The sequence below is a fragment of the Microbacterium californiense genome (assembly GCF_047246625.1).
Taxonomy (GTDB): domain Bacteria; phylum Actinomycetota; class Actinomycetes; order Actinomycetales; family Microbacteriaceae; genus Microbacterium.
Genome location: NZ_JBFOKQ010000001.1, coordinates 2,023,016 through 2,067,736, shown reverse-complemented (window position 1 = coordinate 2,067,736; position 44,721 = coordinate 2,023,016). Strand labels below are relative to the sequence as shown.

The following is a 44,721-nucleotide window of genomic DNA, read 5'->3' as shown; positions in this document are numbered from 1 at the left end:
GTGTTGTGGTTAATCTCCCCGGACCGGCACGGGGCCCCGCCGCGAATTATCGGGGTGTAATCCCGGGCCCCGCGCCCGCCCCCCCCCCCCCCCCGCCCGCGGGGGGGGGGGGGGGGGGCGCGGGCGGGCGCGCCCCACGCCTCCCTCCCCCTCGTCCCCCCACTCGCAGTCTGCACTTCCCAAGGAGGAGCCCATGTCCCCCTCTCCCGCCCTCGACCGCTTCCTCACCACGATGGAGTACCCGGCCACGAAGGACGACCTCCTGCGCGAGGCACGGCGCGACGGACTCGGCGCCGACGACCGCGCTCTGCTCGCCGACCTCCCCGAGCAGAGCTACAGCGCCGCCTGGCACATCCGCTACCGCCTCGCCCGACGCTCTCTCGCCGACGCCTTCGCCCCGGCATCCGCCTCGCCGGTCGCCGCCTGACCGCCCCCCCGGGCCGCACGACCCGGGACGCGCACCCCGGACGGGCGAGCGGGAATGCCCCGCTCGCCCGCGCGGTTGCAGACGAGGATGAACGACGTCGCACTCTCCGTCCTCGACCTGGTGCCGGTGCGCACCGGGCAGACCAGCTCCCAGGCCATCGCCGCCTCGCTCTCGCTCGCCGAGACCGCCGATCGGCTGGGCTACCGCCGCTACTGGTTCGCGGAGCACCACAACATGCCCGCGGTGGCCTCGACCACGCCGCCGGTGCTGATCGCCGCCGCCGCGACGAGGACCTCGCGCGTGCGGCTGGGCTCGGGCGGCGTCATGCTGCCGAACCACGCGCCCCTCATCGTCGCCGAGCAGTTCGCCGCCCTCGAGGCCATCGCCCCGGGGCGCATCGACCTCGGTCTCGGACGCGCGCCCGGCAGCGACCCGGTCATCACCCAGCTGCTGCGCGGGTCGGGCACGACGAGCGACGTCGAGCAGTTCCCCCGCCATGTGCAGGACATCTCCGCCCTCGTCTCCGGCGACGGCGCGACCGTGCGCTTCACCTCCGGCGGCGAGTACACCGTGCGCGCCACCCCGGCGGCGACGGGTGCCCCCGAGATCTGGCTGCTCGGCTCCAGCGACTACTCGGCTCAGCTCGCGGCATCCCAGGGCCTGCCCTACGTCTTCGCGAACCACTTCTCGGGCCAGGGCCTCGAGCGTGCCCTCGACCTCTACCGCACCGGCTACCGCCCCAGCGAGGAGCACCCCGAGCCCCGCACGTTCCTGACCGTCAACGCCGTCGCCTCCCCCACGGTCGAGGAGGCCGAGGCCCGCGCCCTGCCCCAGCTGCGGATGATGGCGCGCCTGCGCCTGAACAAGCCCCTCGAAGCGCTCGAGACGGTCGAGGAGGCCCTCGGCGCCGAGTCGGATGCCGCGACCGATCAGGTCGTCGAGGCCGCCCGCGCGCGGTGGTTCGTCGGAACGGGCGAGTCCGTCGCCGCGGAGGTCCGCGACTTCGCCGCCCGCTGGGGCGTCGACGAGGTCATGCTGTCGCCCGTGGCCGGCTCGTACGCCGCGGAGCCCGCCGACTCGGCCCTCGGTCGCGCCCAGACCCTCGACCTCGTCGCCGCCGCCCTCTGACGCGCCCGGGCCCTCCGCCCCCTCCCGTCCGTCCCCTTCCGGGGCGGGGGTAGCAGGGGCGGGGAGGCGGGAGTAGCCTCGGCGATGGAGAGGAGTTCGACGATGAGCACCACCACCACACTCGCGCTGTGGGTCGCGTACGGGAAGAACGGCGTGGTCGGCAGCATCCGCCACGACGAGCAGGGGTATCAGGTGACGATGGCGGGAGCGGATGCCGCAGCCGGCACGTACCCGACCCTCACCGTGGCCAAGAGCGCGCTGTATTCGCGGATGGCGCCGGGCAGCGACTGGCCGATGTTCCGCGAGCACTGAGCCGCCGCAGGCATCAGCCGGGGGTCACGCCTCGGGTTCGCCGGAGAGGATGCCGCGCAGCCAGTCGCGCGCTTCGACGAAGACCTCGTCGGCGTAGCGCTCGGGGTAGTGCACGATCTGCCGGTCGGCGCGCGGGTAGGAGCCGAGGAAGACGACGCGCGGGCTGAAGCGGCGGATGCCGAGGAGCGCATCGGCCATGCGCTCGTGCTCGATGTGGCCGTCTGCGTCGATCACGAAGCGGTAGCGGCCGAGCTCGTCGCCGATGGGCCGCGACTCGATGAGCGAGAGGTTGATGCCGCGGGTGGAGAACTGCTCCAGCATCTCGAGGAGCGACCCGGGGTGGTCGTGGGGGAGCTCGACGATGAGCGAGGTCTTGTCGGCGCCGGTCGGCTCGGGCGGGGTGGTCGTGCGCGTGACGAGCACGAACCGGGTGACCGCCTGCGCGTTGTCGCCGATGCCGGAGGCCAGGACGTCGACGTCGTAGTGCTTCACGATGCCGGGGGCGGCGATGGCGGCCTGGGCGGGCAGTGTGCCGTCGAGCACGCCGATCGCGGAGGCCACGTTGCTGGACGCCGGCACGTGCGAGTGCGCCGGGATGTGCGCTCCGAGCCACCCGTGGCACTGCGCGTACGCCACCGGGTGGGCGGCGATGACGGTGACGTCGTCGAGGGTCGTGCCGCGCGGAGCGACGAGCACGAAGTTCACGCGCACGAGGTACTCGCCGATGATGCGGAGTCCGGGAAGGGTGGCCAGGGCATCCTGCGTGGTCGAGACGCCGCCCTCGATGGAGTTCTCGATCGCGATCATCGCCGCGAAACTGCGCCCCTCGAGCACGTCGGCGAGCGCCTCGCCGACGTTGTGCACCGGACGCCATTCCTGGCCCCGCGCCTCGGCCACCTGGTCGAGTGCCGCTTCCGTGAAGGTCCCCGCGGGTCCGAGATAGCTGTAGGTGCGGCGTTCGGTCACGCGTTTCACCCTATCCCTCCGCGATCGTTCCACGTCGCCGCGTCTCGTCCCCTCGAATCCCTCCGCGTCAATCCCCCGACGCGAAGTTTCGTCGCGGCGCCGATCGGTGCAGACTGAGGGGATGACGAGCCGTGCCGGCCTCCCCGCGGAGGAAACAGACCTCATCGACGTCGACGAGCTGATCGCCGCCTACTACGACCGCGCCCCCCGCCCCGACGTGCCCGGCGAGCGCGTGGCCTTCGGCACGAGCGGTCACCGCGGCTCCTCGCTGAGCGGGAGCTTCAACGAGAACCACATCCTCGCCACCACTCAGGCGATCGTCGACTACCGCACCCGGCAGGGCATCGCCGGTCCGCTGTTCCTGGGCCGCGACACGCACGCCCTGTCGCTGCCCGCCGAGCGCAGCGCGATCGAGGTGCTGGTCGCGAACGGTGTGGACGTGCGCGTCGACTCCCGCGACTCCTGGGTGCCGACGCCGGCCCTGAGCCACGCGATCCTCACGTACAACCGCGCGCCGGGGTCCGGCGAGGCCGACGCCGGCCGCGCCGACGGCATCGTCGTCACGCCGTCGCACAACCCGCCCCGCGACGGCGGCTTCAAGTACAACCCGCCCCACGGCGGCCCCGCCGACACCGACGCCACGGGGTGGATCGCCGACCGGGCGAACCAGCTCATCGAGAACGGCCTCGACGGCGTGAAGCGGGTGCGCTTCGCCGACCTGGACGCCGACACGATCGGCACCTACGACTTCCGCGACGCGTACGTGCGCGACCTCGCGTCGATCATCGACGTCGACGCGATCCGGCGCGCGGGCGTGCGCATCGGCGCCGACCCGCTGGGCGGGGCCTCCGTGGAGTACTGGGCCCTCATCAAGGAGGTCTACGACCTCGAGCTCACGGTCGTGAATCCCGAGGTCGACCCGACGTGGCGCTTCATGACGCTCGACTGGGACGAGAAGATCCGCATGGATCCGTCGTCGCCCTCGGCCATGGCGTCGCTCGTGGCCAAGAAGGGCGATTTCGACGTCCTCACCGGCAACGACGCGGATGCCGACCGGCACGGCATCGTCACGCCGGACGGCGGCCTGATGAACCCCAACCACTACCTGGCCGTCGCCATCGACTACCTCTTCTCGCACCGGGCGGAGTGGCCGCGCGACGCCGCGATCGGCAAGACCCTCGTGTCGTCGATGATCATCGACCGGGTGGCCGAGTCGTTGGGCCGGCGCCTCCTGGAGGTCCCGGTCGGGTTCAAGTGGTTCGTGCCCGGCCTGCTCGACGGCTCGGTCGCGTTCGGCGGCGAGGAGTCGGCGGGCGCCTCGTTCCTCCGCAAGGACGGCTCGGTCTGGTCGACCGACAAGGACGGCATCCTGCTGTGCCTGCTGGCCGCCGAGATCATCGCGGTGACCGGCAAGAGCCCGTCCGAGCGCTACGCCGAGCTCGAGCAGGCGTTCGGGTCGTCCGCGTATCAGCGGGTCGACGCCCCGGCGACGCCCGAGCAGAAGGCCGCGCTCGGCAGGCTGGCTCCGGATGCCGTGACCGCCACGACCGTCGCGGGCGAGGAGATCACCGCCAAGCTGTCGCACGCGCCCGGCAACGGGGCGGCGATCGGGGGCCTGAAGGTGCAGACCGAGCACGCGTGGTTCGCCGCCCGCCCCTCGGGCACGGAGGACGTCTACAAGCTGTACGCCGAGAGCCTGCGTGGTCCGGAGCACCTCGCCGAGGTGCAGGCGGAGGCGCGCGCCGTGGTGTCGGCGGCCCTCGGCGCGTAGGGCGGCGAGCACCCGGGGAGCGCGCGATGACGACCGAGAGCCTCGGCGGCGGCGTCACCAAGCGCCGGACCCTGCTCGCCGACGGACGCGAGCTGTTCTACTACGACGACCCCGGCACGACGCTGGGCTCCGAGCGCTCCGTCGACGCGCGCACCCTCGACCCGCGGCCGGCGACCGCCACCATGCGGCAGGACGTGCTGACCGGAGACTGGATCACGGTCGCGGCCAACCGCCAGAACCGCGTCATGATGCCGGCGGCCCACGCCGACCCGCTCGCTCCGCAGACACCGGAGAATCCGTCCGAGGTGCCGTCGCGCTACGACGTGGCCGTGTTCGAGAACCGCTCCCCGGCCTTCGGTCCCGCCCTTGCGGAAGCCGTCGGCGCGGCGCCCCGCGCGGAGGACGCCCCACGGGGCCTCGACGACCTGGACGCCCTCGACCTCGGTCGCACCCGCACGTCGGTCGGCCGCTGCGAGGTCGTGTGCTTCAGCCCCGAGCACACCGGCTCGTTCGGCACGCAGACCGTGACGCGCGCGCGCACCGTGATCGAGGCGTGGGCGGATCGCACCGCCGCGCTCTCGGCCCTCCCCGGAGTCGAGCAGGTCTTCCCGTTCGAGAACCGCGGCGAGGCGATCGGCGTGACGCTCCCGCATCCGCACGGGCAGATCTACGCGTATCCGTATGTGACCCCGCGCACCGCGCGCCTGCTCGACTCGCTCGACCGTGCGGGCGCCGACCTCTTCGACCGCATCCTCGCCTTCGAGCAGGCATCCGAGCGCGTGGTCCTGCGCGGCGAGCACTGGACCGCCTTCGTGCCGTTCGCCGCCCGCTGGCCGGTCGAGGTGCACCTCCTGCCGCATCGCCAGGTGCCCGACCTGTCCGCGACGACCGAGGCCGAGCGCGACGAGCTGGCTCCCTTGTACCTGCGCCTGCTGCGGGGAGTCGACGCGCTCTACGACGCGCCCACACCGTACATCGCCGCGTGGCATCAGGCGCCCGTGCATACCGGTCGCGACGCCGTGCGGCTGCATCTGCAGCTCACGAGTCCCCGTCGCGCCGCCGACAAGCTGAAGTTCCTGGCGGGATCCGAGGCGGCCATGTGGGCCTGGGCCGCCGAGGTCACCCCCGAGCAGGGCGCCGAGCGCTTGCGCACCGCGCTGGCCGCCGTCCCGGAGGTCACGGCGTGAACACGGCCCAGGATGCCGCGCGCGACCTGTTCCGGTCGGTGACCGGGCGCGAACCCGAGGGCGTGTGGTCCGCGCCGGGACGGGTCAACCTCATCGGCGAGCACACCGACTACAACGACGGCTTCGTGCTGCCGTTCGCGATCCCGCAGCGGACGGTGGCGGTGGCCGGTCTGCGCGCCGAGGACCGGATCCGGGTCGTCTCGACCTTCGCGGACGGGGCGGTCGAGGTCGCGCTCGCCGATCTCGACGCGCTCTTCCCTGCGGATGCCGGCTCCGCCGCCCGCGTGCCGGACTGGGCCGCATATCCGCTCGGGGTCGCGTGGGCGCTGCGTGAGGCGGCGCCGGATGCCGCCGCGCAGGGCATCGACATCGCGATCGCCTCGGACGTCCCCGTCGGCGCGGGCCTGTCGTCGTCCGCCGCGATCGAGGGCGCGACGGCATCCGCCCTGAACGACCTGTGGACCGCCAGGCTCGATCGCACCGCCCTCGCCCGTGTCGGCCGCCGTGCCGAGAACGAGGCGGTCGGCGCCCCCACCGGCATCATGGACCAGATGGCGTCGATGCTCGGGGCCCCCGACGCCGCGATCTTCCTCGACTGCCGCACGCTCGACGCGGTGCGCGTGCCGGTCGGCGTCGCCGAGGCCGGCCTCGTGATCCTGGTGATCGACACCCGCGTCTCCCATACCCATGCGACCGGCGGGTACCGCGAGCGCCGCGAGGCGTGCGAGCGCGGCGCGGCCCTGCTCGGCGTGCCGAGCCTGCGGGACGTGTCGGTGGCCGACCTCGACAGCGCCCGGCGACTGCTGGACGACGTGACCTTCCGTCGTGTGCGGCACGTGGTGACCGAGAACCAGCGCGTGCTCGACACCGTGCGGACCTTGCGCGAACAGGGCGCCCGGGCGATCGGCGACCTGCTGCTCGCCTCGCACGCGTCGATGCGCGACGACTTCGAGATCTCGGTGCCCGAGCTCGACACCGCCGTCGAGGCAGCGAGGGGCGCCGGTGCTCTCGGCGCCCGGATGACCGGCGGCGGCTTCGGCGGGGCGGCGATCGCCCTGGTCGAGCAGGATGCCGTGGATGCCGTGTCGGATGCCGTCCGCGATGCGTTCTCGCACGGCGGCTTCGCCGCCCCGACCGTGTTCCCGGTCACCCCGGCTGCGGGGGCGCGGCGCGACGCCTGACAGAATCGACCTCGGAGCCGGCGAGCGCGCGGCCCGGAGAGGAACGCAATGTCCTGGATCGTCACCGGCGGTGCCGGCTACATCGGCGCGCACGTGGTGCGCGCCCTCGCCTCCGCCGGACTCGAGCCGGTCGTGCTCGACGACCTCTCCAGCGGCGTCGCCTCGTTCGTGCCCGAGGGGGTGCCCTTCGTGCGGGGCAGCATCCTCGATCGCCCGCTGGTCGAGCAGGCGCTGCGCGAGCACGCCGCCGAGGGCGTCATCCACGTGGCCGGCTACAAGTACGCCGGCGTCTCGGTGCAGCGCCCGCTGCACACCTACGCGCAGAACGTGGAGGGCACCCGCGTGCTCCTCGAGGCCATGCAGGCGACGGGTGTCGCGAACATCGTGTTCTCCTCCTCGGCGGCGGTCTACGGCACCCCCGAGGTGGCGCTGGTCGTCGAGGACACCGCGAAGAAGCCGGCCAGCCCGTACGGCGAGTCCAAGCTCATCGGCGAATGGCTGCTCCGCGATCAGGCGATCGCGACCGCCGAGTCCGATGCTCCGCTCCGTCACACGTCGCTGCGCTACTTCAACGTCGTCGGATCGGCCGACCCGACCGTGTACGACGTGAGCCCCCACAACCTCTTCCCGATCGTGTTCGAGGCGCTGCTCGCCGGCAGGACGCCGCGGATCAACGGCGACGACTACGCGACCGAGGACGGCACGAACGTGCGCGACTACGTGCACGTCGGCGACATCGCGGCCGCCCATGTCGCCGCGGCCCAGCGGCTCGCCGCCGGCGATCCCCTCGAACCGGCCTACAACCTCGGCTCGGGCGACGGACTCAGCGTGAAGCAGATCATGGACGCGATGGTCCGCGTCACGGGCATCGCCTTCACCCCCGAGATCGGCCCGCGGCGCCCCGGCGACCCCGACCGCATCGTGGCCGACGGCACGCTCGCCGCCCGCGACCTGGACTGGCGCATGCGCTACTCGGTCGACGAGATGGTGCGCACCGGCTGGGAGGCCCGGCGCGCGGCGTCCTAGAGGTCTCGCGTGCGGATCGGGTAGAAGAAGAAGCACACCCACCCGAGGGCGGTGAAGCCCAGGGGCACCACGGCCAGCATCAGGCGGATGCCGCCGTCGACGCTGTCGGGCTGCGCATCGCCCAGGGTCGCGTCGAAGCCCGAGGCCGTGAGCACCCAGGCCGCCACGATCGCCTGCAGGACCACGGAACCGCGAACGACGAAGCCGTTCACCCCGAAGTACGCGCCCTCCCTCCGGTGACCCGTGCGCACGGCATCCTCGTCGATGATCTGCGCCAGCACCACCTCGAGCAGCTGCAGCAGCCCGCCCACGCCGACGCCCGCCGCGACCCCCACGAGAGCCGCCCCGAGCACGCTGGTGGGGATCAGGTAGCCGAGCACCGCGACGCCGAACACGCCGACGCTCCACAGCAGCGCGGTGCGGGGGCTCGTGCGCCGCACGATCGCGCTCCAGAGCACGATCGAAGGGATGGCGGTCACGAAGATCGCCCCGAGCAGGATGCTGCCCTCGCCCTCGGGTGCGCCGAGCGAGTACCGCACGTAGAACGGCAGCGCCGCGAGGATCACCGCGATCGAGGTCTGCACGCACAGGGAGCCGAGCACGTAGGGCACGAAGGCGCGATTCGCGAAGGTGTAGCGCAGCTGCATGCGCCAGGGCATCGGCGCGGCCGCCCCCGCCTCGGGCACCCGCCGCTCGATCATGCCCCCGGTGAACGACCAGACGAGCAGCACCAGGCAGACCGCGCCGAGCACGATCGCCATGCCGGGCCAGCCGATCGATCCGTACAGCAGCGGTGCGCCCGCGGTGCCGAGCACCATGCCGAGGATCGCGAAGATCTGCCTCGGGACGTTGCCCCGCGCCCGCTCGTCGGTCGTGCGGAAGATCTCGGGGAACAGCGCCGAGATGTTCAGGACCACCACCACGAAGGCGACGTCGTACACCGCGACGACGACGAGGAACCAGACGATCAGCCCGCCCACGGGCAGGGCCGGCGGCATCCACACCAGGGCGAACGCGACCACCAGCGGGACGATGCCGAGCCCGATCCAGGGGATCCGCCGACCCCACGGCGTGCGCAGGCGGTCGGAGATCGCCCCGACCACCGGGTTGAGGACGGCGTTGAGGATGCCGTGGGCGATCATCGCCGCCGCCACCCACCCGGCCGGCACCGCGAGGTGCGAGACGTAGAAGTACACCACGAAGGCGGAGAACGTCTGCGTCATCAGCTGCGTCGGGAATCCGGACGCGCCGAACGCGATGGTCTGCGCCCGCGTCGGCGCGGCGTCGAGTCGTCGGTCGCGCAGGCGCTCGGTGAATGTGGTCATCGTGTGGTTCCTCTCTGCAGGTCGCGCAGCGCCCGCCATCCGATGCGCACGAGCCCCTCCTCCTCGATGGCTGCGAGCACGGCGGAGTCGCTGAGCAGCCGCCGCTCGTACTCGCGCTTCTCGGAGCCGTAGTCGACGGCCGCCCGCAGCTCCTCGCCGCCGGTCATCGGGTGCAGGTAGATTTCGGTCACCCCGGCCGGGGCCGCGCGCAGCAGCGCGATGAAGCCGTCGCGCACCTGCTCGTAGCTCTCCTCGTGGTCCGTGCCCTCGCCCGAGAGCTCGAACGGGTGGGTCCAGAGGCGGTCGACGATCTCGATGCCGTGCTCCGCGGCGACGGTCGCGGCGAGGGCGAGCTTGCTCTGCAGCGCGGCATCCGATTCCGTGCCGTCCATGATCCGAGGGAGCCGGAAGGGCAGGCGGTGGCGGGCCGCGAGGGCGAACACGTGCTGCAGGAAGTCGCGGCCCGTCTCGAGCCCGTAGACCGAGCCCATGTGGTTGTCGAGGTGCGTCACGTCGACGCCGGCATCCAGGGCGCTCTGGAGCTGGGCGGCCAGCTCGGCGACGACCTCGTCCTCGTCCGCCTGCTGCTCCACCGTGACGACCTGCGGCGGGAAGAAGCCGTCCGCGTCGACGAGAGACCGTCCGTCCGTCAGCGGGCGCCACCGGTACCGGGTCCACTCGCTCGTCAGCACGAGATGCACGCCCACGTCGAGATCGGTGCGGGCCGCGGCGAAGGCGAGCGCCTCGGGCGACCACGAGCACGGCACCATCACGGTCGCCGAGTCGATGCGCCCGTCGGCGAGCAGCGCGGAGATTGCGGTGTTCGCCGCGTGGCACATGCCGAAGTCGTCGGCGTTGAGGATGACCGCGCGGGCGTCCGGGCCGAGGCCCAGGCGGGAAGTGAGGTCGGAGGGGGCGGTCATCGTCGCGTCGGTCCTGTCGGGTGGTGCGGGTGGTGGAGTGGGTGCCGGTGTGGGGTGGTGGTGCGGTCGGGATTCGGGGGTCAGCGGGGCGTCGCACCGGGCGGGGCGAGGATGCGGTCGAACAGCGTCTCGCGCAGAGCGGATGCCGCTTCGCCGACCGCCCCGACGAGCGCGCCCTCGGGCCCGAAGGTCGACTCGACGAAGCGCAGCGGCAGGCGGGGTGCATACTCCTCCCCGACACGGCGCACGGCGTCGGCGAGGAGCGGGTGCGCCGCCTGACCGCTGAGGATGAACGCCTCGGGGTCGAGGACGAGGCCGATGGTGCCGGCGACGATGGCGAGGCGCCGGCCGATCTCGGCGACCATGTGCAGAGACGCCTCGTCGCCCTGCGCGGCAGCTTCGAGGTGCACGTCGAGGGGCGCCGTCGGGTCGAGGCCGCCCGCGAGCGCGAGATCGGCGACCACCTGGTCGTTGATCACCGGGGCACCGATGGGCAGCGGGGACTGCGGGAGGTACGTGACCTCGCCCGCCACCCCGGATGCGCCGCGGTGCACCGCACCGTCGATCACGGTGCCCGCGCCCAGCCCGCCGTCGAGGAGGAGGAGGGAGAAGCTGGCCAGATCGCCGCCGTTGCCGGAGGTGAACTCGGCGAGAGCGGCGAGGTTGACGTCGTTCTCGATGCGGACGGGACACCCGAGCCGATGCGCGAGCGCAGACCGGAAGGCGCCGCCGTCGGGTCCTTGCTCGTCGCGGATGCTGCCGTCGGTCGTGACGATGCCCGGCACGCCGACGACCGCCAGGTGCAGAGGACCCCGCGCGTCGGCTCGGCAGGCGTCGACGAGCTCCGCGATGTGCGCGCCGCGGTCTGCGCGAGGGGGGAACGGGGCGTGCTTCTCGGCGCGCACGGCTCCCGTCGCATCGACCAGGACCACGTGCGCCGCCCGATGGTCGACGTGGATCGCCGCCGCGAAGCCCAGCTCCGGATGCAGCCCGACCCGCGTCGCGGCTGGCCCTCTGCTGCCGCGGTCGATGCCGGCGGGGGCGACGGCTCCGGCGGTCTCGAGCATGCGCAGTACCTGGGTGACCGCGGTGCGCGACAGGCCGGTCGCGTGCATGAGGTCAGTGCGGGTCTGCGCTCCCTCGTTCGCGAGGGATTCGAGGATTGCCCGGCCGTTGAGGACGCGCAGAAGAGTCTGCGGTCCTGCGAGCGGTCTGGACATGCGAGCGATCCCCCCGGGTCAGGTCATTCGAGCATTGCACACCGGTATGCAGTTAATAGACACTTCGCGTCGTATTCGGCCGGTGGGCGAAGAATCCTTTCGTACCGGGGCCCGGGTGACCCCTCGACGATTGCCGACGGAGCCTCCTGCGCAGCAGCGCGCCACCCCGACGATGATGAGCGGGATCGTCGGCCGCTGACCTGCGGTGATCACAGCGGGATGGGGTGTCGGTCAGGCGCGCAGCGGAGTGTGCGTCCGGCGCCGCGTCGCGGACGCCGCCACCGTCGCCGTCGTGTGGCTCGGTGTCGGGCGGTGTGGGGTGCGCCAGGTGCGGTGGGGGTCCCACCAGGCGGGTCCGCGGAGGTGGGGGATGCCGTTCTGCATGCGGATGTCCCACCCGGAGGTGTCGAGGGTGCGGTGGTGGTGCCAGCACAGGGCGACGCCGTTGTCGGTGCTCGTGGGTCCGCCGCGGGCGTGTTCGGTGACGTGGTGGATTTCGCACCATGCTGCGGGAACGTGACAGCCGGGGATGAGGCATTCGCCGTCGCGGAGGGCGATGGCGCGGCGTTGGGCGGTGGTGAAGATCCGGTCGGTGGAGCTGATGCCGGTGATCCGGCCCTCGGGGTCGAACAGCACCCGTTGCACGGTGCCCCCGCAGGCGGTGTGCCGGGCGGCCGCGACGCTGACGGGGGTGTCGATGCCGTCGATGTGCGCCCATCCGCGTCCGGTCGTGTAGTCGCCCGCATCGACGGAGACGACCAGCGTCGGCGCCGCCCCGCCGAGGGTGGGCATGTCCCGGTGCCGGGCGGCGATGCCGAGGGCTGCGGTGAGGGCGTCGTGCTGCTTCTGCGCCCGAGTGCGGGTGTCGATCATCCCGCCGGGATCGCTGCGAGGCAGGATCGACTCGTCGCCCGGTCGACTGTCGGACGTGAGTGAATCCGCGTTCGTCGTCCCTGATGCACGCGAGCCGGACGCGATCGATCCGGACGCGTCGTGCCCCGCCAGGGCATCCGCTGCGTCACTGTCCACGAACCGCACCCCGGGCAGGGGCGGCCCGTCGACTTTCGGGTTCAGGTATGCGTCCCAGATGCGCTGCAGCTGTCCCGCGGTCTCGGGCAGCAACGACCCGCGGATCGGGATGACGCCATGCCGCGCCCGGCCGAGGATGATCCCCCGCTCGCGCATCGCGATCTCCTCCGCCGGGACCGCCCCATCCGGGTCCAGGTACGTCACGATCGCCTGCGCCAGAACCCTCAGATCCTCCGGCGTCCCCGGGGGATTCCTGACCGCGCTCGCCGCGTCGCCCGCCGTGCTCTCGCCGACACCCTCACTGCCGTCCTCAACGGCGTCCCAACCCCGCGCGAACGCGGCCAACTCCGCGTCCGCCTGCAACCGCTCCGCCGCACCGATCCTCCCCGCGGCCTGCTCCACCGGTCCCGTGGCCGCGAGAACCCCCGCGACTCCGACCGCGCCGGACAACAGCGCCTCCCGCAGGGCGGGCCACCGCGCCGGCAGCAGTGCCCCGGTGGTGAACTCGACCTCCCGGTGCACCACCCGCGCCGCTTTCACGACCCGCCCCGCGCCCGCCACGTCCGTGCGGAGCACCCGCTGCAACAGCTCCCCGAGCGTGCGGCATCCGACCCCGCGCAGAACGTCGCCTCACCCGACCCCGCCGGACGCCCGTCGACCGACGCGACCGTCTCCACGACCACCGCATCGACCAGCCGGGACACCTCCCCGGCGGCACGCAGCACCTGCATCTTCGCCGCATCCGACAACCCCACCACCCCGTCTGCAGACAGCACGCGTCGGAGGTCGGTCGCGACCTGATCGAGCATCTCGGCGGGGTTGTTCATACCGCTCAGTCAACACACGGCCACCGACATTCGCCCGCGATATACCCAGTTCACCGCGCAAAACGACTCGGATTGGGGATAACCCCGTCCCACCGCTCAGCAGTGCAGGGAATCTCCCCACCACACCCCGCCACGAGAGAACACGCAGCTCACCCCCACGCGCTCATCACGTGCTTGATGCGCGTGTAGTCGTCGAAGCCGTACTGCGAGAGGTCTTTGCCGTAGCCGGAATGCTTGAAGCCGCCGTGCGGCATATCGGAGACGAAGGGGATGTGCGTGTTGATCCACACGCAGCCGAAGTCCAGGTCGCGCGAGAAGCGCATCGCTCGGGCGTGATCGGTCGTCCAGACCGACGCGGCGAGCGCATACGGCACGTCGTTGGCCATCGCCAGCGCCTCCTCGTCGGAGGCGAACGACTGCACCGTCAGCACCGGGCCGAAAATCTCCCCCTGCACGGCCTCATCGTCCTGCCGCATGCCCGAGACGATCGTCGCCTCCCAGAAGTACCCGCGGTCGCCCTGGCGACGCCCACCGGTCTCGATGCGGGCGTGCGCGGGGAGGCGCGAGACGAACCCCGACACCTGCTCCAGCTGCGCGGCGCTGTTGAGCGGACCGTACAGCACCCCGCCCTCCTGCGGCCCGCCGGTCCGGGCATGGCTTCGCGCCCGCGCGACGAGCGCGGCCACCACCTCGTCGTGTACCGAGGCGTGCACCAGCACCCGGGTCGCCGCCGTGCAGTCCTGCCCGGCGTTGAAGAACCCGCCCGTGACGATGCCCTCGACGGCCTTGTCGAGGTCGGCATCCGGAAACACGATGGCCGGCGCCTTGCCGCCGAGCTCGAGGTGCACGCGCTTGACGTCGCTCGCGGCGGACCGTGCGACCGCCATGCCGGCGCGTACCGAACCGGTGATCGCGACCATCTGCGGGGTCGGGTGCTCCACCAGCGCCACCCCGGTCTCCCGGTCACCCAGCACGACGTTCAGCACGCCTGCAGGCGTGTGGCTGGCGACGATCTCGGCGAGCAGAAGCGTCGACAGCGGCGTCGTCTCGGCGGGTTTGAGCACCACCGTGTTGCCGGCCGCGAGCGCGGGCGCGATCTTCCACACCGCCATGTTGAGCGGGTAGTTCCAGGGCGTGACCTGCCCGATCACGCCGATCGGCTCGCGGCGCACGAACGAGGTGTGCCCGGCGAGGTACTCCCCGGCGGCCCGGCCATCGAGGCTGCGCGCGGCACCGGCGAAGAAGCGCAGCTGGTCCACGGACTGCACGATCTCGTCGGCGACCAGGCTGGCCCGGGGCTTGCCGGTGTCCTGCGACTCGAGATCGGCGAACTCCTCGGCCCGCGCCTCCATCTCGTCGGCGATGCGGAACAGCGCGAGCTGCCGGTCGGCGGGCGTGGTGTCGCGCCAGATCGGGAAGGCGGCGGATGCTGCGGCATAGGCGGCATCGACGTCACTGTGGTCCGACACAGGCAGCCGTCCGTACTCCTCCTCCGTCGCCGGGTCGATCAGCGGCACCGAGCCCGCTCCGGCCACGGGGACGTACCGGCCGCCGACGAAGTTCTGCAACGTCTCTGTGCGCATGGCGTCACAGTAGCGCCCAGCACACGGAATCGGAAGGGAGTGATCGTCGCGTACGACGGAATCGGTTGCCAGCACAGCATCCGACTGTCAATATCGACATATCAGCTCCGCGAGGGAGAGATCATGGGAACCACCGTCTTCGAACGCCGCCTTCCGCCCGCCTCGGTGATCGACGAGTCCCTGCGCGACACGTCGTTCGCCGTCTTCTGGCTCGACGACGTCACCCGCACGCCCTACCCGGCGCTGACCGGTCGCATCGAGGCCGATCTCGTCGTCGTCGGCGGCGGCTACGCCGGTCTCTGGACCGCGGTCCGGGCGAAGGAGCGCGACCCCGACCGCCGTGTCGTCGTGCTGGAGGCCTCGCGGGTCGCGTGGGCGGCCTCCGGGCGCAACGGCGGCTTCTGCGAGGCGAGCATCACGCACGGCCAGGAGAACGGGATGAACCGCTGGCCCGACGAGATGGGCGAGCTCGACCGGCTGGGCCTCGCGAACCTCGACGGCATCGAGGACACCGTGAAGCGATACGGGATGGATGCCGAGTTCGAGCGCACCGGGCAGCTCGCCGTCGCCGTCGAACCGCATCAGGTGGAGTGGCTGCGCGAGGAGGAGGGCTTCCTCGACCGCGACGCCGTGCAGGCGGAGGTGCACTCCCCCACGTTCCTCGCCGGGGCCTGGGAACGCGACACCACGGCGCTCGTTCACCCCGCGAAGCTCGGCCTGGAGCTCGCCCGGGTCGCGACCGACCTCGGCGTCGAGATCTTCGAGCGCACCGTGGTGACCGGGATCGACGGCGACGGGTCGGGACCGATCGCCGCCGTCACGCGTCACGGTCGGGTCACGGCGGAGGCCGTCGCCCTCGCCACCAACGTCTTCCCCTCGCTCCTGCGCCGCAACCGCCTGATGACGGTTCCGGTGTACGACTACGTGCTGATGACCGAGCCGCTCAGCTCGGAGCAGCTCGCCTCGATCGGCTGGAAGAACCGTCAGGGCCTCGCCGACAGCGCCAATCAGTTCCACTACTACCGGCTCACCGCCGACGACCGCATCCTGTTCGGCGGCTACGACGCGGTCTACCACTACGGCGGCAAGGTGCGCCCCGCGTACGAGGACCGGATGGAGAGCCACCGCCGCCTCGCCTCGCACTTCTTCACCACGTTCCCGCAGCTCGAAGGGCTGCGCTTCAGCCACCGGTGGGCCGGGGCGATCGACTCGTCGAGCCGCTTCTGCGCCTTCTTCGGCACCGCCCGCAAGGGACGCGTCACGTACGCCTCCGGGTTCACCGGCCTCGGGGTCGGAGCGGCGCGCTTCGCCGCCGACGTCATGCTCGACAAGCTGAGCGGCCTCGAGACCGAGCGCACGGCGTTGGCGATGGTGCGTGAGCGACCGGTGCCGTTCCCGCCCGAGCCCGCCGCGTCGATCGGCATCAACCTCGTACGGGCGTCGATGGACCGCGCCGACCACAACGAGGGCCGGCGCAACCTCTTCCTCAAGACGCTCGACGCTCTCGGCATGGGGTTCGACTCGTGAGCGGACTGGAGCCGGGCGTGGGCGAGGGGCTGCTGCCCGAGCCGGCGGCGGGCCTGCGGCCGGGCACCTCGGCGGATGCCGCGACCCTCGCCCTCGTGCACACGCCGCTGCCCGCGGCCGACGTCGTCGCCGGCACCCCGACCACCGCCGTGCATCCGCTCGCCCTGCGCGGCGCGACCGAGATCGGGATCTGGGAGATGACGCCGGGCACGGCCTCCGACGTCGAGACCGACGAGGTGTTCGTCGTGCTGTCGGGCCGCGCCCGCATCGCCTTCGACGACCCGGAGCTGGCCGATCTCGAGGTGGGTCCGGGGTCTGTTGTGCGCCTCGCCGAGGGACAGCACACGGTCTGGACGGTCACCGAGACGCTGCGGAAGATCTACATCGCCTGAGTCGGAGCTCGTCCGGCGGTGGTGACGCTCAGTCCCCCGGGTTCACCCACATCGCGAAGTCATCCGCGGTCATTTCCGAGACCTCGCTGAGAGTGCCGTCATCGAGAACCTTCAGCCTCCAATCCCCGCCCGTCCAAACCGTCGTGATCGGAATCCCCACATAGCCGGTCCTGCTTTGCGGTAACGAGAAGACCAACTGGAGCGATGCACGGTCGGGGGTGTACTCGTCCACCCTGAAGCCGACCGGTGTCATCCCCGTTTCGCGCATATCAGCCACGAAATCAGGCGTGTCCGTCGATCTCGCATCCTCGAGGGCGGCAGTCTTGCCGGGCGAATCGATCATATAGAACTCGGTGACGTCGACTCCGGAGTGCTCGGCTGCAGCGAACAGCATCGACGTCGCCGCCAGCGCCGCTCCGACGGGAGACCGCGAGAAGCACACGGCCCATCCGTCCTGGTTCGCGGTCGGGCCCAGCGAATCGGACACGGGCCAGCTGACTCCGTCGACCGCTTCCCAACGCAGGTCATCGGGTGCGCGCTCGAACTCGCCGACGGGGGCGTCGCAGGAGTCGGCTCCGTCGGTGGGTTGCGGTACCGACGCCGATGAGGATTCCGTCACCCGGGGTTGGTCGGTGATCGATGAACATGCCGCAGCTCCGACAAGGCTGGTGATGATCACCGCGATCATGGATAGGCGAACCGCCAGCGGTCTGGCTCTCGGCAGATGTGGCGGACTGTCCGTTCCCATCTTGACGCTTCCTCTCCTCGCGACCCTCCGGTCGAGGGGCGCACAAAAAGCACCCTCGTCGAGGTGACGTGTTCGATGCCGGAATCAATCGTTGGCCTGACAGCGATCGGCAGCGTCAGACGCGGGTGACCACGGCGTGCGGCATCCGCTCCCGCATGATGCGGATCGCCTCGGGGTTGTCGTCCACGAGCACGCTCTCGCGACCCAGCGCCGACGCGACGGCTCCGGTGGTGCCGCTGCCCGCGAAGAGGTCGAGCACGCGGTCGCCCGGGCGGCTCGAGGCGCGGATGATGCGGCGCAGGATGCCCTCGGGCTTCTGCGTCGGATACCCGGTCTTCTCGCGCCCCGTGGTGGGCACGATCGTGTGCCACCATACGTCGGTCGGCAGCTTGCCGCGCGCCGCCTTCTCGGCCGTGACGAGCCCCGGCGCCATGTACGGCTCGCGGTCGACCTCGTCGGCGTTGAACACGTACTCCCGCGGGTTCTTCACATACACGAGGATCGTGTCGTGCTTGGTGGGCCAGCGGCTGCGCGACTTCGCACCGTAGTCGTACGCCCAGATCAGCTCGTTGAGGAACGAGTCACGTCCGAACACCGCGTCGAGCATGACCTTGGCGTAGTGGGCCTCACGGTAGTCGAGGTGCAGATACAGGGTGCCGTTCTCGGAGAGCAGCCGCCACGCCTCTTCGAGCCGGGGCATGAGGAAGTCGCCGTAGTCGTCGAAGCGGTCGTCGTACGTGCGCAGGATGCCGCGCACCCGCTCGTACCGGTGCCCGTGGAAGCCGTGGCGGAACTCCCGCGCGGTGTCGGCGGGTGCGGGCTCTGGGGGTTCCGGTTCGGCGGTCTCCGGTTCTGCGACGGCGTCTGCGGGTTCCTGCTTCCCGGCGGCATCCCGCGGTTCCGCGGACTCGGTCCCCTCGGAATCGGATCCCTGCGGAGACGCCGACGTGCGGCGAGCCGTGACGACCTGCCGCTCGCGCGTGCGCCCGGTGTTGAAGGGCGGGTCGAGGTACACGAGCGTGAACGATCCCGACGGCAGTTCGCGGGCGGCGGCGAGGTTGTCGCCCTCGATGATCGAGACGGCGCCGACCGCCGGAGCCTGCTCCGACGCGAGGGCATCCGTCCCGCTCACGGCACGCGGTGCAGCCACGCGTCCGTGGCGAACTTCGACTCCACGAGCGCCTCGGCGTCGGCGAGCTCGTCCGGAGTGACGGTCCCGTCCTCGGCATCCGTGAGCGAGCGGAACGTCGCGATGAATCGGTCGATGATCTCGGCGCGGGTGAGACCCGTCTGGCTGCGGAGGGGGTCGACGCGCTTCGCCGCCGACGTCGTGCCCTTGTCGCTGAGCTTCTCGCGCCCGATGCGCAGCACCTCGGTCATCGTCTGGCCGTCGATGTCGTACGAGAGGGTCGCATGGTGCAGCACTCCGCCGTTGGCGAGGCGCTTCTGCGCGGCCCCGCCGATCTTGCCCGTCGGGCTCGCGATGTCGTTGAGCGGCTGGTAGACCGCGTCGATGCCGAGGGAGCGCAGCGCCTGCAGCACCCAGTCGTCGAGGAACGCGTACGAGTCGGCGAACGTCATGCCCTGCACGAGCGATGCCGGAACGTAGAGCGAATACGTGACGATCTGCCCGGCGGCCATCATCATCGCGCCCCCGCCCGAGATGCGGCGGACCACGTCGAAGCCGTGCCGCGCGGCCCCCTCGGGGTCGACCTCGTTGCGGTACGACTGGAACGACCCGATCACGACCGCCGACTCGTCCCACTCCCAGATCCGGAGCGTGGGACGCCGGCGCCCCTCGCCGACCCGCGACGTGAGGACCTCGTCGAGCGCGAGGTTCATGCGGGGCGAGACGGCCTCGTCGTGGATGATCTCCCAGTCGAAGTCGCGCCACCCCGGTGCCGTGACGAGCGCCCGGCGCACGGCCGTGCCGACCGCCTCGGGCGTGAATCCGAGCAGCTGCGCGCCCGCGGGGAGCGCACCGCGCACCGCGGCGGCGATGGCCGAGGCATCTGACTCCACCGGGAGCCCGGTCACGGCGGCGTTGATGTCGTCGAGCGCGGAGTCCGGCTCGAGGAAGAAGTCGCCTGCCAGGCGGAACCGCGCGATCGCGCCGTTCTCGATCTCGAGGTCGACGACGACGAGCTTCCCTCCGGGGACCTTGTATTCACCGTGCACGCTTCCAGCCTAGAGCCGGCGGCGTCCCTCCCGGGTGGCTCTCGCACCGGGGGAGGGAAGGCGGGGGTCAGCAGCGGGGGATGCGCGCGGCGAGCCAGGCGAGCGTGTCGGCGCGCACCTCGGCCTGCTGCAGCTCGGCGAACACCTCGTGCCGCGCCTCGGGGTACACCAGCGTGGTCACGTCGGTCAGCCCGGAGCGCGACCGGTACTGGTCGGCCAGGCGGTGCACGCTGCGGGGCCCGCCGACGGGGTCGTCGCGGCCGACGAGCAGCAGCATCGGGATGTCACGCCCGAGGTCCTTGCGGGGCCGCCCGTACAGCCGCGCGGCCTCGATCGGACCGAAGAGCCGCAGAAGGGGCACCCCGGTCGTGAGCGGGTCGTCGTCGAAGGCGGCCCAGATCGCGGGGTCGCGGCTCAGCCACTCGTACCCGGTCGCGTCAGCACCGGCCCAGCGCTTGTTGAGCGGCGCGGCGTTCAGCGATCCCGGCATCCGCAGGGCGGAGCCCGACAGGATCACGGCGTCGTACGCCTCCGGATGCTCGTCCACGAGCATCTGCGCGAGGAACGACCCCCACGAGTGCCCGAGGAGCACGAGGGGCAGGCCGGGGTTCTCGTCGCGGATGAGGCGGGTCAGCTGCCACACGGCATCCTTCGCGGCGCGCAGCCCGCCCTTGCCCAGGCGTCCGAGCCGGGCAGGATCGCCGTGCTGGCGGATGCCGGTGCGCCCGTGCCCGCGATGGTCGTCGGCGTACACGGTGAAGCCGTCGGCGGTGAGCGCCGAGATCAGCGCGCCGTAGCGACCGGCGTGCTCGCCCACGCCGTGCAGCAGCTGCACCGCACCGCGCGGGGTGGTGGTCGCGGGATGGACGTCGTAGACGATGGCGATGCCGTGGGCATCCGTGAACTCGCGGGTCTCCGTCACCCCGGAAGCCTACCGGGGGCGCCGATCACGACCCGAGCGCGTCGCGCACCGCGAAGGCGATGTCGCGGTCCGTCACCTCGTATCCGCCCACGCCGTCGGCCGCGGAGCCCATGCGCACCCCGCCGTCGGAGACGACGCTGCGCTTGGCCGAGAAGTGCAGGGCGTCGACGCCGGTCCCGGCGAGGACGGCGGCGTTCGACGGGTCCACACCGCTGCCGGCCATGATTTCGATACGGCCCTCCGCCGCCGCGACCAGCGTGCGGAGGGTTTCGATGCCGTCGATCGCGGCGGAGGCTCCGCCCGAGGTGAGCACGCGGCGCAGGCCGAGCGCCCGGGCGGCGTCGAGAGTGGCGAGCGGGTCCGGCGTGACGTCGATCGCGCGGTGCAGCGTGACGGATGCCCCCTCCGCCGCGTCCCGGAGGCGCGTCATGACGTCGACGTCGAGCCGTCCGTCCGCGTCGAGCGCGCCGATGACCACGCCGTCGGCGCCGGCCTCGAGCACCCGCCGGATGTCGCGCTCGGTGACCGCGATCTCGTCGGCGGTGTAGTGGAAGTCGCCGCCCCGGGGCCGCACGAGCACGTGCACCTCGACGCCGGCCGCACGCGCGGCCTCGACCGAGAGCTCCAGCGTCGCGGGCGAGGGCGTGAGTCCGCCGAGCGCGAGCGCGGTCGCCAGCTCGACGCGTGCGGCGCCGACCTCCCCGGCGATGCGCACTCCGGCGGGATCTTGCACGGCGATTTCGAGAGCGGGGATTCGGGTCACCGTACCATTGTGCCCGCCAGGACGACCCCAGCCCTCGATTCATTAGATAGACTAACTAAGCAATGGCTGCCTCCGACGACTCCCTCCACGACACCGCGACCGACCTGCGCATGGCGACGTTCCGCCTCGCGCGCCGCCTGCGCTCCGCCCGCGCCGCCGACTCCATGAGCGACGCCCAGCTCGGCGTGCTCGCCGACCTCCGCATGAACGGGCGCCGCACGATCTCGGCGCTCGCCGAACGAGAGCGCGTCACGGCCCCCTCGATGACCAGCACGATCAACGGGCTGGAGGAGCAGGGGTACGTCGTGCGCACGCCCGACGAGGACGATCGGCGCCGCGTGCAGGTCGACATCACGGATGCCGGGGCCGATCTCGTGGTCGAGACCATCCGCCGCCGCGACGTGCTGCTCGCCGACATGCTCGCCGAGCTCGACTTCACCGAGGAGGAGCTCGCGACGCTCCGGGCGGCGAGCGCGCTGATGAGACGGGTGACCGACCGATGAGCGCGATGTTCCGGTCGTTCGCGAACGTCAACTACCGCATCTGGTTCGCCGGGGCGCTCGTCTCCAACGTCGGCGGATGGATGCAGGCGACCGCCCAGGACTGGGTCGTGCTCACGGAGCTCACCGACAACGACGCCACCGCGATGGGCGTCACGATGGCGCTGCAGTTCGGTCCGCCGCTCGTGCTCGTGAGCATGACCGGCTGGGTGGCCGACCGCTTCGATCGGCGCCGCATCCTGCTGGTGACCCAGGGCCTCCTGCTGATGCTGGCGATCGCGGTCGGCGTGCTGCTGCTCAGCGGGGTCATGACGCTCCCGATGATGCTGGGCTTCGCGCTGGGCTTCGGCATCGTGAACGCCTTCGACGCCCCCGCGCGTCAGGCCTTCGTGTCCGACATGGTCTCGGCATCCGACACGTCCAACGCCGTCGCGCTCAACTCGGCCTCGTTCAACCTCGCCCGCATGATCGGACCGGCCGTCGGCGGACTGCTCATCGTGGCGATCGGCTCGGGGTGGGTGTTCATCGTGAACGCCGCGACGTTCCTCGCGATGCTGCTGGCGCTGATGCTGCTGCGGGTCGGTCTGCTCGCGAAGCGACCCAAGAGCCGCGGGCGCGGAGGGCTCGCGGCCGGATTCCGCTACGTGTGGGGACGGAGCGACCTGCGCGTGGTGTTCGTGACCGTGTTCCTCATCGGCGCCTTCGGCATGAACTTCCCGATCTTCGCCTCGACCATGGCGCTCGAATTCGGCGCCGGCGCCGACGGCTACGGCGTGCTCTCGTCGATCCTGGCGATCGGGTCGCTCGCCGGTGCGCTGCTGGCCGCGCGACGCGACCGCGCCCGGGTGCGCGTGGTGATCCTCGCGGCCGGCGGGTTCGGCGTCGCCGCGTTCCTCTCGGCCGCAATGCCCACCTACCTCACGTATGGCGCGATGCTGGTGTTCGTCGGGTTCATGACGGTGACCCTCCTGACGACGGCCAACGGATACGTGCAGATCACGACCGATCCGGCGCTGCGCGGACGGGTGCTCGCGCTCTACATGGCGGTCATCATGGGCTCCACGCCGATCGGCGCACCGATCGCGGGGTGGGTGGCCGACACGTTCGGTCCGCGCGCGGCGATCATGCTCGGCGGCACGGCGGGACTCGTGGCCTGCGTGATCGGTGCGGTCTGGGTTTTCACGTCCGGGCGCCTGCACCGCGACCAGAACCGGCGGTTCCTGCTCACGCTCGACGAGACGCGTCCGCTCAGCGTGATCGACCCGGTGGATCCGGTCGAGTTCAGCGACGAGGCCGCGGTGACGACGCCCATCCGGTCCCCGCGCACGCCGCCCACTCCGTGACGTCCGCGCGCGGGCGTCCGTTCATCCGTGCGAAACGCCGGCCACCGAGAGCCCATGGCCACCGTTTCCCACCGATCAGCGACGGCGCGAGCGCCCGAGTAGGCTTTCCGCCGAGTTGTCAATGGGTTCTCCGACAGCGGGACGCGGGCGTAGCGTCGCCGACATGACTGATGACAACAGCACCCCGCACCCGCAGGAGCCCGCCGAGGGCGGCGAAGACCAGGGCGTGCCCGACGAGGGCGGCCAGGGCGGCGCGATCCAGGGCGACAGCTCGCACGGGGACTCCCCGCGCGGACCGATCCAGGGCGAGGCCGACGACGAGGACCCGGGCGACCAGCACGGAAACCAGGGCGCCGCGCAGGGCGGGGCGATCCAGGGCGACAGCTCGCACGGCGATTCGCCGCGCGGCGCCATCCAGGGCGACGCCGGACCCGAGCGGGATGCCGCGCTCGGCGGCGACGAGACCACCGAGCGTCAGCTCGACGCAGACACCGCGACCGAAGAGGACACCCTCAAGACCCTCGACCCGTCAGACCCGCCGGCGTAACCCCCAGTCGCGTCGGCGTGCGCCTCCCCAGGGCGCCGCAACCACCCCCGCGCGTGCGGACCCCCTTCCGCATGAACGAACGGGGGTGGTTCGCGTGTACGGGCCTCAGCCCAGCGGCGGCCACTCGTCGAAGCGGTAGGTGCGCGACCTGTCCTCCTCGGTGGGCTCCAGCCCGAGCTCCTCGCGGATGCCGTACTTCTCGCCCCACCAGATCGGGCTGGTCATCTCGACCCGGACCGTCTCGGCTCCCAGCCCCTCGAGGCGCAGGGTGAAGCCGTCGTCGTCGGTCGCCTCGAGCCGTCCCGTCGCGGGCAGGTCCCACCCGGCCGCGCGCAGCTCCTCGACGATCGACGCCGCATCGAGGCTCCGCGCGTCCGCTCCCTCCAGCACGAACCGGATGTCGAACCCGTAGCACTCGGCATCCGCCTGCTCGCACTCCCGGTCCCTCGACCCGAACGTGCTCTGTCCGAGGTACCGGCCGTCCTCCGAGCGGATGCGCCAGCCGTCCTCCGCGACGATCCCCCGCACCGACGACAGCCGCTCCTGCGTGAGGGCGTAGCGCTCCTGCGCGAGCGCGGCCTGGGCGGCGATCGGCAGGGCTTCGGCCTCGACCACCGTGACGCCGGCGGCATCGCGCTGCTGCGCCGTGACGACGACGCCCGCCTGCACCGCGGCGACCAGCAGCGCGGGCACCACGAACGCGGCGATCCAGGTCACGGCGGTCCACGACGCGGGCAGCGCCGGCGGGGAGGCCGGTCGGAGCAGGCACGCCAGCACCAGCACCGTCGTCCAGGCGACGAGCGCCACCACGATCGAGCCGACGTACAGGCCCTCCTCGTAGCGCTGCGACAGCGGAGCCGTGACCGCGGCGCGCAGCAGGGAGTCGATCGAGCCGGAGTCGCCGGCGCCGGGCATCGTGATCGCGGCGGTGAACCAGGCCCACCAGTTCAGGAACAGCAGTCCCGCGATCGGTCCGGGTGTGGTCGCATGGCCGCGGCGACGCAGGATGAAGCGGGGCAGGGCTCCGAGCAGGCCGGACGCGGGTACCACGATCGGCGAGGCGAAGGCGAGCATGAGCGTCTCCCACCCGCCGCTGCCGAGGAAGCCGTGGAAGACGACGAACACCGGGACGATCCAGTTCATCCACGGCCACAGGACCCAGACGAACCCGAGGATGCCGCCGGGCGCCGGTCGCTGCGGTGCGGGCATCGGCCACGCGGGCGCACCCGCGGCCACCGCCTCCGGAGACTGATAAGCCATCGTTCCCCCTCCGCCGCCAGCCTAGCGAGCGGACGGAGGGGACGACGGATGCCGTGGCGCTACGCGCCCAGCACGACCTTCAGCTGCTCGACGGCCCAGTCGAGCTCGGTCGCGCGGACCACGATCGGCGGGGCGATGCGGATGGTCTGCCCGTGGGTGTCCTTCACCAGCACGCCGCGCTCGAGCAGCTTCTCGGCGATGTCGCGGCCCGTGCCCCGCGCCGGGTCGATGTCGACGCCCGCCCAGAGCCCGGCGATGCGCACGGCGGTGACCCCGTGCCCGACGAGCGGCTGCAGCTTCTCGGCGAGGTGGTCGCCGAGCGCGCGGGCGCGCTCCTGGAACTCGCCCGACTCGAGCATCTCGACCACGCGCAGGCCCACGGCCGCCGCGAGCGGGTTGCCGCCGAACGTGGAGCCGTGCTCGCCCGGCCGGATCACGCCCAGCACATCGGCGTTCCCGACGACGGCCGAGACGGGAAGGATGCCGCCACCGAGGGCCTTGCCCAGCAGGTACAGGTCGGGCACGACGCCTTCGCGGTCGCAGGCGAACGTCTCGCCGACGCGGCCGAGTCCGGATTGGATCTCGTCGGCGACGAACAGGACGTTCTTCTCGTCGCAGATCTCGCGGATCCGGCGCAGGTAGCCCTCCGGCGGGATGACGACGCCGGCCTCGCCCTGGATGGGCTCGACCAGCACGGCGGCCGTGTCGTCGGTGATGGCGGCGGCCACGGCATCCGCGTCTCCGAAGGGCACCACGTCGAAGCCGGGCGTGTACGGGCCGAAGCCGTCGCGCGCCTGCTCGTCGTCGCTGAAGCTCACGATCGTCGTGGTGCGGCCGTGGAAGTTTCCGGCCGCGACGATGATGCGCGCCCGCCCCTCCGGGATGCCCTTGACGCGGTAGCCCCAGGCGCGCGCGACCTTGATGCCGGTCTCGACGGCCTCGGCGCCGGTGTTCATCGGCAGCACGACGTCTTTGCCCGCGAGCCCCGCGAGGGCGGCGGCGAACGGCTCGAGCCGGTCGCTCATGAACGCGCGGCTGACGAGCGTGACGCGACCGAGCTGGTCGGTGAGCGCGGCGACGAGGGCCGGATGCCGGTGGCCGAAGTTCACGGCCGAGTACCCGGCGAGCAGGTCGAGGTAGCGCCTGCCCTCGACGTCGGTGACCCAGGCACCCTCACCGCGTGCGATCGTGACGGGCAGCGGGTGGTAGTTGTGCGCGACATGCGGCTCGGCCGAGGCCTGCACCGGGTCCGCGGCGTCGACCACGGCATCCACCGACGTCACTTCGCACCCCGCAGTTCGAGGGTGCAGCACTTGATGCCGCCGCCGCCGAGCAGCAGCTCGGAGAGGTCGACCGTGATCGGGTTGTAGCCGCGCTCGCGCAGCTGCTTCTCGAAGCCCTTCGCCCGCGGTGAGATGATGACGTTGTAGCCATCGCTGGCGGAGTTCAGGCCGAAGACCGCTCCGTCCTCGTCCGACACGAGGATCGCGTCGGGGAAGCGGTCCTCCAGGATCGCGCGGCTCTCGGCGTCGAACGCGCCGGGGAGGTACGCGATGTTGGCGCGCTCGGGCCCGCCGTTCTCGACGCCCTGCACCGGGTCGAGCACGGCGATCGCCGTGTCGAGGTGGTAGAAGCGCGGGTCGGTCAGGTTCAGGGTGACGACCTCGCGGCCGAACACCTCGCCGACCTCGCGGTGGCTGTGACCGGTCGAGCGGAAGCCCGTGCCGGCGAGGATCACGTCGCCGACGAGCAGGAAGTCGCCCTCGCCCTCGTTGACCTCCTTGGGCAGCACCGTGTCGTAGCCGTGGGCGCGGAACCACTCGGCGAAGGCGGGGGCCTCGCCCTGGCGCTCGACGAAGCGGAACTCGGGGACGTAGGCGCGACCGTCGATCACGAATCCGCCGTTGGCCGTGTAGACCATGTCGGGGTAGCCGGCGAGAGGCTCGATGAGCTCGACCTCGTGACCCAGCTCGAGGTACAGGTCGTACAGCTTCTGCCACTGCTCGACCGCGCGCGCGGTGTCGGTCGGCTTGCTCGGCTCCATCCACGGGTTGATGGAGTAGTTGACCGTGAAGTGCTCAGGGCGGCACATCAGGTAGCGGCGGTGGTGGGCAGTGCGCGCGGGCGCGGTCTGCACGGCGGTCTCAGGCGTCGACATGGATGCTCCTCGGAGAACGGGTGCGGCGGACGCTGTCCAGGGGCCCGGCGGTCCTTCGACCCGCGGCTCTCGTGAGGGGAGGCGGGGAAGATGCGACTCGGGCACGCCGCGTACATTCTGTCACCCGGAGGCTGTGGGGCACCAGAGCGGGGTCGGTCCGGGGCACGAGGGGCCCCGATCACGCGAGGCGCCTCGATCACGTGAAGGCCAGGACCACGCGATCGGCCTCGATCACGTGAGGGTCGGGATCACGCGAGGGGCCAGGAAACGCCCCGTCCGCGGCATCCAATGCGGCGTGTCTTGACCCCTCGGCGGACGGGTCACGTCGGGAGGCGCGCACCCCGGTTCCTGAGCGAGGCGCGGAGCACCCCACCCCGGTTCCTGAGCGAGGAGCGGAGCGACGAGACGAAGGACGAGCCCCTCAGATGACGTCGGCGAACACGGGGTCGGGGTTGCCGAAGCGGTGCGCGGTGATCGAGATCGCCTGCTCGTGCACGAACGGCAGCAGCTCGATGCGCCCGGCCGAGGTCACCTCGCCGTCGTAGATCGCGAGGTCGGGATCGCCGTCCACGGCGGTCGCGAGAGCGGCATGTGCGGCCGCGACCTCCGCGCGCGACCCGACCAGACGCACACGCCCCGCACGGGGCACCGCGACCTCCGCCTCGCCCTGCACCTCGTCCTCCCGGCGCACGATGCGGGCGAGCCACTCCCCCTCGGTCTCCAGGAACACCGGAGCGTCGAGGTCACCCAGCGCATGCCGCACCGCGGCGGGCAGTCCCGCCGAGACCGAGAGCACGAAGGGCGCTCCCGCTCGCACCGCGGCGATCACCGTCCGCAGCACCTCCTGCAGCGCGGCATCCGCCGTCGCCCGCAGCTCGACGGGCACGGGCCGGTACCGGAAGAGGTTGCGCTCGACGCCCAGCTGCGAGACGTCGCGCACCTGCCCGAACTCTCGATCCCAGGCGAGCGCGTCCGACAGTGCCGCACGCCGCAGCCACTCGAACTCCTCGAAGGCGAGCGACGGCTGAGCCGACTCGATGAGCGCCGTGATGCGGGAGTCCAGCCCTCGGAGGTGCAGCGTGCTCGACGCGGCCGCCGAGGTCCGCGAACGCCACGAGCCGAGGCCGATCAGGTAGTTCGGACCCCCGGCCTTGGCGCCCGGTCCGACCGACGACCTCTTCCAGCCGCCGAACGGCTGCCGCTGCACGATCGCCCCGGTCACCCCCCGGTTGACGTAGAGGTTGCCGGCCTGCACACGGTCGAGCCAGAGGGCGAGATCGCCGGGGTCCTGCGTGTACAGGCCGGCCGTGAGCCCGTAGGCCACGGCGTTCTGCATCTCGATCGCGCGCGCCAGCGTCGGCGCGTACATCACGCCGAGCACGGGACCGAAGAACTCCTCGAGGTGGAACCGCGACCCCGGCTGGACTCCGACGCGCACGCCCGGGCTCCAGAGCCTGCCGCTGCCGCCGTCGGCCGCGGAGAGCGTGGGGGCGATCAGCCACCTCTCGTCGCCCTCGAGCTCGGTCAGCGCCCAGGCCAGCTTGCCCTGGGGCTTCTCGATCACCGGGCCGACCTCGGCGAGCGGGTCGGTGGGCCACCCGACGTGCAGGGAGCGCACGGCATCCGCCAGCTGCCGCGCGAAGCGCTGCGAGCGCCCGACCGGTCCGACGAGGATCGCGAGGGATGCCGCGGAGCACTTCTGCCCCGCGTGGCCGAAGGCGCTCTTCACGAGGTCGGCGACGGCGAGGTCGAGGTCGGCCGAGGGGGTGATGATCATGGCGTTCTTGCCGCTGGTCTCGGCGAGCAGCGGCAGGTCGGGGCGCCACGAGCGGAACAGCGCCGCCGTGTCCCACGAGCCCGTGAGGATGACACGATCGACGGCGTCGTGCGTGATCAGCTGCTGACCGAGCGACCCTTCCTCGATGTCGACGAGTGTGAGCAGCTCGCGCGGCACGCCCGCGTCCCACAGCGCCTCGGCGACGACCGCTGCGCACCGTCGCGCCTGGGGAGCGGGCTTGAACACGACCCCGGATCCGGCGGCGAGAGCCGCGAGCACCCCGCCCGCCGGGATCGCGAGCGGGAAGTTCCACGGCGGCGTGACGACGGTGACGGATGCCGGGACGAAGGCCGCGCCGGCGACCGCGTCGAGCTCCCGGGCCTTCGCGGCGTAGTAGCGCGCGAAGTCGACGGCCTCGCTCACCTCGACGTCGGCCTCGGCGAAGACCTTCCCGGTCTCGGACGCGGCGACCTCGATGAGCTCCCCGCGGCGGGCCTCGAGCGCGGCGGCCGCCCGGAGCAGCACCTCGGCCCGGTCCGCGGCGGCACGCGATCCCCAAGCCGGCGCGGCATCCTGCACTCCCCGCACGATGCGTTCGAGGGCGGCGTCCTCGTCGACCCGCGCCGCGGCGAGGGTCTCGGCACCCGCGGTCGAGCCCGCGATACGCGCGCGCACGCCGGCGGCCCACTCGCGGTTGGCGGGGAGGGCCGGGTCGCTGTCGGGGGTGTTCGCGAAGCCCGGCGCGCCGCCGGTGCCGTCGTTCCCCTCGCGCGCCGAGTAGACCGCGGTCTCGAGGAACTGCTCGGCCTCGAATCCGCCGTCCCGCTCCGATCCGCGGGAGATGCCGAGGACGGCCTTCGTCAGCCCCTCCTCGGGTTGCGGAGCGGCGGGCAGCGGCCGGGTGGACTCCTGCACCGGGGCGAGGCGGTCCTGCGTGCGGCGCGGACCGATCGGCAGCGTCGGGTCGGCCGAGCGCTCGAGGGCGTCGAGGAACCTGTCCTGCTCGCGCACGAAGAGCGTCTCGTCATCGTTCAGCCGGAACGCGGCGGAGAGGAAGTTGTCGGCCGAGGCGTTCTCCTCCAGCCGTCGCACGAGGTAGCTGATGGCGACGTCGAACTCGGCCGGAGCGACCAACGGCACGTAGAGCAGCACGGGTCCGACCTCGCGCGAGACCGCCTGCACCTGGCCCTGCGCCATGCCGAGCAGCATCTCGAACTCGACATGCTCGCGCACCCCGCGCTCCCCCGCGAGGAGCCAGGCGTAGGCGATGCCGAAGAGGTTGTGGCCGGCGACGCCCAGGCGCACGGCGGAGGTGCGCTCGGGCTGCATCGCCCACTCGAGGCAGCGGAGATAGTTGGCGTCGGTGTCGAGCTTCGTGTCGTAGGTCGCCGGGGTCCAGCCGTGCAGCGTCGCCTCGACGTGCTCCATCGCGAGGTTGGCGCCCTTCACGAGGCGCACCTTGATGGGCGCGCCGCCGCGTGCGACCCGGTCGCCCGCCCAGGCGGTGAGCTCCTGCAGGGCGGGGAGCGCGTCGGGCAGGTAGGACTGCAGCACGATCCCGGCGTGGAGGTCTGCGAGGCGCGGGTCTTCGAGGATGCGAGTGAACACCGCGATCGTCAAGTCGAGATCCCGATATTCCTCCATGTCGAGGTTGAGGAACGTGCCATCGGATGCCGCGGTCAGATACAGCGGCAGCAGTCGCTCCACCACCCGATCGACGACCTCGTCGAACGCCCACATCGAGATGCGGCTGATGATCGCCGAGACCTTGACCGAGACGTAGTCCACGTCCGGTCGACGGATCAGCTCGTGGATGCCGTCGAGCCGACGCTGCGCCTCGGCCTCGCCCAGCACCGCCTCGCCCAGCAGGTTGAGGTTCAGGCGGGCTCCCGATTCGGCGATCTTCGCGATCGCCGGTCCCAGCTTCGCCGGACGGGCGTCGACCACGAGGTGCCCGACCATCTCACGCAGCACGCGGCGCGCGATCGGCACGGTCGGCGCCGGCAGGATCGGCGCGACCCCGCCCCCGTGCTTGACGGCGCCGCGCAGGTACCAGGGCAGGAACTCCGGCACGATCGGCGCGATCCGGTGCAGGCGGGAGGCCGCAGCACCCAGGCTCTCGGGCCGCATCACGCCGTCGACGAAACCGAGCGTGAACGGCAGTCCGTTCTCGTCCTGCAGCACCCCGGCCAGCCTCGCAGCCGCCGGGTCGACGTCGGCCGCCGCGGCCTCGATCACCCACCGGCGCGCGAGCGCGACGGCCCGATCGGCCAGAGGGGCGGATGCCGCGGCATCCGATGCGGGAGACGACTCTGCCATGCCTCTCACACTATGGCGCGCACACGCCGGTCCGCCGCTGCCTCGCCCGTGATCCCGCGGGTTCGAGGCCGGAGCGGGGTGCGGCGCGACACGACTCCGCGCAGGATCAGGGAGAAAAAGAAGAGTCAGCTCCAGTCGCTCGGAGCCGATGCGCGCACGGGCGGGAGCGCGGATGCCGCGGCCCAGTCGTGCACCCAGGCGTCGATCTCGGGCACACCCTCGGGCTTGCCGACCGCGGCGAACAGCTCCTCGTTCGACACCGTGCCGCCGGTGCGGCGCAGCATCCGCGCCCGGACGATCGCCCGCGCATGGATCTCTCCCCGCACGACCGCGCGGTGCTCGAGGAACAGCGCCTTCTCGTCGTGCCCGATGAACCGCGACTGCACCTCGAACCGCTGCCACGGCACGAGCGACTTGCGGAACGTGATGGTCTCGCTCGACACGACCGCGTACCAGCCGCGGTCCTTCATGGCGTCGAACAGGCCGGTGCGGATCAGCAGATCCCAGCGCCCGAGATCGAACAACGACAGGTACCGGCCGTTGTTCATGTGCCGCAGGATGTCGATGTCGGTCGGCATCGTGGTGAGGCGGATGCTGCCCACCGCCGTCGGATCGAGACCCTTGCCGCGACGCACGCGGGAGCGGGCACGGAAGATCACGAGGAGGGTGCGCCAGATCACATTCACGAGGATCGATCGTATTCATCGGCGCATGAACGGCGAAGATCGTTGTCGGTTTCCTCCAGCAGCGCGGAACGCCCTCGGCGCAGCATCCGCTCGATTTCCGGATCGCGGATGCCGCGCGTAGAGTCACGACCATGAGCGCCGATGCCCAGCCTGAAGTCATTGTCCGTCCGGTCCGTGATGTGGATGCGGAAGCCCTCGGTCGCGTGCACGCCCAGTGCTGGCACGAGACCTACGACCACCTGATCAGCAAGGCCGCACTGGAGAAGGTGTCCCCGCGCCGCATGGCCGAGCTCTGGACGCACTGGGCCGCGCAGGGCCCGGACTTCCGTATGAGCGCCGCGCTCGTCGACGGCGAGATCGTGGGCTTCTCCGGCTCCGGCCCCGCCCGCGACCGCGACGCCCCCGCGCTGCGCGAGCTGTACTTCATCTACCTCCTCGACGCGTACCACTCCACCGGCATCGGCCAGAAGCTCTTCGACGCCTCGGTCGACAAGGACGAGCCGCTGTACCTCTGGGTCGCCGAGGACAACCCCCGCGCCCACCGCTTCTACACGCGCAACGGCTTCACGCTCGACGGCGCGAGCCACACGGAGCCCTTCCTCGGTGAGACGCTGACCGAGGTCCGCTTCGTCCGCTGAGCCCCGCGGCTTGTGTCGCTCGCGCCGAGCCACCCCTTTTCCCCCGAGACACCCCCTTGCATGACGTCTGCAAGGGGGTGTCTCGCGCATATAGGGGTGGTTCGACCCGGGGGGGTCAGCGGCCGGAGACGTTGCCGAACACCTTCGCGATCGGGGCGATCACGAGCGGGCGCGCGGCGACCCAGCCCAGGGCGATAACGACCAGCGAGGCGATGAACACCCAGAAGCCCGTCCAGGTGACGGCATCCTGCGAGGCGTACATGTGATTGAGGTTGCGGAGGAATCCGGTCAGCATGACCAGCGCCACGTGGGCGATGATGAACGCCACGAAGTACAGCATCACCGGGAAGTGCAGCGCCCGCGCCCACTCCACGGGGTACGCCTTCGACAGGCGCTCCGCCTTCTTGGGCCACAGGCCCGACATGCGGTACCCGGTGATCGCGGCCAGCGGTGCGGCGAGGAACACCGTCACGAAGTACGCGAGCTGCTGCAGGGAGTTGTAGTTGTTCCAGCCGTTCTCGTGCGGCCAGTCGAACGAGACGTACTGCAGCGCCGCCGACAGGGCGTTCGGGAGAACCTCCCAGCTCGTCGGAACGATGCGCACCCAGTGCCCGGTGGTGAACAGCAGCACCACGAAGATCACGCCGTTGACCAGCCACAGGATGTCGAGCGCCTGGTGGAACCAGATCGTCAGGCTGGTCTTGCCCTTCGGGTTGTTCCGGGGCGTCCAGAAGACGGTCGGGCGCTTCTCGGTGCGGATCTGCAGGCCGGTGCGGATGATGAGCACCATCAGGAACGCATTGAAGAAGTGCTGCCACCCGACCCACGGCGCGAACCCGGGCTCGACGGCGATCGGCGACACGTACTCGCCCGGGAACGCGGCCAGGAAGTCCTGCATGAACGGGAGGCTGAGGAGAGCGCGGACCAGCGCCACCGCCGCCCCGGCAAGAACGCCCAACGCGGCGGCCCCGAACAGCACGGCGATCGCCTGGGTCCAGGTCGGGCGACGGCGAGCGGATGCCGCAGCCGGCGCTCCGGGGAGGTGACGCGGCGCGCGACCGTTCCAGACGGTGCGGGGCTGCGTCAGGGGCCTTTCGTCTCGCTGCGCGGGTGACGACGGGCGCTCCGGAACCGGGATGGGAGCGTGCTCCGTCACGGGGGCGGGCTCCGCGACGGGGACGGGTTCGGCGACGGGGACAAGTTCGGCCGTGGAGACGGGTTCGGCGGTGGAGACGTTCGCCGCGGGGCGCGCGGAGGAGAGCGGCACGGTCCCGGCGGGGGGCCACGGCTCGGCGCCCGGCGTGCGCGGCAGCCCCCGGCGGATGCGTGGCGCGCCGGTGTCGTCCTGCGGGGTCGGCCCTTGGTCTCGCTGCGCGGTTCCCGAGCGAGGCCCTTCGTCTCGCTGCGGTCGCTCAGGAACCGGGGTGGCAGCCTGCGGGCTCGGCTCTTCGCCTGCCTGCGCGGGGGGCGAAGGGAGCTCGACGGCGACGGCGGGCGGCCACGGCTCGCCGCCCGGCACGCGCGGCAGGCCGCGGCGGATGCTCGGTACGGCGGCACCGTTTTGCGAGACCGGCCCTTCGTCTCGCTGCGCTCGCTCAGGAACCGCGGAGCGACGAGACGAAGGGCGCTCAGGAACCGCGCGGCCGGGGACCGGGAGGACGGAGGGCCAGGGGTCGCCGCCGGGGACGCGCGGGAGGCCGCGCCGCAGCATCCGCTGCTCCCCCGTCTGACCGGACACGCTAGCTCTTCCGTGCGTCGAGCGCGGCGATGATCTGCGGGACGACGGTGAACACGTCGCCCACGATGCCGAAGTCGGCCACCTCGAAGATGGGCGCCTCGGGATCCTTGTTGATCGCGACGATCGTCTTCGAGGTCTGCATGCCGGCGCGGTGCTGGATCGCGCCCGAGATGCCGAGCGCCACGTACAGCTGCGGAGACACCGAGACACCGGTCTGCCCGACCTGGTGGGACTGCGGGATGTAGCCGGCGTCGACGGCCGCGCGCGAGGCGCCGACCGCCGCGCCGAGGGCGTCCGCCAGCTCCTCCACGAGCACGAACTTCTCCTTCGAGGCGAGCCCGCGCCCGCCCGACACCACCCGGGTCGCCCCGCGCAGCTCGGGCCGCGACGACACGGCCTCGATCGTCTCGACCGGTCCGACCGACGCCGCGACGGCCCCGGATGCCGGCACCTCCAGCGCCTCGACGACCGGCGCGTCGACGGCTTCGGCCCGCGCCTCGACCGCACCCTGGCGCACCGTGATGACGGCCGCGCCGTAGGTGGGCGCCGCATCGACGAGGTAGGCGCCGCCGTAGACGGAGTGGTGGGCCACGACACCCTCGTCGTCGCGCGAGACGCCGACCGCATCGACGCAGAGCGCGGTGCGGGTGCGGACGGCGAAGCGCCCCGCCACGTCGCGGCCGCTGATCGAGTTCGAGAGGAGCACGGCATCCGGCTGCACTCGCTCGTACGCCGCCTGCAGGGCGTCGACGATCGGGACGGCAAGAGCCGAGGCGTCGCCCGCCGCGGTCAGGACGACGGATGCTCCGGCCGCGGCGACCGCGGTCACGGCGTCGTCGGCGGCGCCGACCAGCACCGCCACGGGGGAGCCGATGGTCGCGGCGGCTCCGAGAAGCGCAGCGGTGCTGCTCGCGGGGGCACCGGAGGGGTCGACGTCGATCAGCACGAGGATCGGGTTCTCGGGGTAGCCCATCGTCACACCAGCCTGTTCTGCACGAGGTAGTCGACGAGCTGCGCGGCCGCGTCGCCCTCGTCGGTGATCTTCACGCCCGCGGCGCGCGGGGGCTTCTCGGCCACGGACGTCATGATCGTCCGTGGAGCGGCGCCCGGGTCGGCCGAGACGCCGAGATCGGCGAGGGTCAGCACCTCGAGGGGCTTCTTCTTCGCGGCCATGATGCCCTTGAAGTTGGGAAACCGGGCGTCCGGCAGCGCCTCGGTGATCGAGACGACCGCGGGAAGAGGGGCGGTGACCGACTGCGCCCCGGCATCGGCGGCGCGGGTGCCGGTCACGGCATCCGCATCGATCTCGACCGTCGTGAGCGCGGTGGCCTGCGCCCATCCGAGGTGCTCGGCGAGCATGGCCGGGATCACGCCGCCCGCGCCGTCGGTCGAGAGGTTGCCGGTGATGACGACGTCGGGGGCGCCGCGGCGGATCGCGGCGGCGAGAACCTCGGCCGTGAGGCTCAGGTCGGCCCCGGCGAGCTGCTCGTCGGCGATGTGGATCGCGGAGGCCGCGCCGATGGCGAGGGCCCGGCGGACGGATGCCGTGGAGGTGGCGGGAGCCATCGAGACGGCGACGACCTCGGTGCCCTCGTGCGCGTCGGCGTGCGTCAGCGCCACCTCGAGCGCGCGTTCGGTGATCTCGTCGAGCACGAGGTCTCCGGCCGCGCGGTCGGCGAGCCCCGTCTCCAGGTTCAGCTTGCGGTCGCCGTAGGTGTCGGGCACCTCTTTGACCAGGACGAAGATCTTCATCGAATACTCCTCACGACTGTCTCGATTCTAGTCCTGCGGGACTCCGTGTCACCCGGCCTGAAACTGGAAACCATCGGCGACGGCATCCGTCGTGCGGAACCCACTCCCGGTACCGTAGAGGCGTGGCCCGCCCCCGCCCTCTGCCCGTGGACCCGCTCGCCGAGGCGAAGCGGCAGTGGCTCGCGCACGGGTGGACGGATGCCGCCGACGGCATGGCCGTGGTGACCTCGGTCATGCGCGCCCAGCAGCTCCTGCTCGCCCGCGTCGACCAGGCGCTCAAGCCCTTCGGTCTCAGCTTCGCCCGCTACGAGGTGCTGCGGCTGCTGGCGTTCAGCCGCGAGGGCCGCCTGCCGCTGTCGAGCGTCGTCGCCCGCCTGCAGGTGCATGCCACGACCGTCACCAGCACCGCCGACCGCCTCGTGCGCGGCGGCCTGATCGTGCGCGAACCGCATCCGCACGACGGCCGTGCGGCGATGCTGGCTTTGACCGGCATCGGGCGCGACCTCGTCGAGAGGGCGACCGTGGCGTTGAATGCCGAGGTGTTCGCCCACCCCGGACTCGGCTCTGACGATGCTGCCGAGCTGGTCGCGATCGTCGCCCGTCTCCGCAGGGACGCCGGCGACTTCACCGACCCGCGTCCGCACCCGGATCCGCTCTGACATGGCGCAGTTCGTGCTCGAGACCGTGATCGCGGCGCCCGTCGAGGCGGTGTTCGCGGCATCCCTCGATCCCGAGCTGCACGTGCGGTCGATGGCGGCGCACGGCGAGACGATGGTCGAGGCACCCGCGGGCGGCGCCTTCGCCGAGGGATCGACGGTGACCTGGCGCGCCCGGCACTTCGGCATCCCGTTCCGACTCCGGTCGCAGGTGTTCGATATCGATCCGCCGCGCGGGTTCCGCGACCGGCAGATAGCCGGGCCCTTCGGAGCCTTCCTGCACGTGCACTCGTTCAGAGAGCATCCGCGGGGCACCCTCATGCGCGACGTCATCACGTTCCGCTCGCCGTTCGGGCCGCTCGGGCGGGCGGTCGACGCCCTGTTCCTGCGCGAGTACATGCGCCGGGTCATCGCCGCACGCAACCGCACCCTCGTGGCGGAGCTGGAGAGCGCCCCCTCCGGCGACGCACCCCTCCCGCCGCGAGACACCGCCTGACGCGTGCTGTCTCGCGGCGAACCCGGTGTTCCGCACCACACGCGGCGTACCCTGTGCGCATGAGCGAACTGCGCGTGCACACCGTCCTCGAAGCCGGCGGCCCCGCGACCGCGATCGTCCTCACCGACGAGCAGGTCGCGTCGTTCGGCGCGGGCAGAGCGTTCCCGGTCGCGGTGACGATCGGTGATCGCACGGCCCGACTGCGCCTGAGCCGCATGGGCGGTCGCAAACCTGATCGGCCTGAGCAAGGCCTCGCGCACCGAGCTGGGTGTCGAGATCGGCGACGAGGTCGACGCGGTGATCCGTCTGGATGCCGGCGAGCGCACCGTCGACGAGCCCGCCGCGCTGACGGCGGCGCTCGACGCCGACCCCGCGCTGCGCACCGCCTTCGACGCGCTCACCTACTCGGTCCGCAAGGAGCACGCGCGCTCCGTCGCCGAGGCGAAGCAGGACGCCACGCGCGACCGCCGCATCGCGAAGATCATCGACGCACTGCGCAGCTGACGCGGACACGGCGTCAGCGATGCCGGAAGTCGGGCTGCCGCTTCTCGCGGAACGCGGCCATGCCCTCCTTCTGGTCCTCGGTGTCGAAGAGCAGGGCGAACGCCTGCTTCTCGTGGGCGAGACCGTCGGCCAGGGTCGTCTCCAGCGCGGTGTCGAGCGCCGCCTTGGCGGCGTAGACCGACGGCAGCGACTTCGAGGCGATCGTCTCGGCCAGCGTGGTCACCTCGGCAACCAGGTCGGATGCCGGGACCACCCGCGACGCGAGACCGATCCGCTCCGCCTCGGCGGCGTCGATGATGCGGCCCGAGAGGATGAGCTCGGCGGCCTTGTAGTACCCCACCGCGCGGATCAGCCGCTGCGTGCCGCCCATGCCGGGGATCACGCCGAGGTTGATCTCCGGCTGCCCGAACTTCGCGGTGTCGGCGGCCAGGATGATGTCGCACATCATCGCGAGCTCGCACCCGCCGCCCAGCGCGAAGCCCGCGACCGCCGCGATGACGGGGGTGCGCACGGCGGCGAAGTCGTTCCAGCGGCCGAAGTGATCCGTGGCGAGCATCTCGGCCGACGTCATGTCGGCCATCTCCTTGATGTCGGCCCCGGCCGCGAAGGCCTTCTCCGAGCCGGTGACGACGATCGCGCCGACCCCCTCGTCGGCGTCGAAGGCCAGGGCGGCGGCGGTCAGCTCCTCGGCCACCTGCCGATTCAGCGCGTTCAGCGCCTGCGGGCGGTTCAGGGTGATCCACCCGACCCGTCCGCGCTGCTCGACCAGGATCGTCTCGTACTCGGTCATCGGATGCTCCGTCCTCTCCGTCGTCGGTGTTCAGTATCTCGCTCTGCGTCCTTCGTCTCGCTCCGCTCGCTCAGGAACCGGATGCCCGGCTCGCTCTCTCAGGAACCGGATGCCCGGCCCGCTCGCGGGACCGGGTGTTCGGCTCGCTCGCAGGACCGGGTGTTCGGCCCGCTCGCAGGACCGGGTGTTCGGCTCGCGCAGGACCGGGTGTTCGGCCCCCTCGCAGGACCGGATGCCCGGCCCGCTCGCAGGGCCGGGTGCGCCGGATGCCCGGCGGCCCGGTCCCTGAGCGAGGAGCGCAGCGACGAGACGAAGGGCCGTCACACGAGGTCCGCGCGGATGTCGGTGATGATGCCCGAGAAGTCGCGGCCCGCACCGTCGCCGGCGGCGTAGGCGGCGTAGATCTGCTGGGCGAGCCGGCCCATGCGGGCATCCGTCGAGGTCTGCTCGATCGCCTGGAGCGCGAGCCCGAGGTCCTTGGCCATCAGCGCTCCGGCGAATCCCGGCCGATAGTCGCGGTTGGCCGGGCTCGTCGGCACCGGGCCGGGCACCGGGCAGTTCGTCGTGATCGACCAGCACTGCCCCGACGCCTGCGACACCACGTCGAACAGCGCCTGATGCGCGAGACCCAGACGCTCCCCCAGCACGAACGCCTCGGCGACGGCGATCTGCGACACCGCGAGCACCATGTTGTTGCACACCTTCGCCGCCTGGCCGAGTCCGGGGCCACCGCAGTGCACGATGCGTGCGCCCATCGCCTCGAGCAGGGGCAGCGCGGCGGCGTAGTCCTCATCGCTCCCGCCGACCATGAACGCGAGCGTGCCGTTCTCGGCGCCGACCACGCCGCCCGACACGGGGGCGTCGATGTTGCGGTGCCCCGCGGCGAGCGCGAGCGCGTGCGCCGCGCGGGCCTCGTCGACGGCGATCGTCGACGACTCGATGAACAGCGTGCCGGGGCGCGCGGCCGCGAGGAGGCCGGTGCGGTACGCCTCGATGACGTGCTTCCCGGCGGGGAACATCGTGATCACGGCATCCGCGTCGGCGACGGCATCCGCTCCGCTGTCGGCGACCGGGATGCCGGCCGCGCGAGCCGCCTCGACTGCGGCGGGCATCACGTCGAAGCCGCGCACCTCGTGCCCGGCCTTCACGAGGTTGACCGCCATCGGCAGCCCCATGTGCCCGAGGCCGAGGAAGGCGACGCAGGTCACGATCCGCTCCGCATCGACGCCGACCCCGCGGGGCGCAGCATCTCGCGGCCGACGATGAGGCGCATGATCTCGTTCGTTCCCTCGAGGATCTGGTGCACCCGGAGGTCGCGCACGATCTTCTCGATGCCGTAGTCCTGCAGGTAGCCGTAGCCGCCGTGCAGCTGCAGCGCCCGGTTGGCGACGTCGAAGCCGGCATCCGTCGCGAAGCGCTTGGCCATCGCGCAGCGCATGGTGGCGTCGGGCGCGCGGGTGTCGACGGCCTCCGCGCCGTCGCGCACCATGAGGCGCGCGGCCTGCAGCTCGGTGCGCATGTCGGCGATCTGGAACAGGATCGACTGCTTCTCGGCCAGCGGCTCGCCGAACGCCACCCGCTCGTGCACGTACTGCACGGCCCGGTCGAGCGCTCCCTGCGCCCCTCCGAGCGAGCACGCGGCGATGTTGAGGCGACCGCCGTTGAGGGCCGACATCGCGATCACGAAGCCGCGCCCCTCGTCGCCGAGCAGGGCGGATGCCGGCACCCGCACGCCGTCGAGGATCACCTGCCGCGTGGGCTGCGCGTGCCACCCCATCTTCTTCTCCGGAGCGCCGAAGCTCAGCCCCTCGGCGTCGCCGGGGACGAGGAACGCGGAGATGCCCGAGGCGCCGGGGCCCCCGGTGCGCGCCATGACGACGTACACCGCCGCCTCGCCCGCGCCGGAGATGAACTGCTTCACGCCGGTGAGCAGGTAGTCGTCGCCGTCGCGCACCGCGCTCGTGGCGATGTTCGCGGCATCCGATCCCGCGCCGGGCTCGGTGAGGCAGTACCCGCCGAACTCGGCCATCAGGGTGAGGTCGGGCAGCCAGCGGGCGATCTGCGCGTCGGTGCCGTAGGTGTCGATCATCCACACCACCATGTTGTGGATGGAGATGTACGCGGCGACCGCCGGGTCGGCCTTGGCCAGCTCCTCGAAGATCGCCACCGTGTCGACGCGGCTGAGCCCGGTACCGCCCGACTCCTCGCGCACGTAGATGCCGCCGAGACCGAGCTCCCCGCCGCGACCGAGCGACTCCCGGGGGAACAGGTGCTTCTCGTCGCGCTCGAGCGCGTGCGGGGCGAGCTCGGTCTCGGCGTACTCGCGCACCGCCTCGAGGATCGCCTCGCGCTCCTCGGCGGTGGTGGTGGTGACGTCTGTCATGGTCATCGCGACTCCTCGTCGGCGGATCAGTGCAGGGTGGGGATGACGAAGCTGGCGCCGTCACGGATGCCTGCGGCGGGCCAGCGGCTCGTCACGGTCTTGGTCTTGGTGTAGAAGCGGAAGGCGTCGGCGCCGTGCTGGTTGAGGTCGCCGAAGCCGCTGCGTTTCCAGCCGCCGAACGTGTAGTACGCGATCGGCACCGGGATGGGCACGTTCACGCCGACCATCCCCACCTCGACGCGGGCGGCGAAGTCGCGGGCCGCATCGCCGTCCCGCGTGAAGATCGCCACGCCGTTGCCGTACTCGTGCTCCGACGCCATGCGCAGCGCCTCCTCGTAGTCGGCCGCGCGGGCGATCACGAGCACCGGGCCGAAGATCTCCTCCCGGTAGATCGCCATGTCGGTCGTGACGTGGTCGAACAGCGTCGGACCCAGGTAGAAGCCGTTCTCGTGGCCCTCGACCGTATGGCCGCGGCCGTCGGCCAGCAGCGTCGCGCCCTCGTCCACCCCCTGCTGGATGTAGCCCTCGACGCGCTCGACCGCCGCGCGGGTGACCAGGGGGCCGTAATCGACGTCGGCGGCGAGCGACGGACCGACCCGCAGCTGCCCGACACGTTCGCGCAGCTTCGCGGCGAGAGCATCCGCCGTCTCCTGCCCGACCGGCACGGCCACCGAGATGGCCATGCATCGCTCCCCCGCCGACCCGTACCCCGAGCCGATGAGCGCGTCGACGGCCTGATCCAGGTCGGCGTCGGGCATCACGATCATGTGGTTCTTGGCCCCGCCGAAGCACTGCGCGCGCTTGCCGTGGGCGGCGGCCGTGGCGTAGATGTACTCGGCGATGGGCGTCGACCCCACGAAGCCCACGGCGCGGACGCGATCGTCGGTGAGGAGCGTGTCGACGGCCTCCTTGTCGCCGTGCACGACATTGAGCACGCCCGCCGGGAGCCCGGCCTCGAGGAACAGCTCCGCGAGGCGCACCGGCACCGAGGGGTCGCGCTCGCTCGGCTTCAGCACGACCGCGTTCCCGGCGGCGAGCGCGGGCCCGGCCTTCCACAGCGGGATCATGGCGGGGAAGTTGAACGGGGTGATCGCGGCGACCACGCCGAGCGGCTGCCGCATCGAGTAGACGTCGATCCCCGCCCCCGCGCCGGTCGAGTACTCGCCCTTGAGGAGGTGCGGGGCTCCGGCGGAGAACTCGATGACCTCGAGGCCGCGCTGGATGTCGCCCTTCGCGTCGTCGACGGTCTTGCCGTGCTCGCTCGCGAGGAGCTCGGCGAGGGACTGCATCTCGCGCTGCGCCAGCTCGAGGAAGCGCAGCAGCACCCGGGCGCGCTTCTGCGGGTTGGTCGCGGCCCACGCGACCTGGGCCTCTTCGGTGTTCGCGATGGCCGCGCGCACCTCGTCGGCGGAGGCGAGCGGCACCCGGGCCTGCACCGCGCCGGTGCTCGGGTCGAACACGTCCGCGAAGCGGCCTTCGCTCGGAGTCAGAGGCGATCCGCCTACGAAGTGCGGAATGGTGCGAGTCATTTTGCGACGTCCCTTCGTGCCGTCGTTGGCACATCGCCAGTTTACGTGGACGCCCGCATATTTACTAGGCCTTCCATGTATCTCGCGGGCTGGTGGCGTTCGGGCGGCGTTCACCGGCGCGTCATCTCGCCGGGTTACAACTGCAGGAGCGCGGACGGACTCAGACCGGATCGGGTAGTCACAGGCTTCCGCGCCACGGTGAGCGCATCTCGCTCCCGGACCCCCGCCGAAATCGGGTCGGCGGGGGTCTCTCCGTTTCGGCACGGCGGATCGGATGCCGGGAGCTCAGGCCGCGGGCGGGAGGACGACGACCTTGCCCCGCAGTGCGCCCGCGCTCGCCGCCTCGTGGAGGGAGGGCAGCTCGGCGAGCGGCACGTGCCGCGTCTCCGCGACCTGCAGCCGCCCCTCGTCGACAAGCGCCACCAGCCGGGCGAGCTGCTCCCGGTCGCTGCGCACGAACACTGTCTCTGCGCGCACGCCCCGGCGCTCGTCTCCGGGCGTCGTCATCCACGCCGTGGTACTCACAACCACGCCGTTCTGCCGCACGCGCCCGACGAGGGACGCGAACTCCTCCGGATCGATCGGCGCGAGGTTCAGCAGCACGTCGACCGGCTCGACGACGGCTTCGAGGACCGATGCGGACGTGTGGTCGACGACCTCGTCGGCGCCGGCGGCCTGCACGGCCGCGCGGCTGCGCGGGCTCGCGGTGGCGATGACGTGCGCTCCCGCCCGGTGCGCGAGCTGCACGGCGTACCCGCCGACCGTGCCCCCGGCTCCGACGATCAGGACGCGCTGCCCCTCCTGGATCCGGGCCAGCTCGAACAGCGCCTGCCACGCCGTGAGCGCCACGGACGGCAGCGCGGCGGCCTCGACCAGCGGAGTGCGGGCGGGGGCCGCCACCAGGGCGGCGGCGGGGGCGACGACGTACTCGGCGGCCGCGCCGTCTCCGGTCATGGGCAGGAACCCGATGACCGCGTCGCCGGTCGCGAGGCCGTCGACCTCGGCGCCCACCGCATCCACAATGCCGGCGACGTCGTACCCCGGGGTGTGCGGCAGCGTCACCGGAATCGGGAGCGTGCCGGCGCGGATGCCGCTGTCCGCGGCGTTGAAGCCCGAGGCGGCGACCCGCAGACGCACCTCCCCCGCTCCGGGTTCGGGGATCTCGACGTCCTCGTAGCGGAGCACCTCGGGACCGCCCTGTTCGTGGAAACGCACTGCCTTCATCATGATCGTTCTTCTTTCGCTCAAATGCTTCGAAGTTGAAGCACATAGCGACCGTAGCACTGCTTCGAGATCGAAGCAACTAATTCGAGATCGAAGCACGTAGGATGGAGTCATGCCCGATGCCGACGCCCCGCTCCACCCCGCCGAACTCGACGCGTACTTCGCGCTCATCGAGGTCAGCAGCCTGCTCCGGCACGCGGTCGAACAGCAGCTCCGCGAAGCCGGCGGCCTCAGCTACGTCCAGTTCCAGCTGCTCGCGCGCCTGGGCGACTCGCCCGAGGGCAGCGAGCGCATGACCGCTCTCGCCGACGGCGTGGTCTACAGCCGCAGCGGCCTCACGCACCAGGCTGGCCTGCTGGAGAAGATGGGGCTCGTGACCCGTGCACCCTCCGCCGACGACGAGCGGGGGGTGACGCTCACCATCACGGAGCGCGGGCGCGCCGTGCTCGCCGACGTGTTCCCCGGCCACATCGACCTGCTCCGCAAGCTCCTGCTCGCCCCCCTCGACCGCGCGCACGTGGCGTCGCTGGCCGAGACGCTCGGCCTGGTCCGCGAGCACATGCGGGCCATCCCGCCCCGGTCGGCCGCGCCCCGCCGACGCCGGAGCACGGCCTGACGGCGGACCGATCGGAGCGCGACGATCTAGAAGCGCTCGACGATCAGGGCGTTGGCCATGCCCCCGCCCTCGCACATCGTCTGCAGGCCGAGGCGTCCGCCGGTCGCGTGCAGGTGGTCGACGAGCGTGCCGAGGAGGCGTGTTCCCGACGATCCGAGCGCATGCCCCAGGGCGATCGCCCCGCCCCGCGGATTGAGCTTCGCGGGATCGGCTCCGACCTCGGCGGCCCACGCCAGCGGCACCGACGCGAACGCCTCGTTCACCTCGTACGCGTCGAGGTCGTCGATCGTGAGACCCGACCGCTCGAGGATGCGGCGGGTCGCGGGGATCGGGCCGGTGAGCATCATCAGCGGATCGTCGCCCACGACGG

Annotated in this window: 43 protein-coding genes (1 of these 43 running past the window's edge); 17 read left to right on the top strand and 26 right to left on the bottom strand. The window is 71.8% G+C overall.

Annotation, left to right across the window (positions count from 1 at the left end; genetic code table 11):
• Positions 1-193 precede the first annotated feature (193 nt).
• The 3 genes from AB3M82_RS09865 (at position 194) to AB3M82_RS09855 (ending at position 1,867) form a co-directional block, all read left to right on the top strand.
• Positions 194-427 (top strand): DUF2795 domain-containing protein, encoded by a 234-nt coding sequence (locus tag AB3M82_RS09865; RefSeq protein ID WP_412957500.1) that lies wholly within the window; start codon positions 194-196, stop codon positions 425-427.
• A gap of 87 nt (positions 428-514) precedes the next feature.
• Positions 515-1,555, top strand: coding sequence for an LLM class flavin-dependent oxidoreductase (locus AB3M82_RS09860; protein WP_412957499.1), 1,041 nt, complete (start codon positions 515-517; stop codon positions 1,553-1,555).
• Between the two features lie 102 nt (positions 1,556-1,657).
• Entirely contained in the window at positions 1,658-1,867 is a 210-nt protein-coding gene (locus tag AB3M82_RS09855) for a methyltransferase (RefSeq protein ID WP_412957498.1), read from the top strand.
• A 24-nt stretch (positions 1,868-1,891) separates the two neighbouring features.
• Here AB3M82_RS09855 and pheA read toward each other — a convergent pair whose 3' ends face one another.
• Complete coding sequence (gene pheA / locus AB3M82_RS09850; protein ID WP_412957496.1) at positions 1,892-2,842, bottom strand: prephenate dehydratase; 951 nt, start codon at positions 2,840-2,842, stop codon at positions 1,892-1,894.
• 112 nt (positions 2,843-2,954) lie between these two features.
• Between pheA and pgm the strand changes: the two genes are divergently transcribed.
• From pgm to galE, 4 genes are read left to right on the top strand one after another with little or no spacing between them, the layout of a single operon-like run.
• The gene (pgm, locus tag AB3M82_RS09845) at positions 2,955-4,604 is read left to right on the top strand and encodes a phosphoglucomutase (alpha-D-glucose-1,6-bisphosphate-dependent) (protein ID WP_412957495.1); all 1,650 of its coding nucleotides are present in this window, start codon (positions 2,955-2,957) and stop codon (positions 4,602-4,604) included.
• 26 nt (positions 4,605-4,630) lie between these two features.
• The gene (galT, locus tag AB3M82_RS09840) at positions 4,631-5,791 is read left to right on the top strand and encodes a galactose-1-phosphate uridylyltransferase (protein WP_412957493.1); all 1,161 of its coding nucleotides are present in this window, start codon (positions 4,631-4,633) and stop codon (positions 5,789-5,791) included.
• The gene (gene galK / locus AB3M82_RS09835; RefSeq protein ID WP_412957491.1) at positions 5,788-6,972 is read left to right on the top strand and encodes a galactokinase; all 1,185 of its coding nucleotides are present in this window, start codon (positions 5,788-5,790) and stop codon (positions 6,970-6,972) included. Before galT ends, galK begins: the two co-directional genes overlap by 4 nt.
• A gap of 48 nt (positions 6,973-7,020) precedes the next feature.
• Positions 7,021-7,998 carry a UDP-glucose 4-epimerase GalE gene (galE, locus tag AB3M82_RS09830; protein ID WP_412957490.1) on the top strand — a complete coding sequence of 326 codons (978 nt, stop codon included), beginning with the start codon at positions 7,021-7,023 and terminating at the stop codon, positions 7,996-7,998.
• Here the strand turns inward: galE and AB3M82_RS09825 are convergent.
• The 6 genes from AB3M82_RS09825 to AB3M82_RS09800 form a co-directional block, all read right to left on the bottom strand.
• On the bottom strand, positions 7,995-9,323 hold the full coding sequence (locus AB3M82_RS09825) for an MFS transporter (protein ID WP_412957489.1): 1,329 nt from the start codon (positions 9,321-9,323) through the stop codon (positions 7,995-7,997). The two genes, galE and AB3M82_RS09825, sit on opposite strands and share 4 nt — an antisense overlap.
• Positions 9,320-10,246, bottom strand: a complete 927-nt coding sequence (locus tag AB3M82_RS09820) for a polysaccharide deacetylase family protein (protein WP_412957488.1) — start codon at positions 10,244-10,246, stop codon at positions 9,320-9,322. Before AB3M82_RS09820 ends, AB3M82_RS09825 begins: the two co-directional genes overlap by 4 nt.
• A gap of 80 nt (positions 10,247-10,326) precedes the next feature.
• Positions 10,327-11,466 carry an ROK family transcriptional regulator gene (locus tag AB3M82_RS09815; RefSeq protein WP_412957486.1) on the bottom strand — a complete coding sequence of 380 codons (1,140 nt, stop codon included), beginning with the start codon at positions 11,464-11,466 and terminating at the stop codon, positions 10,327-10,329.
• Positions 11,467-11,697: 231 nt separating this feature from the next.
• The gene (locus AB3M82_RS09810) at positions 11,698-13,056 is read right to left on the bottom strand and encodes an HNH endonuclease signature motif containing protein (RefSeq protein WP_412958036.1); all 1,359 of its coding nucleotides are present in this window, start codon (positions 13,054-13,056) and stop codon (positions 11,698-11,700) included.
• Positions 13,032-13,322 carry a hypothetical protein gene (locus AB3M82_RS09805; RefSeq protein WP_412955697.1) on the bottom strand — a complete coding sequence of 97 codons (291 nt, stop codon included), beginning with the start codon at positions 13,320-13,322 and terminating at the stop codon, positions 13,032-13,034. Before AB3M82_RS09805 ends, AB3M82_RS09810 begins: the two co-directional genes overlap by 25 nt.
• 149 nt (positions 13,323-13,471) lie before the next feature.
• Positions 13,472-14,905, bottom strand: a complete 1,434-nt coding sequence (locus AB3M82_RS09800; protein WP_412957484.1) for a gamma-aminobutyraldehyde dehydrogenase — start codon at positions 14,903-14,905, stop codon at positions 13,472-13,474.
• Positions 14,906-15,028: 123 nt separating this feature from the next.
• Here AB3M82_RS09800 and AB3M82_RS09795 point away from each other — a divergent pair, with 123 nt between their 5' ends.
• Both AB3M82_RS09795 and AB3M82_RS09790 read left to right on the top strand, forming a co-directional pair.
• Positions 15,029-16,432, top strand: coding sequence for an NAD(P)/FAD-dependent oxidoreductase (locus AB3M82_RS09795; RefSeq protein ID WP_412957481.1), 1,404 nt, complete (start codon positions 15,029-15,031; stop codon positions 16,430-16,432).
• Positions 16,429-16,824 (top strand): cupin domain-containing protein, encoded by a 396-nt coding sequence (locus tag AB3M82_RS09790; RefSeq protein ID WP_412957480.1) that lies wholly within the window; start codon positions 16,429-16,431, stop codon positions 16,822-16,824. The genes AB3M82_RS09795 and AB3M82_RS09790 overlap by 4 nt, the downstream gene beginning before the upstream one ends.
• A gap of 28 nt (positions 16,825-16,852) precedes the next feature.
• Here the strand turns inward: AB3M82_RS09790 and AB3M82_RS09785 are convergent, their stop codons facing one another.
• From AB3M82_RS09785 to AB3M82_RS09765, 5 genes are all read right to left on the bottom strand, one after another.
• Positions 16,853-17,512 (bottom strand): DUF8175 domain-containg protein, encoded by a 660-nt coding sequence (locus AB3M82_RS09785; protein WP_412957478.1) that lies wholly within the window; start codon positions 17,510-17,512, stop codon positions 16,853-16,855.
• Between the two features lie 175 nt (positions 17,513-17,687).
• A complete protein-coding gene (locus AB3M82_RS09780) occupies positions 17,688-18,647 on the bottom strand; it encodes a DNA-methyltransferase (RefSeq protein WP_412958035.1) in 960 nt (319 codons plus the stop codon).
• A gap of 53 nt (positions 18,648-18,700) precedes the next feature.
• Entirely contained in the window at positions 18,701-19,750 is a 1,050-nt protein-coding gene (gene lplAB / locus AB3M82_RS09775) for a lipoate-protein ligase LplAB (RefSeq protein WP_412957477.1), read from the bottom strand.
• Between the two features lie 67 nt (positions 19,751-19,817).
• Complete coding sequence (locus AB3M82_RS09770) at positions 19,818-20,672, bottom strand: alpha/beta fold hydrolase (RefSeq protein WP_412957475.1); 855 nt, start codon at positions 20,670-20,672, stop codon at positions 19,818-19,820.
• A gap of 25 nt (positions 20,673-20,697) precedes the next feature.
• Complete coding sequence (locus tag AB3M82_RS09765; protein ID WP_412957474.1) at positions 20,698-21,435, bottom strand: copper homeostasis protein CutC; 738 nt, start codon at positions 21,433-21,435, stop codon at positions 20,698-20,700.
• Positions 21,436-21,497: 62 nt separating this feature from the next.
• On the opposite strand from AB3M82_RS09765, the gene AB3M82_RS09760 reads away from it, so the two are divergent.
• The 3 genes from AB3M82_RS09760 (at position 21,498) to AB3M82_RS09750 (ending at position 23,825) form a co-directional block, all read left to right on the top strand.
• On the top strand, positions 21,498-21,938 hold the full coding sequence (locus AB3M82_RS09760) for a MarR family winged helix-turn-helix transcriptional regulator (protein WP_412957473.1): 441 nt from the start codon (positions 21,498-21,500) through the stop codon (positions 21,936-21,938).
• 5 nt (positions 21,939-21,943) lie between these two features.
• Positions 21,944-23,278, top strand: coding sequence for an MFS transporter (locus AB3M82_RS09755; protein WP_412958034.1), 1,335 nt, complete (start codon positions 21,944-21,946; stop codon positions 23,276-23,278).
• Positions 23,279-23,441: 163 nt separating this feature from the next.
• A complete protein-coding gene (locus AB3M82_RS09750) occupies positions 23,442-23,825 on the top strand; it encodes a hypothetical protein (RefSeq protein ID WP_412957471.1) in 384 nt (127 codons plus the stop codon).
• Positions 23,826-23,930: 105 nt separating this feature from the next.
• Here the strand turns inward: AB3M82_RS09750 and AB3M82_RS09745 are convergent, their stop codons facing one another.
• From AB3M82_RS09745 to AB3M82_RS09725, 5 genes are all read right to left on the bottom strand, one after another.
• Positions 23,931-25,085 (bottom strand): hypothetical protein, encoded by a 1,155-nt coding sequence (locus AB3M82_RS09745; RefSeq protein WP_412957469.1) that lies wholly within the window; start codon positions 25,083-25,085, stop codon positions 23,931-23,933.
• A gap of 59 nt (positions 25,086-25,144) precedes the next feature.
• Positions 25,145-26,368 carry an ornithine--oxo-acid transaminase gene (gene rocD / locus AB3M82_RS09740; protein WP_412957467.1) on the bottom strand — a complete coding sequence of 408 codons (1,224 nt, stop codon included), beginning with the start codon at positions 26,366-26,368 and terminating at the stop codon, positions 25,145-25,147.
• Entirely contained in the window at positions 26,365-27,243 is an 879-nt protein-coding gene (gene ddaH / locus AB3M82_RS09735; protein ID WP_412957465.1) for a dimethylargininase, read from the bottom strand. Before ddaH ends, rocD begins: the two co-directional genes overlap by 4 nt.
• A 421-nt stretch (positions 27,244-27,664) precedes the next feature.
• Positions 27,665-31,339: a bifunctional proline dehydrogenase/L-glutamate gamma-semialdehyde dehydrogenase gene (locus AB3M82_RS09730; protein ID WP_412957462.1), complete on the bottom strand. Its 3,675-nt coding sequence runs from the start codon at positions 31,337-31,339 to the stop codon at positions 27,665-27,667.
• A 125-nt stretch (positions 31,340-31,464) separates the two neighbouring features.
• Entirely contained in the window at positions 31,465-32,025 is a 561-nt protein-coding gene (locus AB3M82_RS09725) for an acyl-CoA thioesterase (protein ID WP_412957459.1), read from the bottom strand.
• 131 nt (positions 32,026-32,156) lie between these two features.
• Between AB3M82_RS09725 and AB3M82_RS09720 the strand changes: the two genes are divergently transcribed.
• Positions 32,157-32,663: a GNAT family N-acetyltransferase gene (locus AB3M82_RS09720; protein ID WP_412957457.1), complete on the top strand. Its 507-nt coding sequence runs from the start codon at positions 32,157-32,159 to the stop codon at positions 32,661-32,663.
• Between the two features lie 115 nt (positions 32,664-32,778).
• On the opposite strand, the gene AB3M82_RS09715 is transcribed toward AB3M82_RS09720, so the two are convergent.
• The 3 genes from AB3M82_RS09715 to AB3M82_RS09705 form a co-directional block, all read right to left on the bottom strand.
• The gene (locus AB3M82_RS09715; protein WP_412957455.1) at positions 32,779-33,930 is read right to left on the bottom strand and encodes a cytochrome b/b6 domain-containing protein; all 1,152 of its coding nucleotides are present in this window, start codon (positions 33,928-33,930) and stop codon (positions 32,779-32,781) included.
• A 472-nt stretch (positions 33,931-34,402) separates the two neighbouring features.
• Positions 34,403-35,374, bottom strand: a complete 972-nt coding sequence (locus AB3M82_RS09710; protein WP_412957452.1) for an electron transfer flavoprotein subunit alpha/FixB family protein — start codon at positions 35,372-35,374, stop codon at positions 34,403-34,405.
• Between the two features lie 2 nt (positions 35,375-35,376).
• Positions 35,377-36,153, bottom strand: a complete 777-nt coding sequence (locus AB3M82_RS09705) for an electron transfer flavoprotein subunit beta/FixA family protein (protein ID WP_412957450.1) — start codon at positions 36,151-36,153, stop codon at positions 35,377-35,379.
• A gap of 122 nt (positions 36,154-36,275) precedes the next feature.
• Between AB3M82_RS09705 and AB3M82_RS09700 the strand changes: the two genes are divergently transcribed.
• The 3 genes from AB3M82_RS09700 to AB3M82_RS09690 all read left to right on the top strand — a co-directional run bounded on the left by AB3M82_RS09700 (position 36,276) and on the right by AB3M82_RS09690 (position 37,809).
• A complete protein-coding gene (locus tag AB3M82_RS09700) occupies positions 36,276-36,812 on the top strand; it encodes a MarR family winged helix-turn-helix transcriptional regulator (protein ID WP_412957447.1) in 537 nt (178 codons plus the stop codon).
• 1 nt (position 36,813) lies between these two features.
• Positions 36,814-37,305, top strand: a complete 492-nt coding sequence (locus tag AB3M82_RS09695) for an SRPBCC family protein (protein ID WP_412957445.1) — start codon at positions 36,814-36,816, stop codon at positions 37,303-37,305.
• Between the two features lie 297 nt (positions 37,306-37,602).
• A complete protein-coding gene (locus AB3M82_RS09690) occupies positions 37,603-37,809 on the top strand; it encodes a YdeI/OmpD-associated family protein (RefSeq protein WP_412957443.1) in 207 nt (68 codons plus the stop codon).
• A 13-nt stretch (positions 37,810-37,822) separates the two neighbouring features.
• Here the strand turns inward: AB3M82_RS09690 and AB3M82_RS09685 are convergent, their stop codons facing one another.
• The 5 genes from AB3M82_RS09685 to AB3M82_RS09665 all read right to left on the bottom strand — a co-directional run bounded on the left by AB3M82_RS09685 (position 37,823) and on the right by AB3M82_RS09665 (position 43,735).
• Positions 37,823-38,599, bottom strand: coding sequence for an enoyl-CoA hydratase (locus tag AB3M82_RS09685; protein ID WP_412957440.1), 777 nt, complete (start codon positions 38,597-38,599; stop codon positions 37,823-37,825).
• A 320-nt stretch (positions 38,600-38,919) separates the two neighbouring features.
• A complete protein-coding gene (gene mmsB, locus AB3M82_RS09680; protein WP_412957439.1) occupies positions 38,920-39,807 on the bottom strand; it encodes a 3-hydroxyisobutyrate dehydrogenase in 888 nt (295 codons plus the stop codon).
• On the bottom strand, positions 39,804-40,988 hold the full coding sequence (locus AB3M82_RS09675) for an acyl-CoA dehydrogenase family protein (protein WP_412957437.1): 1,185 nt from the start codon (positions 40,986-40,988) through the stop codon (positions 39,804-39,806). Before AB3M82_RS09675 ends, mmsB begins: the two co-directional genes overlap by 4 nt.
• A 20-nt stretch (positions 40,989-41,008) precedes the next feature.
• The gene (locus tag AB3M82_RS09670) at positions 41,009-42,511 is read right to left on the bottom strand and encodes a CoA-acylating methylmalonate-semialdehyde dehydrogenase (RefSeq protein ID WP_412957436.1); all 1,503 of its coding nucleotides are present in this window, start codon (positions 42,509-42,511) and stop codon (positions 41,009-41,011) included.
• 285 nt (positions 42,512-42,796) lie between these two features.
• Entirely contained in the window at positions 42,797-43,735 is a 939-nt protein-coding gene (locus tag AB3M82_RS09665; RefSeq protein WP_412958033.1) for an NADP-dependent oxidoreductase, read from the bottom strand.
• Positions 43,736-43,847: 112 nt separating this feature from the next.
• Here AB3M82_RS09665 and AB3M82_RS09660 point away from each other — a divergent pair, with 112 nt between their 5' ends.
• Positions 43,848-44,351 (top strand): MarR family winged helix-turn-helix transcriptional regulator, encoded by a 504-nt coding sequence (locus AB3M82_RS09660; protein WP_412957434.1) that lies wholly within the window; start codon positions 43,848-43,850, stop codon positions 44,349-44,351.
• Positions 44,352-44,377: 26 nt separating this feature from the next.
• Here AB3M82_RS09660 and AB3M82_RS09655 read toward each other — a convergent pair whose 3' ends face one another.
• Positions 44,378-44,721, bottom strand: partial view of a thiolase family protein gene (locus AB3M82_RS09655; RefSeq protein ID WP_412957433.1) — the end only. Its footprint extends 841 nt past the window's final position; the window shows 344 of its 1,185 coding nt (coding positions 842-1,185); the start codon falls outside the window, past its right edge; it ends in the stop codon at positions 44,378-44,380.

Excerpts from the sequence above, each read along its gene's own strand:
- AB3M82_RS09795 (WP_412957481.1), top strand. The coding sequence starts at position 15,029 with ATGGGAACCACCGTCTTCGAACGCCGCCTTCCGCCCGCCTCGGTGATC.
- ddaH (WP_412957465.1), bottom strand. The coding sequence starts at position 27,243 with ATGTCGACGCCTGAGACCGCCGTGCAGACCGCGCCCGCGCGCACTGCC.
- AB3M82_RS09710 (WP_412957452.1), bottom strand. The coding sequence starts at position 35,374 with ATGGGCTACCCCGAGAACCCGATCCTCGTGCTGATCGACGTCGACCCC.
- AB3M82_RS09675 (WP_412957437.1), bottom strand. The coding sequence starts at position 40,988 with ATGACCATGACAGACGTCACCACCACCACCGCCGAGGAGCGCGAGGCG.
- AB3M82_RS09750 (WP_412957471.1), top strand. The coding sequence starts at position 23,442 with ATGACTGATGACAACAGCACCCCGCACCCGCAGGAGCCCGCCGAGGGC.
- AB3M82_RS09665 (WP_412958033.1), bottom strand. The coding sequence starts at position 43,735 with ATGAAGGCAGTGCGTTTCCACGAACAGGGCGGTCCCGAGGTGCTCCGC.
- AB3M82_RS09860 (WP_412957499.1), top strand. The coding sequence starts at position 515 with ATGAACGACGTCGCACTCTCCGTCCTCGACCTGGTGCCGGTGCGCACC.
- AB3M82_RS09820 (WP_412957488.1), bottom strand. The coding sequence starts at position 10,246 with ATGACCGCCCCCTCCGACCTCACTTCCCGCCTGGGCCTCGGCCCGGAC.
- AB3M82_RS09785 (WP_412957478.1), bottom strand. The coding sequence starts at position 17,512 with ATGATCGCGGTGATCATCACCAGCCTTGTCGGAGCTGCGGCATGTTCA.
- AB3M82_RS09745 (WP_412957469.1), bottom strand. The coding sequence starts at position 25,085 with ATGGCTTATCAGTCTCCGGAGGCGGTGGCCGCGGGTGCGCCCGCGTGG.
- AB3M82_RS09865 (WP_412957500.1), top strand. The coding sequence starts at position 194 with ATGTCCCCCTCTCCCGCCCTCGACCGCTTCCTCACCACGATGGAGTAC.
- galE (WP_412957490.1), top strand. The coding sequence starts at position 7,021 with ATGTCCTGGATCGTCACCGGCGGTGCCGGCTACATCGGCGCGCACGTG.
- AB3M82_RS09695 (WP_412957445.1), top strand. The coding sequence starts at position 36,814 with ATGGCGCAGTTCGTGCTCGAGACCGTGATCGCGGCGCCCGTCGAGGCG.
- AB3M82_RS09805 (WP_412955697.1), bottom strand. The coding sequence starts at position 13,322 with ATGAACAACCCCGCCGAGATGCTCGATCAGGTCGCGACCGACCTCCGA.
- AB3M82_RS09685 (WP_412957440.1), bottom strand. The coding sequence starts at position 38,599 with ATGACCGAGTACGAGACGATCCTGGTCGAGCAGCGCGGACGGGTCGGG.
- AB3M82_RS09670 (WP_412957436.1), bottom strand. The coding sequence starts at position 42,511 with ATGACTCGCACCATTCCGCACTTCGTAGGCGGATCGCCTCTGACTCCG.
- pgm (WP_412957495.1), top strand. The coding sequence starts at position 2,955 with ATGACGAGCCGTGCCGGCCTCCCCGCGGAGGAAACAGACCTCATCGAC.
- AB3M82_RS09800 (WP_412957484.1), bottom strand. The coding sequence starts at position 14,905 with ATGCGCACAGAGACGTTGCAGAACTTCGTCGGCGGCCGGTACGTCCCC.
- AB3M82_RS09755 (WP_412958034.1), top strand. The coding sequence starts at position 21,944 with ATGTTCCGGTCGTTCGCGAACGTCAACTACCGCATCTGGTTCGCCGGG.
- AB3M82_RS09760 (WP_412957473.1), top strand. The coding sequence starts at position 21,498 with ATGGCTGCCTCCGACGACTCCCTCCACGACACCGCGACCGACCTGCGC.
- galT (WP_412957493.1), top strand. The coding sequence starts at position 4,631 with ATGACGACCGAGAGCCTCGGCGGCGGCGTCACCAAGCGCCGGACCCTG.
- AB3M82_RS09660 (WP_412957434.1), top strand. The coding sequence starts at position 43,848 with ATGCCCGATGCCGACGCCCCGCTCCACCCCGCCGAACTCGACGCGTAC.
- AB3M82_RS09815 (WP_412957486.1), bottom strand. The coding sequence starts at position 11,466 with ATGTCCAGACCGCTCGCAGGACCGCAGACTCTTCTGCGCGTCCTCAAC.
- AB3M82_RS09730 (WP_412957462.1), bottom strand. The coding sequence starts at position 31,339 with ATGGCAGAGTCGTCTCCCGCATCGGATGCCGCGGCATCCGCCCCTCTG.
- AB3M82_RS09720 (WP_412957457.1), top strand. The coding sequence starts at position 32,157 with ATGAGCGCCGATGCCCAGCCTGAAGTCATTGTCCGTCCGGTCCGTGAT.
- AB3M82_RS09855 (WP_412957498.1), top strand. The coding sequence starts at position 1,658 with ATGAGCACCACCACCACACTCGCGCTGTGGGTCGCGTACGGGAAGAAC.
- AB3M82_RS09705 (WP_412957450.1), bottom strand. The coding sequence starts at position 36,153 with ATGAAGATCTTCGTCCTGGTCAAAGAGGTGCCCGACACCTACGGCGAC.
- AB3M82_RS09825 (WP_412957489.1), bottom strand. The coding sequence starts at position 9,323 with ATGACCACATTCACCGAGCGCCTGCGCGACCGACGACTCGACGCCGCG.